Genomic DNA, 56,383 nt, shown 5'->3' with positions numbered 1-56,383 from the left:
CAGGTCCCGGTCCATCGCGTCGCGGCCGATACCGCCGGGCGCCTTGCGCTGGACGTCGAGGCGGTCGGACACGTCGGCGATGCTCCGCTCGAGGCTCTGCGCGATGGCGGCGAAGTGCTTCTCGTCCCGGGCGATCAGCGTCGGGTCGGCCTTGGGGGCGAGGTGGGCGGGAAGGTCGAACGCGGACAGCAACGCAGGCACTTGGTGAATCTCCCGTTTTCGCAGGTCCTGGGCTTAGGCCTGCGATTGTGCGGGACGACAGGGGCCTTGCCGCAAGCCCCCCTGTGCGCTATAAATTAAGAGTGGCAAGGAGTGGGAACACCTCCTTGCCTTTTCTTTTTGTCTCCCCCAAGATGCGCTTCCGGCGATCGAGGAGAGTCATGAGCGCACGCATCCACGGCACCTGTGCCCCCGGATTCGAGGGCGTACGCGAAGAGTTCGAGCGGAACTTCACCGAACGCGGCGACCTCGGGGCGGCCGTCGCGGTCACCGTGGACGGCCGCTTCGTCGTCGATCTGTGGGGCGGTGCCGCGGACAAGAGAGGCACGCGCGCGTGGGAGCGCGACGCGCTGGTGAATGTGTACTCCACGACCAAGGGGATGACCGCGCTGTGCGCGCATCTGCTCTCCGACCGGGGCGATCTCGACCTGGACGCACCGGTCGCGCACTACTGGCCGGAGTTCGCCCAGGAGGGCAAGGCGGACATCCCGGTGCGCTGGCTCCTGAGCCACCGCTCCGGGGTGATCGCGCCGCGCGAGCCCATGACGTCGGAGGACCTCTACGACTGGGAGAAGGTGTGCGGGGCGCTGGCCGCGACGCCTCCGTGGTGGAAGCCCGGTTCGGCGCAGGGGTACCACGCGCTGAGCTACGGCTATCTGGTCGGTGAGGTCGTCCGGCGTATCACGGGGGTCTCGCTCGGGACGTTCCTGCGGAGCGAGGTCACCGGGCCGCTGGGAGCCGATGTCCACGTGGGCACCCCGGCGAGCGAGCACGGCCGGTGCGCGGACATGGCGAGGCCGCTCGCTTCGGACGGCCCGCGCAGCGCGCTCGGCTCCGCGCCGCCGCCCGCGCCGCCGGTGCCCTCGATCGACGCCCACCCGATGGCCGTCGTCACGCTCGCCCTGCGGTACCTGCCCGTCGGCAACGTGAACAGCGCGGCCTATCGATCCGCCGAGATCCCCGCGGCCAACGGGCACGCGACCGCGCGGGGTCTGGCGACGGTGTACGCGGCGCTGGGGAACGGAGAGCTGGTGAGCCCCGCGACGCTTGAGCGGCTGCGGACGCGGCAGGGGCAGCCCGACGAGCCGGACCTGGTGCTCGCGGCGGGCACGGAGTGGGGCACGAAATGGGACTGGGGGCTCGGCTACATGCTGAACCTGTACGGGCAGGCCGGACCCAATCCGCGGGCCTTCGGACACGGGGGCGCGGGCGGTTCGTACGCGTTCGCCGATCCGGAGAATCGGCTCTCGTACGCGTACGTGATGAACCGGATGGGCGGCGGGACCTCGGGCGAGGATCTGCGAAGCGTGCATCTGGTGGGGGCGCTGTACCGCGCCCTCGAGCAGGGGATCCGGGAGGGCAACGGGGGAACGTAATCTGCCCCCATGGAGCAGCACACCCCCCGCCACCGCCCGACTGGGCAGTACGCCGCCGCCGACCCCCGCAGAGCGGCCATCGTCGACGCCTCTCTGGCGCTCTTCGCCAAGGCGGGCTATCTGAACTCCTCCCTGGCGAAGATCGCCGCGGAAGCGGGCACGTCGGCCACCGTCATCACCCACCACTTCGGGTCGAAGCAGCGCCTCCTGATGGCGGTCCTCGAAGCGCGCGAGGAGCGCACGGTCCGTACGTTCGGGCGGCTCGACCCCGACTCCGGCGGCGACGACGTGCGCGCCCTGTTCCGTGAGGTGCTCGCGCTGGCCGCGTACAACCTCACCCAGCCGGGGCTCATCCAGCTCTACACCAAGCTGTCGGCGGAGGCCGGCGACTCCGCGCACCCGGCACACGCCTACTTCGCCGAGCGGTACGAACGTGTCGCGGGGGCGCTCGCATCCGTGCTGCAACGCTCGGTCGACGCGGGCCAGTTGAAGCCCGACACCGATCCGGAGAACATCGCACGCGAGATCCTCGCCGTGTCCGACGGGCTCCAGGTGCAGTGGGCCGTCGCCGAAGGGCGCCTGGACTTCGTCGGGTTGTACCGCGCGCACCTGGACCGGCTCACCCGGGCCCTCACCGTGGACGGGAAGGGCCTGGATGAGCCGGCCGCGGCGGAGCGACTCCCCTAGGTCGCCTCCTCAGTGGTACTGGCCCACCTGATAGTCACCGGCGGGCTGCTGGTTGATGACGTTTCCGCGGTTGAAGGCGTTGATAATGGCGATCTGCGCCACCAGGACCGTGAGCTGGTCCTCGTCGAAGTGCTTGGCGGCGTTCGACCACGCCTCGTCCGTCACGCCACCGGCCCCGTCCGCGATCCGCGTCCCCTGCTCCGCGAGTTCGAGGGCGGCGCGCTCGGCGTCCGTGAACACCGTGGCCTCGCGCCAAGCGGCGACGAGGTTGAGGCGCAGCGCGGTCTCGCCCGCGTGGGTGGCGTCCTTGGTGTGCATGTCGACGCAGAAACCGCAGCCGTTGATCTGGCTGGCGCGGAGCATCACGAGTTCCCGCGTCGCGGCAGGCAGCGTCGACTCCCCGAGCGCCTGGCCCGCGGCGACGATGTGCTTCATGGCCTTGGCGGCGACCGGGCTTGCCATGAGGTTCAACCGAGCTTGCATGGTGCACTCCTGTGTCGTCGGTGTGGTTCCACCTCTAGGACGAGAGAGCCCCCGCGAGTTGTGACACGCATGGATCTCCTGCCGCCGCCTACCGCGCGACCCCCGTCAGCCGGATGTCACGCGAGGAGGACCCCACGTACACCGCGCGCCGCCCATCAGGGCGCACCCAGCGGGCGCGGTCCGTGTCCCAGTACGACAACTGCCGCTCGGCGACCCGCACCGTGACCCGGCGCGACTCCCCCGCCCGGAGCTCGACGCGGTCGAAGGCGGCCAGGGTCTTCACGGCCATCTCGACACCGGCGCCCCGCGGCGCGCCCACGTAGACCTGCGGCACCTCCGCACCCCTGCGCCGCCCGCCGTTGGTCACCGTGAACGACACGTCGTAGCCCGCGCCCGCCCTGCGCACGGACAGGCCGCGGTAGCCGAACTCCGTGTAGGACAGGCTGTGTCCGAAGAGGAAGAGGGGCTCGATGCCCGCCTTGTCGAAACCGCGGTAGCCGGTGAAGATGCCCTCGCTGTACGTGACCACTCCGTCCACGCCGTGGTAGCGCTCGGGGTGCGCCGGGTCCAGCGGAAGCTGCCGCGGCGGGTGACGCTGCGGCGGTCGGGCCGGTGGCGGCCACGAAGGCGAAGGCGGCTGCGGTGCCGCCCAGTTGCTTCATGAGTTCACGACGTGTGGTGGCAGGCATGGAGAAATGGCCTCCGAACGCGGCTCTGCCGTGCCGAACTGGGTCGACGACGCCAAGAGCTGAATGCGTCATCCGCGCCAGTGCGGTGTTATGGGGCCTGAGCCTTGATTGATTGAACGCTTAGGTCAAGGCTCGCGTCGGCAAAACTTTGTGGGTCGTTCAGTTTTGCCGGGGTGGGTGTGGGGCGTGTGCCGACCGCCTGTTTGAGGTCTGTCTTTGCGGGCTCGTGAAGCCTCGTGAACGGTGCGGCGTGCGGGGAATAGAAGGGCGATCATGACCGTCGTCCAGAGGGAGACGCGGGTGACGGGCACGGCCACGGCACGTTCACGGCACCGCACGTTCGCGGCACCGCACGGCACGTTCACGGCACGAAGCGAGGGAGCACATGTCCAAGGCGTACGTATTCAGTCGGTTCGGCGGGCCTGAAGTGGAGGCCTTCGTCGACCAGGACCCACCGGAGCCCGGCCCGGGTCAGCTCCTGGTCGCGGTACGGGCGGCAGGGGTCAACCCGGTCGACTGGAAGCTGCGGGCCGGCAAGCGGAGGCCGGGGGCGCCGCCGGTCGAGTTCCCCGAGGTGCTGGGCAGCGAAGTCGCGGGGGTGGTCGAGCGGGTCGGCCCGGGGGTCGAGGGGTTCGCCGTCGGCGACCCGGTGTTCGGCAACCCGGACACCGGTGGCTATGCCGAGTACACGCTGCTCCCCGCCTCCCTCGCCGCGCACAAGCCGGCGGGACTGACCTTCGCGGAGGCAGCCGCGCTGCCGGTCGCGGTGGCGACCGCGTACGACGGGGTGCGCCAGCTGGATCTGCCCGCCGGGGCGACGCTGTTGATCACCGGGGTCGGTGGGGGTGTGGGCGTGGCTGCGGCGCGGTTGGCGCGGCACTTCGGGGTGCGCGTCGTGGGCACGGCGAGTGCGGGCAAGAAGGACTTCGTCGAGTCCTTGGGGGCAGTCCACGTGCCGCCGGGGCCCGACTTGGCGGCCCGGGTGCGGGCGGCGGCGCCGGGCGGTCGCGTGGACGCGGTCTTCGATCTGGTGGGCGGCGAGGATCTCGTGGCGGTGGCGTCACTGCTGCCCGCGCCGGAGGGGAAGCTGATCACAGCCGCGGCCAAGGAGACGGTCGGTGAGCTCGGCGGGACGGCGGTCGCGCGGGCGCGGACCAGCGAGGTCCTGGACGCGGTGGCGCGGCTCGCCGTGGACGGGGTGCTGCGGCCCGAGGTGACGGCGACGTATCCGCTGGAGCGAGCCGGGGAGGCGTTGCGTGCGGTGGAGGGCGGGCATGCGCGGGGCAAGGTTGTGATTGAGGTGGGCGTGTGAGGGGTGGTGTGAGCGGTGCCGGTCCTGGTGCGTCGGAGCCGGGGGCTGCCTGGGCTGCCGCCGGCTGGGGCGACGCGGGGGTTGCCTGGGCTGCCGCCGGCTGGGGCGCCGAGTCCCCTGCCGCATCCCTCCTTGCCGCATCCCTTGGACAACCCCGCCTACGCCGCGTTGAACGGGCCGCATCACTCCCGGTTCGCCGAGCGGCGTGGGCGCGTGGCGCGGTATCAGCTGGACGTGTCGCCGTGGGGCGGTCTGCCCGATGCTCCGGAGGCGGGCGACTGGGCGGATCTTGCCGCGTTGGCCGGGGAGCGGTTGCGTCCGCCGCCGCGAACCGTGCTCCGGGCGGACATACCGGCACGTCCCCTCGCGTGCGCGGCCGGCTGCGGGTCCATGGGGGCCACTACACGAACCACCCACCCCACCCCTTGCCACCACGGGGCAAACGGGCGGGTGGACGGGAAAGGGCTGTTCGGCCAGGTGGGACCGCGGGGCTACTGCGGTGCCGGTCCGGCCAGGGTGCGGGCCGACTGCCGGTCCGTGGGGGCGGCAGTACACGAGACAAAGGGGCGGGAGGGGCTTGTTCCCCGGGGTGGCGGGGTGGGCTGCGGGTCCGCGAGGGGAAAAGGGGAGGACGAGGGCGCGGGGGCGTTGGTAGATTCCGGATCATGGAACCTATCGGCGAGAAAGAGATTCGCGCGGCCTTCGTCAACTGCTCCAAGGGCGAAGCCCGCAGACTCACTCTCCCTGCGGGCTTCCCGGACACCCCCTGGTCCGACCTGGACTTCCTCGGCTGGCGCGACCCCAAGGCCCCGGACCGCGGCTACATCGTGACGGAGCGGGACGGCGCGTACGTGGGCATCGCGCTGCGCGCATCCACCGGCGCGCGCAAGAGCATGCTCAAGTCCAGCATCTGCTCGGTCTGCGTGACCCCGCAGTCCGGCTCGGGCATCACGCTGCTCGTGGCGCCCCTCTCCGGCCCGGCGGGCCGGCAGGGCAACTCGGTCGGCATCTACATCTGCGCGGACCTCGCCTGCTCCCTCTACGTACGAGGCAAGAAGACCACGGCGCTGGCCCGCCGCTTCGAGGAGAGCCTCACGCTGGAGGAGCAGAACGCACGCACGGTGGCGAACCTCCACGGCTTCCTCGACAAGGTCCTGGAGAGCGCGCCGACGGGCTGAACCTCAGGTCTTCCGGGGGTCCACCACCTGCAGCGCGAGCGCTGCCGACGGGGCCGCGATCCCCGGCCCGCCCGCCTCGGCCCACGCGACTATCTCGTCGATCGACTCGTCGTCCATGGCGAAGCCGACCCAGACGGCCCGGCCGCCCCGCCTACGCCCTTCTCGCGAGGGCTGGACGACGATGATGTTCGCCTGCCCGCAGGGCCCGAGGCACTCGCTCGTACGCACCGCGAACCGCCCCGCCGACTCTGCGGCAGCTGCCCGCATCCGCTCCAGGTGCCAGGCGTGGTCCGTGCCGGGGTTCTTGCGGGGGTTGCCGCAGCAGCAGCCGCGGCACACGACGAGTGTGCAGGGGCGGGCGGCGGCGGATCCGATGGAGATGACGGGACTCATCCAGTGATCATCTCAGCCCTGTTGTCAGTCCCTCATGGCACGCTCGGTCCACCGCATCCTGCAAAGCAGAGGGAGAGCATCCATGTCGACCAGGTGGACGGTGACCATCGACTGCGCGAAGCCGGGTGAGCTGGCCAAGTTCTGGGCTCTGGCGCTGGGTTACGCGGAGAAGGCGCCGCCGGACGGCTTCGCCAGTTGGGAGGTGTGGTTCGCGCACCATGGGGTTCCGGAGGAGGAGTGGGACGACGGCGCCTATCTGTCGGACCCGGACGGCTCGGGGCCCACCCTCTCTTTCATGAAGGTCCCGGAGTCGAAGGTGGTCAAGAACCGGCTGCACCTGGATGTGCAGGTGGGCGGCGGTCGCGAGACGCCCTGGGAGGTTCGGTGGCCGCGGGTCGTCGCGGCGGTGGAGAGGTTGACTGCTGCGGGGGCGAGAGTGATCCGGGAGCATGAGGTGCAGGGGAGGCCGGATCACGTGGAGATGGCTGACCCTGAGGGCAACGAGTTCTGCCTGCTTTGACCTGGCGGGGAGCCCTTTGACCCCGGCGGGGCGCCTGGCTCAACTCCCCCGCAACCTCCACCAGAACGAACAGGCCTTTCCCGCCCACCCACCCGATCGCCCCGCAGCGACCAGCGATTCGCCGCAGACGGCCGCACGTCCGAGGGGACGTGCCGGAATGTCCGCCCGGAGCACGGCTCCCGGCGGACCGGAACCGCATACCGGCACGGCCCCGCAGCCCACCCCAAGCCCCGCAGGGGACCCTCAGCCCAAGTACGCCAACCCCGGATGCACCGCTTGATACCCCTCCACCAACCGCCCCGCCACCGCCACCGAATCCACCAGCGGATGCAGCGCGAACGCCTTCACCGCCGTCGCGCGTGAGCCGCTCTCCGCGGCGGACAACACCTCTCGTTCCACCGCCTTCACCGAACACACCAGCCCTGTCGCATGCCCCGGCAGCGGATCCACGGCCATGGGATGCGCGCCGTTGGCATCGACGGAGCACGGCACCTCGATCACCGCGTCGGCGTCCAGCGCCGAAAGCGTCGTGCGGTTGCGGACGTTGAGGATCAGCGTCGTCCGCTCGTCACGCGCGATCGCCCGCATCAGGGCGAGGGCGACCTTCTCGTACCCACCGGATTCCAGGTCCTCGGCCGCACGCTCCCCCACACCCGCAGCCTCGCGATTCTCGGCCATGTACGTGGCCTCGCGCTCCGCACGCGTCGCGTCCCACGCCTTCAGAGCCGACATCGACGCTTCCCCGCTCCCCCGCTCCCCGCTCCCCACTCCCCGGCTCGCCGACTCTCCTCGCCCCAACTCCGCGTAGAACCTTGCCTGTTGGTCACGCAAGAACGCGCCCCGCGTCTGCTCCGCCTCCTGATAGGCCCTGACCGCCTCGCGGTTGAAGTAGTAGTAGTGCAAGTACTCGTTCGGGACGGCGCCCAGCGACTGGAGCCACTCCGCGCCGAACAACCGCCCCTCCTCGAACGAGCCCAGCATCTCCTGATCGGCAAGGAGCCGCGGCAGCTCGTCGCGCCCCGCGATCCGCAGGCCCCTCAGCCAGCCCAGGTGGTTGAGTCCGACGTAGTCGATGAACGCCTCGTCCGGATTGCCGCCCAGCATGCGTGCCACCCTGCGCCCGAGGCCGACCGGCGAGTCGCAGATGCCGATGACGCGGTCGCCGACGTGCCGGGACATCGCCTCGGTGACCAGGCCCGCGGGGTTGGTGAAGTTGATGACCCACGCGTCCGGGGCGAGCCGCCGTACCCGGCGCGCGATGTCGACCGCCACGGGCACGGTCCGCAGACCGTACGCGATACCGCCCGCGCCCACCGTCTCCTGGCCAAGGACGCCCTCCGCGAGGGCGACCCGCTCGTCGGCCGCACGCCCCTCCAGACCTCCCACCCGGATCGCGGAGAAGACGAAGTCCGCTCCCCGCAAGGCCTCGTCGAGGTCCGTCGTCGCCGTGACGGCGGGCGCGTCCGGCACTCCGATCGCCTGCTCGGCCAGCACCCGGGCGACCGCGCCGAGCCGACCCGCGTCCAGGTCGTGCAGTACGACCTCGGTGACCCGGCCTTCGGCGTGGTCGCCGAGCAGCGCGCCGTACACGAGCGGAACCCGGAATCCGCCGCCTCCGAGAATGACCAGCTTCACGTCTCAACCACCTTCTGTCGGCCTGTCAGAACTCGCCCGTCCACAGAGGTCACGTTACGTACGATTGCCCGGCAGCGATCGACCCCCCACGGAGGTAGCGCACCTATGACACCCCACAAGACGCGCACGAGGACCATCGCGAAGCCATCCCTCGCCCTGCTCGGCGCCGTCGCCCTGACGCTGGCCGCCGGAACCAGCGCCTCCGCCCAACCCTCCGCCGACGCGGCGCCGAGATCCCCCGGCGGCTGGCAGGAGTCCGGCGTCTCGTACGTCAACTCCCTCACCGGCAGCCAGGGACTCGCGAGCCGCGCCGACGGCAGCCTCCTCTACCGGGGCCTCGCTTCGATCCCGCTCGATCTTCGGGCCAAGGGGTGGAGCCATGTCGGTGATCCGGACATAGCCGACGGCCACACCGTCGACGCCTATCAGGGCGGCGACGACGCGAAGTCGAAGATGTTCGCCGTCACGACGCCCGGCGGGCAGCGCTACCTCTACGAGCACCGGCTCGACGCGGGCGAGAAGCTCAACAACTCCTTCGCGGCCGTCTCGCCCGACAGCCAGTGGCTGGTGTCGGGCGAGTGGGGCGACCAGAACCGACTCCAGGTCTTCCCCGCCCCGCTCCTCAACTCCTCGACCCCGCCCACCGGTGGCGCCCTCCCCCAGGCCGGTCAGATCTCGCTCGACAAGCCCGTGCGTGACATCCAGGGCTGCGACTTCGTCTCGGACACCCGTCTCGTCTGCGCGTCCAACGACGCGTCGAAGGAGCTGTGGCCCGAGGACCGCCCCGTGCTCCAGGTCGACCTGGAGCACGCGCTCGACGGGAAGCCCGTCACGGGGAAGGTCTCGAGCCTGTTCGCCGTCCCGCAGCGGAGCATCTGCTCCGGCACGTTCGAGACGGAGGGAGTCGACTACGACTCCGAGCGGCGCACGCTGCGCGCCGAGGTCGTGCCGCCGGTGCCGTGCCTGGTGACCACGTCCGTCTACGCGTACAAGCCGACGACGGGCTGACCTGCACAAGCCTTGAACAGACTCTGAACACACCGGACGTGTGCGCACGGGCCGGGCGGGGGATGGTCGCGGTCATGACACAGCAACACCGGCACGGACGCCCCGTGGCCGAGACCGAGACCGCGGCCGAGACCGACGCGCTCCCTGCCCAGCCCCGCCGCCCCGTCCGGCAGCTGCTCGCCGCGTCGGTGGGCAACGCCGTGGAGTGGTACGACTGGTACGCGTACACGTTCCTCGCGACGTACATCGCCGACCAGGTCTTCCCCAAGGGCTCGGGCAACTCCCTCGTCCCCCTCCTCTCCACGTTCGCCGTCTTCGCGGTCGGCTTCTTCATGCGGCCGGTCGGCGGCCTGCTCATGGGCGCGGTCGCCGACCGGCGCGGCAGGCGCGCCGCGCTGACCGTCACGATCCTGTTGATGGGCGGCAGCAGCCTGCTGGTCGGCCTTACGCCGACGTACGCGTCCGTGGGAGTGCTCGCGCCGGTCGTCCTCGTTCTGGCACGACTGCTCCAAGGGCTCTCCGTGGGCGGCGAGTTCGCGGCGTCGACGACCTTCCTCGTCGAGTCCGCCGGGCCCGGACGGCGTGGTCTCTTCTCCAGCTTCCAGTACGTGTCGACGACCGCGGGGCAGCTCGCCGCGTCCGGCGTCGCGGCCCTGCTGGTCAGCACGCTCTCCGACGGGCAGATGGACGGCTGGGGCTGGCGGCTGCCGTTCGTCATCGGCGCGGCCCTGAGCCTGGTCGGCTTCTGGATCAGGCAGGGCGCGTACGAGACCCACCGGGCGCCGCGGGAAGAGTCCGAACGCCCCGGCCTGTTCGACGCCCTGCGCAAGCATCCGCGCCAGTCGCTGCTGATCTGCGGCATCACGGCCGGCGGCACGATCGCGTACTACACGTGGACGTCGTACCTTCCGACGTACGCCGAGCTCAACACCGACATCAGCAAGAGCCAGGCGCTGTTGTCGGGCACGCTCTCGCTCGCGTTCTTCGCGCTGCTGCAGCCGGTCGGCGGGCTGCTCTCGGACCGCTTCGGCCGCAGGCCCCTCCTGCTCTTCTTCGGCATCGGCTTCGCCGTCCTGAGCGTGCCGCTCCTTCACTCCCTGGACGGCTCGTTCGGTTCGCTGCTGATGGTGCAGTGCGCGGGCATGGTGCTGCTCACCGGCTTCACGTCGATCTCGGCGGCCGTGAACGCGGAGGTCTTCCCCGCCCGCGTACGGGCCGCGGGAATCGGCTTCCCGTACTCCCTCACCGTCGCACTGTTCGGCGGCACCGCCCCGTACATGGGCACCCTTTTCAAGGAGATCGGCGAACCGGGCCTGTTCCCCTGGTACGTGGCCGTGCTCTGCTTGGCGTCATCAGCGGTGTATCTCAAACTCCCGGAAACCGCCCACAAGGAGCTGGAGCGCTAGCACCGTGCAGCGGGAGCCGCCCCCGTTCATCGTGGCGAGCCCGGTGAGGGGCGTCACCTCGACCAGGACGGGGACGGCGTCGGCTGCGACATCTGAGCGCGGTCAGGCCTGGCGCGGCACCTCGGTGATGGAGCGGCCCGCCCACTCCGGGGCCGGTTCCGCGAGGGTCGTCAGGTGTTCGCGGATCGGATCCGGGAACGGGGTCGCGCGGCCCGCGTTCTGGTCCACGTGGATGGCGAGGAGCTCGGTGGTCGCCACCGGGGTGGCGTCCGGGCCCACTTCCGTGTCGGCCTCCTCGACAACGTACAGCTCGTGGGTGAAGCGTGCCTTCTTGGCGTCCGCGCCCAGGATGCGGGTGCGGACGGCGAGGTGGGCTCCCTCCGCGACGTCGTCGAGGTAACGGATGTGTGCCTCGACCGTGTAGAGGGAACAGCCGGTGGACTCGCGGTAGCCCGCGTGGAGGCCGGTCTCGATCATCATGGCGTCGGTGGCGTAGCCGAAGACGAGTACGTAGAACGCCTCGCTCATGTGGCCGTTGTAGTCGATCCACTCCGGACGTACGGTCCGGTGCACGAGGGGCAGGGGCTGGTGCTCGCTCACTTGGTCTCCTCCTTCGCCGCACGCTGCTGCGGCAGGCGTCCCGTCGCCCGCAGTACGTCGATGACTCCCTGGTCGCGCTCGGCGACCAGGTCGGCGATGGTACGTCCGTCCGCCGCGTCGTCGCATCCGGCGACCACGGAGTCGTACAACTCCTTGTCGAGTTCAGGTGCTTCGAGGCGCGTCCACGGCGACTTCAGGGACGGGCCGAAGTGGTCGAGCATGTGGGCCATGCCGCCCTCGCCGCCCGCGAGCGCGAAGGTGAGCATGGGGCCCATGAACGCCCAGCGCAGGCCGGGGCCTTCGGTGATCGAGTCGTCGATCTCCTTCACCGTGGCCTCGCCGTTGGCGACCATGTGCAGGGCCTCGCGCCAGAGTGCCTCCTGGAGGCGGTTGGCTATGAAGCCCGGCACCTCGCTCGACATGGTGATGACGGACTTGCCCGCGACCTCGTAGAAGCGCGAGGCCCAAGTGACCGCGTGGGGCGCCGTCTTGTCGCCGCCGACCACCTCTACGAGCGGGATGAGGTAGGGCGGATTGAAGGGGTGTCCGACGACGAGGCGCCCGGGATCGGCGGCCTCGGTCTGCATGTCGGTCATCGGGTAGCCGGAGGTGGAGGAGGCGATGACGACTCCGGCGGGCGCGGCGGCGTCGAGCTGCGCGAGCAGGTCGCGCTTCAGCTCCAGCTTCTCGGGGGCGCTTTCCTGCACGAACTGGGCGTCCGCGACGGCCTCTTCGAGGGTCGGCGTCACGGTGAGCCGGTCCTGCGACGCGCCGTCCGCGAGGCCGAGCTGGGTCAGCGCGGGCCAGGCCGCCTCGACGAGGCGGCGGAGCTTCTGCTCGGCGTCGGGGGCGGGGTCCCAGGCGGTGACGTCGTAGCCGCGGGCGAGGTAGTGGGCGACCCAGCCGCCGCCGATTACTCCGGCGCCGACGCAGGCAACGCGGCGTACTTCTTCAGGGGCGATCGTGGTCATGAGGGGGGGGGGGTTCCTTTCGTTGCTGCGGGGCGCTGCTGAGCGGGGTCGTGCCCCGAAGGGGCGCGGGGAAGCGCGCGACCGGCCACAGCCGGCCCGCAGCCTGATATCCGCGCGATCCAGCGAAGTGCTACCGCTTGAGGCCGAGCTTCTGGCGGGCCTCGTCCGGGGTGGCGACGCGCGAGCCGAGGTTCTCGGTGATCTGCACGGCACGCTCGACGAGTTGGGCGTTGCTGACCTTGTTGCCCTTGCCGAGGTAGAGGTTGTCCTCGAGGCCGACGCGGACCTGACCGCCGAGCAGGATGGACTGGGCGACCCACGGCATCTGCATGCGCCCGAGCGCGAAGCTGGCCCACTGGGCGCCTTCGGGCAGCATGTTGACCATGGACTGGAGGACGCCCGGGTCGGCGGGCGCGCCCCACGGGATGCCCATGCAGAGCTGGAAGACGGTGGGGTTGTCGAGCAGGCCCTCGGCGAGCAGCTGCTTGGCGAACCAGAGCTGACCGGTGTCGAAGATCTCCAACTCGGGCCGCACGCCGAGCTCTTGGATGCGCTTGGCGCCCTGGCGGAGCATGTCGGGCGTGGAGATGTAGAGGTTGTCGCCGAAGTTGAGGGAGCCGCAGTCGAGGGTGCAGATGTCGGGGAGCAGGTCCTCGACGTGCGGGAGGCGGTCGAGTCCGCCGACGAGGTCGGTGCCGGGCAGCTCGCCGAGCTCCTTCAGCGGCTCGACCGGGTCGATGACCAGGTCGCCGCCCATGCCCGCGGTGAGGTTGATGACGACGTCGGTGCCGGTCTCCTTGATGCGCTCGACGACCTCGCGGTAGAGGCGGGGATCGCGCGAGGGGTCACCGGTCTCGGGGTCGCGTACGTGGATGTGTACGACGGCGGCGCCGGCCTCGGCGGCCTCCACGGCGGAGGTGGCTATCTGCTCGGGCGTGACGGGGACGTGGGGACTCTTGCGTACGGTGTCGCCCGCGCCGGTGAGGGCAGCGGTGATGATGACGTCTTGATTCACGGGCATGGTGAACTCTCCCTCGGGGGTGGGGTGTTGGTGCGGTGCGGAAGCTGTGGAAGCTGTCGTGCTGCGGATTCCTACGCGTCGCCTCGCGGCGGCGCGGCGATGGTCGCGTCGACGTACGCGAGCAGCGCCTCGTGCATGTCGTCGGGGGTCGTGCCGTCGGTGCCGGGGGTGGCGGCGAGCACCTGGGTGGCGAGGCCGTCGATCAGCGCGGTGAGCCGGAGCGCGGCGGACTGCGGATCGACGAGGCGGAACACACCCTGGTCGACGCCGCGCCGGAGGACGTCGGCGACGGTCGAGCGCCACTGCCGGTAGTACTCGGCGTGCAGCCGTCCGACGGCGGTGGAGCGGGCGGCCTCCGCCCACAGGTCCAGCCAGACGCTCCACTGCCAGCGCTGCTGCGGGGTACGGGGGGTCTGGAGCTCGATCAGCTGGCGCAGTTCGTCGGCGGCGTCGGCCGCGTCGGCGATGCGGGCCGCGCGGCGGGCGGTGTCCTCGTCCATGCACCAGCGGACGGCGGCCTCCAGGAGGTCGTCGCGGCCGGGGAAGTGGTAGTGGATGGCGGCGGTGCTGGTGGCGCAGGCTTCGGCGATGTCCGCGACGCGTACGGCGTGAAAGCCGCGCTCGGCGACGAGGCGCACCGTTTCGCGGACGATCTGGAGGGGGCGACCGCCTTCCGCCGGGGCTGGGGCGGTGCGCTCGCGGCGGGCCTGGGGCGCCGCGGTCCGGGCCTGGACCTGGGTGCCCAGGAGCCAGCCCGCGTCCACGCCGCCGGTGTCCGCGATGCGGGCCAGCTCCGCCGCGGTGAAGCGGCGGGTGCCGCCGAGGGAGCGGGAGAGCTTGGAGGGGTCCATCACGATGCGGCGGGCGAATTCGCGCTGCGTCACGCCGGCGTCGGCGATGACCTTGCGGACTCGGTCCGCTACCTCGGGGTCTTGCTGCATGGGCGGTGACGCTACCTTGACGTTGCGCTGATCGCAATCTGCAGGGTAGCTATTTCCGCAGATGAATCCCGGCGTTGCGATCCTGACTGACGTCACAGTTACCGCAACGTGTCGCTGCACCGCCACCCGGCGGCGTCGGCGTTGTGCCCACCCGCTCACCACCTGCACTGCGGGTAAACGGGTGGGCGGGCGGGAAAGGAATCCGCCACGAAGCCCAGGGGCTAGGTCCGGTCCTGGACCCCCTTCACGAACTCATCCAGGTAGGGATCGGCAATCTTCACCGCCCCCAGCTGATGATGCTCCGCCGGGTCCACCGAAATCGCCCGCGCCCGTCCCGCGAGGGACTCCATCGAGGCCCGCTCCCGCGCGGCCGAGGCAGAGTCCCCCTCCTGGGCGAAGGACAGCGCCGCAAGGCCATGCCGCATCGCGGAACCCCACAGCTCCGTCGCGTCCAGCCACTGCTTCGCATCGTGCAGGAACTGCTCGTCCGGCACCCCGGAGCGCAGCACCCCCGGGACCTTCTCGATCTCCCGGGCGGTGGGCCGCAGCGCGCGTACCGCCCCGGAGGGATCACTCTCGTACCGCTTCCAGAACGCGTCCAGCTTCGCCCCGAGGATCGGGGACTGCGGCTGCCAGTTCGTCTCGCCGAACGTCGGAGCCGCGTGGTTGAGGTCCACGAACGTCTCCACCGCGCGGGCGACCCGCTCATCGCCCCCGGCGAGATACAGCGCCGCCTGCCGCCCCGACCGCGCACGCTCGTACCCGCGGTCGTTCCACGAGAAGTCGTTCATGGTGAAGACGGCGAGCTTGCTGGCGCCCTCCTGGTTCATCGGGTTGGACACGATGCCGCTCAGGTGGCCGGACAGGCCGGGCTCACGCTTGTCGTAGGGCGCGAGGAGCAGCCGGCCCGCCGTACGCGCGAAGTCGTTCACGGGGTAGTTGTCCCAGACGAACACCTTGCGGCCGAAGAGCTCGGCGGCCTTCTCCGCCTGGGCGTTGGTGATCTCCGGCGGGACCACGTCCGTGCCGGTCCACATCACCTCCACGGCGCCGTCGAGCTCGGCCCGCATCGTCTGCTTGTACGCGGTGTCCGTGAGGTCCCCGTACTCCGTGGGCACCATCTGCAGCGGGTTGGCGTCCTCGTGCCGCGCGATGAAGTCCTGCTGGATGGTGTTGAGGAGCCCGACCTGTGCCTTGGCCGCCGGGCCACGGCCGGGCTCGCCGAACTTCGCCTTGTCGGTGTCGCAGTTCCACTTGGTGTAGCTGATGTCGTCCAGCGGGACCGAGAAGGACCGCACCCCGAGGTCGTACATCGCCTGGAGCTTCGCCGTGAGCGCCTTGGCGTCGGCCGGGTCCGAGTAGCAGATGGAGCCGCCCGGCGAGACGGCGAACGTGAAGCGGACGTGGTTGGCGGTCGCGCGGTCGATCAGCTTGCCGAGCTGGGTGAGCTTGTCCGCCGGGTAGGGCTCGCGCCACTTCTCGCGGTGGTACGGGTCGTCCTTGGGCGCGTAGACGTACGTGTTGGCCTTGGTGTCGCCCAGGAAGTCCATCTGGTCGAGGCGTTCGGCCTCGGTCCAGGGCGGGCCGTAGAACCCTTCGATACTGCCGCGCAGCGGCATGGAGGGGAAGTCGGAGACCTCGGCGCCCGCTATCCGCCCCTCGGAGATGAGCTGGCCGAGGGTCTGCGCCGCGTAGAACTGGCCGGTCGCGTCCTTGCCGCCGAGCGCGACGGTGCGATGCTCGGCCCGCAGTGCGTACCCCTCGGCCTGCTCCGGCGCCTCCGTCCCGCCGAGCGCCTTCGCGATGTCGGGCCTGGTCGCGGGGCCGAGCAGGACGGTCAGCGGGGCACGGCCCGACGCCTTCTCGCGTACGTCGACGTCGCGCACCCCGTGGGCGCGCAGCGCCTGGGTGACGCGGCGCTGGGCCGCGTCGTCCGTGTCGTCGCCGACGACGAGTTCGGCGCGTCGGGCGAGCGGCACGTCGTCGCCTGCGCGGGCCATGTGCTGCGGGGTCGGGGAGACGACGGGGAGCTTGCGGGTCACGGTGTCCTCCTGAGCGGCCTCCTCCTGAGCCGACGGCGGCGCGGCGGCTGCCGACGGGGCCAGGGGGATCGCCAGGACGACGAGCGCGAGCAGCGCCGTCCGGGGTCTGAGAGCGCGTGTGGTGCGGGGCATAGGGCCTCCGAACTTCGGGATGGGGGTGCGGGTGGGGTCAGGGGGCGCGCCGGGGGACGCGCCCGTAGGGGTGCGGGGAACTGCGCGACCAGCCCTCACTGGCCCGCGGTGAATGAACCGCGTGTCCAGGGGAGCGCTCAGTCACGCGTATGCGCGCGGTACAGATCCAGCTCGCCGTCGAGTTCCAGGGCGATGACCGTGCAGAGCGGATCGAGTTGGTCGTCGGTGAGATGGACGTACTCCCAGCCGGGTACGTCACCGAGGCCGCCGACCCGCTCGTGCGGGACGACGGTGTCCGTGCCGAGCACGCGGGCGGACGTCACGCCGTTGCGCACACCTCGCAGCACCACGTACTCGTTGGGCCGGTCGAAGAGGAACACGTACAGGGTGCGGCGGTCGGCGGAGAGCGTCGAAGGGCCGTAGAAGTGGCCGTGCGGCAGGCCTCGCACCGTTTCGTAGACCGCGTCGGCGTGCCGGGACGTCCACTCCCCCAGCGCTTCGAGGCGCTCGATCTGCTCGGAGAGCAGGGTGCCGTCCTCCTTCGGGCCGACGTCGAGGAGCAGATTGCCGCCGCCTCCGATGGCCTCGACGAAGATGCGGACGAGCTGACGCGGTGACTTGTGGTGGGTGTCCTGCGGCTGGTACCCCCAGGAGTCGTTGACGGTGAGGCACAACTCCCATGGCTGGCGCGGCGGTTCGATGGGCACGCCCTGCTCCGGGGTGGCGTAGTCGCCGTGCCCGGTGAGGCGGCCGTTGACGACGGTGTGCGGGGAGAGCGCCCGGATCTCGTCGGCGAGTTCCGCCATGCGCCACTGCTCGGCACTGCGCTCCCACTCCCCGTCGAACCAGAGCAGGTCCGGTTCGAAGCGCTCCAGGAGTTCGCGCACTTGTACGCGGTGGAAGTCGAGGAAGTCCGCCCACCTCTCCTCGGATTCCTCGTCGACGGCGGGCATCGAGTAGCGGTTGCCGCGCTCGGCCGGGTCCTGACCGTCGGGGCGCACGGTGGCGTAGTCGGGGTGGGACCAGTCCAAGTGCGAGTAGTACAGGCCGACTTTGATGCCTCGGGCGCGCAGGGCGGTGACGTACGGGGCGATGAGGTCGCGGCCTGCGGGGGTGCGCTTGACGACGGACAGGTCGTTCGCCGCCGTGTCCCAGAGGGCGACGCCGTCGTGGTGCTTGGCGGTCAGCACGGCGTAGCGCGCGCCCGAGCGGACGAAGAGATCGGCCCAGGAGTCGGGGTCGTACGCGGAGGCGGTGAAGCCGTCGAGCTGCGCCATGTAGCGGTCGTAGGGGATCCGCCCGTCGAAGAAGGACCAGGACTCGGCCACTCCGTCCACGCTGTAGATCCCCCAGTGGAGGAAGATGCCGAGCTTGGAGTCCATGAACCACGGCTGAATCACTGGCAGTTCTCCTCGTCGTGCGTACGTGTCCGGGTGGCAACGTTGTCTTCGGGCGAGGACGCGGGTGGTGGCGGCTGGTCTCAAGCGCTTGAGCGCGAGCAGGCTAAAGCGAGAAAGATGCCGTGTACAAGGGGGCGTCAGGCAGTGATCCCACAGCGAACCGACCGCCGGACCGACCGCCGGACCGACCGCCGGTCCCACCGCCGGTCCCACCGTGGGGCCCACCTTGGGACCGGAAGTGAACCGACGCTGTCACGACCATTGACCGCCTAGAGACCAAGTGATTTATTCACTTCATGAGTTACGGCAGTCAGCCCTCCCTGTCCGAGCGCCTGGCGGACGACATAGTCGAGATCATCCGCACCGAACACCTCACCCCCGGCGACGCGCTGGCCTCGTCCCGCGAGCTCGCTCGCCGCTTCGAGGTGACCACGCCGACCGTGCGCGAGGCGCTGCGCAGGCTGGAGGCCACCGGGGTGGTGGAGTTCCGGCACGGTTCAGGGACGTACGTGGGCCCTGGCGTGGACCGCAGACTCCTGGCCAACCCGCATCAGCCGCGCAGCGACCGCGCCTCGGTCCTTGAACTGGTCGGGGCCCGCCTCGTCCTGGAACCCGCGATCGCGGCGGCTGCCGCTCGCGCCCAAACCGCTGACGGGATACGGCAGTTGGACCTTGCCTCGGGCAACGCCCTGCTCCCGCCCGAGGAGTCCCTGCGCCAGTCGGTGCACTTCCACGTGGCGCTCGCGGCGGCCAGCGGCAACACGCTGCTCCGGGAGGCCGTCGAAGCTCTGCTGTACGTGCGGGCACGCGAGCAGGTGGAGATCCGGCACCGCTATAACGACCGCGAGCGCGACCACGCGGAGCACGTGGAGATCTACGAGGCGGTGCGGTCCGGCGACGCGGCGGCGGCGGAACGCCTCACCCGCGAACACCTGACGGCGATCCGGGACGCCGTGGCCACGGCGGACTTCCCGCAGGAGGGCGCCCGATGAACGACTCCCCCACACATGACGTGGCGCCGAAGGCTCCCGCCGCCCGCTCGGGCGCCCCCGACCCCACCGAGGAGCCTCCGCCAGCCAACAGCCGCCACTCCCCGGACTCTGCGCACGCAGCGCCGGCACACGAAAGCCGCGGGGCGACGAGCGGCACTCCCGAACCCCGGCCGTCGCCCATCACGGGACCCCATCACGTCTCCGCCCGCCCGTATCCTCCACACGCAGTCGAAGATCACGCGACAGCGGCGGAGGACCCGCCCGAGCCCACGACCGACGTGCCCCCCGAGCGGGAGCCACCCACAGCCGTGCCGCACGACCCCCCACTGCCCAGCACCCAACACCCCTACCGCCTGGCCGAGATGACCACCCTCGAAGCCGCCACCGCGGTCCGTGCCAGTCCTCTCGTCATCATTCCCGCCGGCGCCTTCGAGCAGCACGGGCCCGGGATGCCGCTCGCCACCGACACCATCAGGGCCGAGCATGTCGCCGATCTCGTCGCCTCGCAGCTTGCCGGGCGGGCCGTGGTCGGGCCCTCGCTCGGCATCGGGGTCTCGCCGCATCACCTGGCCTTCGCGGGCACGGTGAGTCTGTCGACAGGGACGCTGGCCGCGCTCGTCCGTGACTACGTCGACAGCCTGCACCGGCACGGCTGGCGGGACATCCTCGTGATCACGGGGCACGGCGGCAACAACGCCACGCTCACCACCGTCGCGCAGGACCTGCTCGTCACCCACCCCGGCCTGCGGTTCGCCTGGACACCCCTGACCTCGCTCGCCCCGGAAGCCGTAGCGGCCATGCGGCCCAGCGAGGTCCACGGGCACAGCGGCGAGGCCGAGACCGCTCAAATGCTGTACCTCGCACCGGAGTTGGTCCATCGCGGACGACTCACCCCGGGGTCCCTCACCCACGACGACCTCGACCCCATCTCCCGACTCGCACGCCGTGGCGGCCACCCCGCCCTGACCGTGCCGTACGACCGGCTCAGCCCCAACGGCGTACTCGGCGACCCGCGCCGCGCCACGCCCGAGGACGGCCGCGCGATCGTCGACGCCGCCGTCCACCGCATCGTCACCTTCGCCAAGGAGTGGCTGGACATTACCGGCTGACACTCCGTCACTGATTTCTCCCCACCCTCAGCCGCCCGCGCCCCGCGCCGTCGGCGGAAGGAGCCTGCCTTGAAACGCGCACTATCCCGCACGGCCGCCTCGGTCATCGCCGGTCTCACCCTGCTCGCGGGGGTGGGGCTGAACTCGGCCTCTGCCGCTGCCCCGGACTCTCCCTCGTACGCCCATGGCGGCGTCCCCGGCTGCCGCCAGGGCGCCCCGCAGCCTCCCGGCACCACCGCCCCGCACAATCTCACCAGCGGCGGTCTGCCCCGGACCTATCAGCTGCACCTGCCCGAGGAGTACACGGGCGACCGCGCCTTGCCCGTCGTCCTCGCCTTCCACGGGCGCGGCAACACCGGCAGCCGCACGGAGGAGTTCAGCAAGCTCTCGTCGCTGCCCGCGATCGTCGTGTACCCGGAGGGCGTCGTCGGCACCGGTGACGGGCAGCGGCAGGCGTGGCAGGGCGCTCCGTACGCCGCGCCCGGCGTGGACGACGTGGCGTTCACCGGTGATCTGCTCGACTCGTTGGAGGACCGCCTCTGCGTGGACACGCGGCGCGTGTACGCCACCGGGAAGTCCAACGGCGCCGGGCTCACCGCGCTCCTCGCCTGCCGGATGTCCGACCGGATCGCCGCGATCGCCCCGGTCGCGGGCGCCTTCTATCCCGGGACCGGCGAGAACTGCCGACCCGCGCGCCCGGTTCCCGTCATCGACTTCCACGGCACCGGTGACGCCACCATCCCGTACGCCGGAGACGTCGACCGCGGCCTCCCCGCACTCCATGACTGGCTCACCACCTGGGCCGACCGGAACGGCTGCCGCGCCCGCACCCCGGACCGGACGCCCGCGCCCGACATCACCGTGTCCCGCTGGGTCGGCTGCGGCGACGGCGCCGAGGTCCGGCATGTGGCCGTCACGGACGGCGGTCACACCTGGCCCGGCGCCGACAGCTACAGCGGCGGCGGTCGCACGACCCAGAGCATCGAGGCCCACGAGGTCCTGTGGAACTTCCTACGCCGCCACCACCTGCGCTGACCTGCGCCGCCACCACCTGCGCTGACCCGCCGCCACCGTCCCCTCCCCACCCTTCCCCCGCGGAGCCGCCATGTCCTCCCCGACCCCCGCCCTGCCGGACGCGCCACCCCCACCACCCGAAGGGCCCCCGCTCCCCCGCATCATCCGCGCGATGGCCGTCGTCGAACGCGCCGGGAACGCGCTGCCGCACCCCTTCTGGCTGTTCTGGATACTCTCCGGCGTCCTCGCCGTGATCAGCGCGATCCTCGCCGGGTTCGACGTCTCCGTCATCGCGCCGGGCGACGGCAAGAGCGTCGCCGTACGGAGTCTGCTCAGCGGGGACGGGCTCGCGATGGCCGTCTCCACGATGATCGAGAACTTCGCCGCGTTCCCGCCGATGGCGACCATCGTGGTCGTCATCATGGGCGTCGCGGTCGCCGAACGCAGCGGATTCCTGGCCGCGTTGATGAAGGTCGGCGTCTCCCGCGTGCCCGCTTCCTGGGTGGTCTTCGCCGTCGCCTTCGCGGGCACGGTGGCTCACGTCGCGTCCGCCGCCGCATACGTCATCCTCGTACCACTCGGCGGGCTCGCCTTCCGTGCCGTGGGCCGCTCGCCCGTCCTCGGCATCGTCGTCGCCTACACCGCCATCGCGTCCGGCTACGACGCGAGCCCCGTGCCGACGCCGAACGACGCGATCTTCGCCGGGATCACCACGACCGCCGCGAAGATCGCGGGCGGCGACGACGCGTACGTCTCGCCGCTGAGCAACTGGTTCTTCAACATCGCCTCCTCCCTGCTGCTCGCCGCCGTCATCACCCTCGTGACGCGCTTCGTCCTGAGCAAGCGTCCCGACCTCGACGCCGACCCGGACGCCGACCTCGACGACATCGGCACGCTCAGCCTCAGCGACCGCGAGCGCTCGGCCCTGCGCCGGGCGGGCCTCACCTTCCTGGTGGCCGTCGCGGCCCTCACCGCGGCCGTCCTTCCGACCGCGTCGCCGCTGCGCGGCGACGGCGGAAGCATCGTCGAGTCACCGCTCCTCGACGGCATCGCGGCGATCGTCGCGTTCCTCTTCGCGCTCGTCGGAGTCGTCTACGGGGCAAGCTCCGGGTCCGTCCGCAGACCCGGCGACGTACCGAAGCTGATGGTCGAGGGCGTCAAGCAGATGGCTCCGGTCCTCGTCCTGTTCTTCGCGATCGCCCAGTTCCTCGCCTACTTCGACTGGACGCACATCGGCGACGTCCTCGCCGTCAGGGCGGCCGAGCTGCTCGAACACAGCCAACTGCCCATCGTGGTCGTCTTCCTGCTCATCCTGCTGCTGCTGACCCTCGTGAACGTCATGGTCACCAGCGGGTCCGCGATGTGGGCCCTGGCCGCCCCCGTCCTCGTACCGATGCTGATGCTCGTGGACGTCCCGGCCGAGACCACGCAGGCGCTCTTCCGCATCGCCGACTCCGGTTCGACGGCCATCACCCCGATGAGTCCGTACTTCGTGATGGCGCTCGGTTTCCTGCAGCGGTACCGCAAGTCGGCGGGGCTCGGCACCCTCGCCTCGTACACGCTGCCGCTCGCCGTCGCGATGACCGTGGCCTGGACGCTGCTGTTCCTCGCCTGGTGGGCGCTCGGCATCCCGCTCGGCCCCGGCGCACCCGTGCGCTGACGGGGCCCTGAACGTCCGAACTCCGCGTACGCGCGCGGTGGGTTTGAACACCGCGGGTCACGCGATGGTGTGACGCTGCGCCGGGCACCGCATCGGCCACCCCCGCGCGGGTAGTGCTCCGCTGCCCGTCCGCCACCGCGCGAGGAGAACGCCGTATGTCGCAGCCCTTCGAACTGCCCGCCTTCTACATGGCGCATCCCGCCCGCCTCAACTCCCATGTGGAAGAGGCAAGGGAGCACTCCAGGAAGTGGGCGCGTGACATGGGGATGCTGGAGGGGTCGGGCGTCTGGGAGCAGCGCGACCTGGACGCCCACGACTACGCACTGCTGTGCGCCTACACCCACCCGGACTGTGACGGACCCGCGTTGTCGCTGGTCACGGACTGGTATGTGTGGGTGTTCTTCTTCGACGACCACTTCCTCGAACTGTTCAAGCGGACTAAGGACCGAGTGGGCGGCAAGGCCTATCTCGACCGGCTGCCCGCTTTCATGCCGATGGACCTCTCCACGCCTGTGCCGGAGCCGACGAACCCGGTCGAGGCGGGGCTCGCCGACCTGTGGGCGCGGACGGTGCCGTACATGTCGCGGGACTGGCGGAAACGGTTCGCCGAGAGCACGGAGAATCTCCTGAACGAGTCCCTGTGGGAGCTCTCGAACATCAACGAAGGCCGGGTCGCCAACCCCGTCGAGTACATCGAGATGCGCCGCAAGGTGGGCGGCGCGCCCTGGTCGGCGGGGCTCGTCGAGTACGCGACGGGAGCCGAGGTCCCGCCCGCCGTCGCCGGTTCCAGGCCGCTGCGCGTCCTCAAGGAGACGTTCTCCGACGCCGTCCACCTGCGCAACGACCTCTTCTCGTACCAGCGGGAGATCGAGGACGAGGGTGAACTCTCCAATGGCGTACTGGTCCTGGAGACGTTCCTCCACTGCACCACGCAGGAGGCGGCGGATGCCGTGAACGACCTCCTGACCTCGCGGATGCAGCAGTTCGAGAACACGGCGCTGACCGAACTGACCCCGCTCTTCACGGAGACCGGGCTGCCCCCGAAGGAGTGCGCGGACGTCCTCGCGTACACCAAGGGCCTCCAGGACTGGCAGTCGGGCGGGCACGAGTGGCACATGGTGTCCAGCCGCTACATGAACAAGGGAGACACCGCCCCTTCGCCGTTCGCGGGGCCCACGGGACCCGGCACGTCGGCCGCCGGGATCAAGGCGCTGATCGCGGCCACGGGCGCGGAGCGGCTGCGCGGCCACACGCACGTCCCCTTCCGCCGGGTGGGTCCTTCCCGACTCCCCGACTTCAACCTGCCGTTCGAGACGAGGCTCTCGCCCCACCTGGCGGCGTCGCGTCCACGCACCGTGGAGTGGGCGGCACGGATGGGCATGCTCGAACCCCAGGCCGGAGTGCCGGGTTCGGACATCTGGGACGCGCACAAGCTGGACGGCTACGATTTCCCGCTCTGCGCGGCAGGTCTCCATCCGGACGCCGACCTCGAAGCTCTCGACCTGGGCTCGCAGTGGCTGACCTGGGGGACGTACGGGGACGACTACTTCCCCGTGGTCTTCGGCAGGCCCCGCGATCTCGTGGGAGCCAAGCTCTGCGACGAACGGCTCTCGCTCTTCATGCCGCTGGACTTCGCCGACATGCCGGCGGCGACGAACGCCCTGGAGCGAGGCCTCGCCGATCTGTGGGTGCGCACGGCGGAGCCGATGGACGAGGAGGCACGCCGCACGCTGCGCACCGCCATCGAGGTCGTGACGGCAAGCTGGCTCTGGGAGTTGGACAACCAGGCCCAGAACCGCATCCCCGACCCCGTCGACTACATCGAGATGCGCCGCCTCACCTTCGGCGCCCCGCTGACGATGAGCCTGTGCCGTCTCGGCAACGGCCCACAGGTGCCGCAGGAGATCTACCGCACGGGACCCATGCAGAACCTGGAGAACTCGGCCAGTGACTACTCGGCCCTGATGAACGACGTGTTCTCGTACCAGAAGGAGATCGAGTACGAGGGCGAGGTGCACAACGGGATCCTCGTCGTCCAGAACTTCTTCGGCTGCGACTATCCGACTGCGCTCGGCATCATCGACGACCTGATGAAGTCGCGCCTGAGCCAGTTCCAGCACGTCGTGGCCCATGAACTCCCGGCCCTGTACGACGACTTCGGCCTTCCACAGGAGACGCGGGACATCCTCGACGGCTATGTGCGCGAGCTGGAGAACTGGATGGCCGGCATCTACACCTGGCACCGCGACTGCCGCCGCTACCGCGAGGAGGACCTGTCGCACGGTCCGCTGCCGACTCCCTCGGGCTTCGGCATGGCGGCCGTACGTCCCGACTGGCTGCGGGAGTTCGGGCTCGCCGTTGACCGTCAGATGGAAGCGTCGCTCGGCTTCGGGCGGGGGTGACGCCGCCCGACGGAGGGAGCGGGGCTAGCCTGCCGCCATGAGTCCCGAACCTGACCGCACCCGGCGCGCCGCGGGCGCCCTCGTCGGATCCGCCGTGGGGGACGCGCTGGGGGCGCCCTTCGAGTTCGGGCTCGCGGGTGACTTCTCCGCGCGTTTCCCGGAGCCCGGCCGGGGCGCGGAGATGTGCGGCGGTGGCGGCTGGGACCGCGGGGAGGCGACGGACGACACGCAGATGGCCGTCCATGTCGCCGACTCGCTGCTCGCGCACGCGGGCCTGGACCTGCCCGACGTCTTCGGCCGGTTCCAGCGGTGGGCGGCGGCGGAGCCCAAGGACATCGGCCTCCAGACGGAGGACGTCCTCACCAACGGTCAGCCGTGGGACCTCGCCGCTCAGATCCACTTCCAGGTCAACACCCGTGCCGCGGGCAACGGTTCGCTCATGCGCGCCACCACCGCGGCCCTCTTCTTCGCCCGCGACGGCAGGGCGGTCACGATGGAGGCGGCGCGCCGCGTCGCCGCCCTGACGCACGGCGACCGAGCCGCCTGGGAGGGCACGGCGCTCTTCCACGAGCTGCTGCGGCTGACACTGGAGGGCGCCGATCCGCTGGCCCACATCCCGGAGACGCTGACCCAGGTCCACCCGGACCACCGCGACCGGTACGCGCTCGTCCTGGCCCCCGGCTGGCATCCCGACGACGCCACCGAGTTCAACGGCGCTGTCTGGCCCTGTCTGGGCTCGGCCGTCTGGGCGCTGCGCACCACGGCGTCGTACGAGGAAGCGGTGCGCACGGCGGTCGACCTGGGCGGCGACACGGACACCGTGGCCGCGGTCACCGGCGCCCTGGCCGGTGCCCGCCACGGCCTCGACGCCATCCCCGCGGCCTGGACGGCTCCCCTGCACGTGCCGCTGCCGGGCTCCGCGGAGCCCGGCCGGGTGCTGCGCCTCGCCGACCTCGTCGATCTCGCCCGCCGACTCGACGCGCCCCGGCCCGGCTGACTATCCCGCGGCGTCCCGCGGCTCCGGCAGGATCTGGCGGAGCCGCGGGTCGGGGTGCCGTTCGCGGCGCCACTCGCGCGGGTAGCCGACCGAGACCTCTTGGAAGCGGACTCCGTCGTGCCAGGTGGTGCGGGGGATGTGCAGATGGCCGTAGACGACGGCCGCCGCCTCGTACTTCACGTGCCAGTCGGCCGTCAGCTCGGTGCCGCACCACAGGGCGAACTCGGGGTAGGTCAGGATCCGGGTGGGGTCGCGCACCAGGGGCCAGTGGTTGATCAGGACCGTGGGGATGCCGGGTGTCCGCCGGGCGAGCCTCTCCTCGGTGTACGCCACGCGGGCGCGGCACCAGTCGTCGAGGCCGGGGTAGGGATCGGGGTGCAGGAGCATCTCGTCGGTGCAGACGATGCCCGCCGCCTCGGCCGCCTCCAACGCGTCCCGCTTCGTGTGCGTGCCCTCGGGGCGGAAGGTGTAGTCGTAGAGCAGGAACAGCGGGGCCACGGTGACCGGGCCGCCCTCGCCGCGCCACACGGGATAGGGGTCCTCGGGGGTCGCGGCGCCCAAGGAGCGGCACAGGTCGACGAGGTGGCGGTATCGGTCGTCGCCGCGCAGCTGGATCGGGTCGTCGCGGGGCGTCCACAGTTCGTGGTTGCCCGGCGCCCACACGACCTTGGCGAAGCGTCCGGTGAGCGTGCGCAGCGCCCATTCGACGTCGGCCATGCGCTCGGCGGTGTCCCCCGCCACGATCAGCCAGTCCTCGTCAGTCTCGGGGCGCAGGGAATCGAGGAACTTCCGGTTGTCGTCGTACGCCACGTGCAGATCGCTGATGGCGTACAACTTGGCTTTCTTCTCCGGTACTTGTGTCACTCCGTGAGGCTAACCGCAGGGCTTACGCCCCGCGGCACGATCAGCTTCGTTCGGTGCGCGGGGGCGAGTGCGGTCAGTGATGCCCGTCCCCGCCGCCCTGCTTGATCTCCAGATACTCCTCGGGCGTCGCCTTGGGCACCTGCGCCGACGGTCCGTACATGGCCCGTCCGAGGCGTGCCCGCAGGCGCTCGCCGCGGGTGATCTTGCGGGCCACTCCGTGGGCGTCGACCTCGGGGCCGATCTCGTACGGCTTGGGCTGCTCGTGCGCCGTCAGCTTGTACAACTCGCCCTGTGAGAGCGGCACATGGACCTCGACGTACTCACCGTGCGGCAGCCGTTTGATCGTGCCGCTCTCTCTGCCGTGCAGCGCCTTCTCGCGGTCGCGGAGCTGCAGTCCCATGCACCATCGGTGTGTCACGTAGAACGCGAGCACCGGGCCGACGAAGCAGGCGATCCGCACGAACCACGTGATCGCGTTGATGGAGAGATGGAAGTGCGTCGCCCAGATGTCGTTGCCGCCGCCGACCATCAGTACGGCGAACAGCGTCAGCCACGCCACGCCGAGCCCGGTGCGCACCGGTGCGTTGCGCGGCCGGTCCGCGATGTGGTGCTCGCGTTTGTCGCCGGTGACCCAGGCCTCGATGAAGGGGTAGACGGCGATCGCCGCCAGGATGAGCGGGAAGAGCGAGAACGGGATGAAGACGCCCAGTTCGAGCGTGTGCCCCCAGGCGTTGATCTCCCAGCTGGGCATCACCCGGATCAGACCTTCGGAGAAGCCCAGATACCAGTCGGGTTGAGCGCCGGTGGAGACCAGATCGGGTCGGTAGGGCCCGATCACCCACACGGGGTTGATGGTGGCGACCGCGGCCATGAGCGTCAGGACGCCGAAGACGAGGAAGAAGAAGCCGCCGGCCTTGGCGACGTAGATGGGCAGGAAGGGCGCCCCGACCACGTTCTTCTCGGTCTTTCCGGGCCCGGCGAACTGGGTGTGCTTGTGGTAGAAGACCAGGATCAGGTGGGCGACGACGAGCCCCAGCATGATCCCTGGCAGCAGCAGCACGTGCACGCTGAAGAGCCGCGGAATGATGGCGTCCCCCGGGAACTCTCCGCCGAAGAGGAAGAAGGAGAGATACGTTCCCACGACCGGCACGGACAGGATCGCGCCCTGCGCGAAGCGGATGCCGGTGCCCGAGAGCAGGTCGTCGGGGAGGGAGTAGCCGGTGAGGCCGGTGATGATCCCGAGGAACAGCAGCGTCCAGCCGAACAGCCAGTTGACCTCGCGCGGCTTGCGGAAGGCGCCGGTGAAGAACACCCGCATCATGTGCACGAGCATGGCGGCGACGAAGACGAGCGCGGCCCAGTGGTGGATCTGCCGGATCAGCAGACCGCCGCGGACCTCCATGCTGATGTCGACCGTGGACTCGAACGCCCGGGTCATCTGGATACCCTTGAGCGGTGTGTAGACGCCGTCGTAGACGACCTCGGCCCCGCTGGGCTCGAAGAAGAGCGTCAGCCAGACGCCGGTGAGGATCAGGATCAGAAAGCTGTAGAGACAGATCTCCCCGAACATGAAGGACCAGTGATCGGGAAAGATCTTGCGCATCTGGCTCTTGGCGAGGGTGTTGATGCCGAGGCGACCGTCCGCCCAGTCGGCGACCCGCTCCCCCTTGCCCGCCGGAGCCGGCCGTTTGCTGTCCCGGGTGTGCTCGACGCTTCCGCTCATTCGTCTCCCCCTCAGGCGGATTCCAGGCTAGATCAGGGGGTTCGCGGAGCCAACAGCGCCTACCGCACGGGTAGTTGGCGATCAAGAAGTGTGCAGGTCGGGCCCCAGCGAGGTCGCGGCCCCAGGGCCCGACAAGTCGATTGCCGGGTCACTGCCCCGCGTGAGACATTCGCCTTCCTCGCACCCCTCTCCTCAAGGAGCCCGCCATGACGCTCGGCGCAGTGCCCGGCCTGGTGCTCGGCGACACCTCCCGCACTTCGACGCGGGAGCCGCACCACCTGTCCTGAGCCGACCGCTCCCGCTCCTCGTCGAAGTGCTGTTCGTGCCCCTGCACGTTCACTTTCTGAGGAGTATTTGTGTCCGAGATCCACTGGATCCACTGGATCGACGGCGACGCCGAGCACACCGCCCGCTGGCACTCCGAGACCGGAATGCCCGCGCCCCGTCGTGTCGTCCCGGCCGACGACCGCATGAAAGCGTCCACCGCCCACCGTCTGGCCTGCGAAGGCACCGCCCTGCTGTGGCAGGGCGACTACCACCAGGCGCGCCAGCTGCTCCGGGCGATGGGCCGCCGAGTCGACCGCAGAACCCCGGCAGCGGCGCCCCCGGCAGCGACCCCGGAGGCGGCTCCGGACGCGTCGTCCGCGTCGTCCGCGAAGGCCGCCTTCCACCTCCAGCGCCGTGCCAGTGGCCACCGGGCCCGCGTGCTCGGCAGGCTCCTCGTGCCGCTGGGCGCGGACCACTCGCTCGCCCTGCGCCGGGCGCCGGACGTCCGGGCCGCCTGCGAGGAGGCGTACGGCCCGGCACGGACCACCCCGTCGGTGGTCTCACTGCGGGAGCTGCTCGGTGTGCTCGGCGCGCACCAGTGGCGCGTCAAGGGCGTTGACGTCCCCGCGATCGGCGCCCGGATCCACCCGCACTACGGGGTGTTCTCACCGGTCAGGGGTGAGTACGTCGACCTGGTGGCGCAGGCCCCGCTGCCCCGCCCCGCGTCGCTCGGCGCACCGGCCTTCGACCTCGGCACCGGCACCGGCGTCCTCGCCGCGGTCCTGGCCCACCGGGGTGTCCGCCGCGTCGTGGCCACCGACAACAACTCCCGCGCGGTGGACTGCGCCCGCGGCAACATGAGCCGCCTCGGCCTGACCGGCCGGGTGGAGATCACCACCGGCGGCGAACTCTTCCCGGCGGCCCGCGCCGGCCTCGTCGTGTGCAACCCGCCCTGGCTCCCCGCGAAGCCCAACTCGGCCTTGGAGCAGGGCGTCTACGACCCCAAGGGCGCCATGCTCCACGCCTTCCTGACAGGCCTGGCAGCGCATCTCCTGCCCGGCGGCGAAGGCTGGCTGATCATGTCGGACCTGGCCGTACACCTGGGCCTGCGCGCGCCCGGCGAGCTCGAATCGGCCATCGCGGCGGCGGGGCTGCGGGTGGCGGGCCGCCTCGACACGCGGCCCCGCCACCCCCGGGCATCCGACCTCACGGACCCCCTGCACGCGGCCCGCGCGGCAGAGGTCACGTCGCTGTGGCGCCTGAGGGCCGAGCGCCAGGAGCACTCCCCTGCTCTTACTCCACCTCACGCACCAGCTGGATCGCCCGTCCCAGAGTCGTGAGCCGCGCCTCAAGGCTCTCGCCAGCCGGGTAGAAACGGACCGTGTCCACGCCCGCGTCGCGCCACACCCTCAGCCGCTCGCGGACCATGTCCTCGGTGCCGATGAGGGTGGTGGCGAGGACCATGTCGTCGGTGATCAAGGCCGCCGCACCGGCGCGGTCACCGGACTGCCAGCAGGTGCGGACCTCGGCCGCGATGTCCGCCCAACCCTGCCTGCTGTAGGCGCTGTTGTAGTAGTTGGTGGTGGCCGACCCCATGCCGCCCAGACTGAAGGCCAGTTCGCCCTTGCGGCTCGTGACCATCGCGCGCAACGTGTCCTCGTCGTCGGCGAAGGCGACTTCGGCGCCCTGGCAGATGTTCAGGTCGCCGCGGGTGCGGCCGGCGGCGGCGAGGCCCGCGTCCAGATGGTCGAAGTAGGCCTCCTTCGCGCCCTCCGGGACGAAGCTCGTGCCCAGCCAGCCGTCGGCGATCTCTCCGGTCAGGCGCAGCATCTTGGGCGAGAGAGTGGCCAGGTAGACGGGGAGTTCGTGCTCGGCCCGCATGGACAGACGCATGGGCTTCGCCTCGCCGCCGGGCAGCGGGAGGGTGAACTCCCGTCCCGCGTACGAGATTTTCTCCCCCGTGGCCGCCTGGCGGACGATCTCCACGGTCTCCCGCATCCGGGTCAGCGGCCGCGCGAACGGCACTCCGTGCAGACCTTCGATCACCTGCGGCCCTGACGGTCCGAGCCCCAGGATGAAGCGACCATCCGAGATGTTCGAGAGGGTGATCGCCGCGCGGGCGATGGCCGCCGGGGTCCGGGTCGCGAGCTGGATGATGCCGGATCCGAGCAGCATGCGTTCCGTGCGGGCCGCCAAGTAGGCGAGCGGGGACGGCGCTTCGGATCCCCAGGCCTCCGCGACCCAGCAGATGTCCATGCCCAGCTTCTCGGCCTCGGTGACGAAGTCGACGGTCTCCCGCCAGTTCGCCCCGGACGCCTCGATGGTCGTCGACGTGCGCATCAGGCGCCCACCTTCCCGGCCGGATCGGAAGCGCCGCCCTCGGCCAGCTTCTTGATCGCGTCCAGCGTGGCCGTCATGTTCCGCTCGAACTCCCGCATCCGTACATACACGATCTTCTGTTCCTTCTCCGGCATCTGGTCGATCGCGTACGACAGACCCGAGCGGCCCGGCCCCATCCGCACCCACTGGGTCAGCTCGGTGCCGCCGTCGAGCTCGGCCCGGAGGCTGAACCGCCAGACGGCGCTCGGCTGTTCGGGGTCCTCGACGGCCCAGGCGAACACGCGCGGGGCCTCGCACTCCACCACGTACGACGTGGTCTCCCACGTGCCGAACGACGGATGCTCACTGCGGCCGGCGAAACGCGCCCCGAGCGCGGGCCAGGTCGTCCCGTCCAGCCACTCGACCGACCGCAGCTCCTGGCTCAGCGTGGGCATCAGGCCGATGTCGCAGACGAGCTCCCACACCCGCTCCGGTGACGCGGCGATCTCTGTGCGCACCTCGGCCGTCGGCCCGTCCGCGTAGCGCGCGCCTGTCCACTCCATCGTGGGTCGCCCTCTCTGTAGTCAACTCCGTAGCCCCTGACCATGAGAGTTGCGTAGATAGACTCACTCGTCAAGGGTGCGGCCGCTCGAAGTGAGACAGAGGGTTCAGCGGCTGAAACGGTCCCGGATGTCGGGCCGTTCGGCGAGCCGCGCCGGGTAGCCGGGGCCCAGGCGCGCATGCGTGTCCGCGGCCGACATCGGCTCCTTGCAGTGGCCGCAGACCACCTCGGCCGTGGCCTCGTGCCCACAGCGGTCGTGCTCGAACACGACCGGAGCGCCCTCGTCGCCGCTCAGCCAACGGTTGCCCCAGCTGTTCATCACGGCGAGCACGCCGAAGAAGTCGCGGCCCTTCTCGGTGAGTACGTAGTCGTAACGGACCGGCTCGCTCTGATAGGCGCGCTTCTCCATGAGGCCCTCGTCCACGAGGCGGCGCAGCCGGTCGGTCAGGGTGTTGCGCGCGATGCCCAGCTCCTGCTGGAAGGTGTCGAACCGCTTGATCCCGTAGAACGCCTCGCGCAGCACGAGCGGGGTCCACCAGTCGCCCAGCAGATCCATGGTGCGGGCGATGGAGCAGGGCCAGTCGGCAAAGGAGGTCCGCCTCATGCCGCAAGGATACGAGAAGGAACCACGGCTCCCGGTGCGGCTCCGGTGGGTCTCGGCACTGGACTCAGCAGCCCGCGGCGGGTACGGGACCGATCACGTGACGTTCGACGCAAACGCGGCGGCCCCGTTGTGGAGCGGCCCGAGGGGCTGATCAAGTGGCGGCAACGGTCGAACCCGAACACGCGACACCACCCGACACCACCCGACCGTGATCACGCCGCACGCCCCAAGCCGGAGGCTCCGTTGCTCTTCACCTCAGTGGACGATGTCGCCGAACGGCTCGCCGATACGGGCTATCTGGCCTCGACGGCGGTCGCCACCACCGTCTTCCTGGCCGACCGCCTGGGCAAGCCGCTGCTCGTGGAGGGCCCCGCGGGTGTCGGCAAGACCGAACTCGCCAAGGCGGTCGCCGAGGTCGCGGACGCGCGCCTGGTCCGCCTCCAGTGCTACGAGGGCGTGGACGAGTCCCGCGCGCTCTACGAGTGGAACCACGCCAAGCAGCTCCTGCGCATCACCGCGGGCCGCGACGAGTCGTGGGACGAGACGCGGACGGACATCTTCAGCGAGGAGTTCCTGCTCCCGCGACCGCTGCTCACCGCCATCCGCGGCAGCGAGCCGAAGGTGCTCCTGATCGACGAGACCGACAAGGCGGACGTCGAGGTGGAAGGGCTGCTCCTGGAAGTCCTCAGCGACTTCCAGGTCACGGTCCCCGAGCTGGGCACCATCACCGCGGAGCGCCGCCCCTTCACCGTCCTCACCTCCAACGCGAGCCGCGAGCTCTCCGAGGCGCTGCGCCGCCGCTGCCTCTTCCTCCACATCGGCTTCCCCGACGAGGAGTTGGAGCGCAGCATCGTGCGCCTGAAGGTGCCCGGACTCGACGAGGCGCTCGCCCGGTCCGTCGTCCGCGTGGTCGGCGCGCTGCGCGCGATGGACCTGCGGAAGGTGCCGTCGGTCGCGGAAACCATCGACTGGGCCCGTACGCTCCTTGCACTCGGCGCCGACTCCCTCGACGAAGCCGTCGTACGCGACAGTCTCGGCGTCGTACTCAAGCACCAGGACGACATGTTGAAGGCGGCGGCCAAGCTGGACCTGGACGCCGTGTGAGCACGGAGCCAAAGACTGGAGTCCCCGAGCGGCTCACCGCGCTCGTACAGGCCCTGCGCTCGCACGGCATCCGGATCGGTACGGGCGAGACGGTGGACGCCGGGCAGGCACTGGAGGCCCTCGGCCTCACCGACCGGGAGCGGGTACGGGAGGGACTGGCCGCGGCGCTGCTGCACAGCGAGGGGCAGCGGCCGGTGTTCGACCCGGTCTTCGACCTGTACTTTCCGCGGGGCATCGGCGCTCCGGACGTATGGGACGACGACTCCGGCTCGGCCCGGGAGTTCGACAGGGACGACCTGCGCGACCGCCTGGCCGCCGCGCTCGCGGCCAACGACCGGGCGCTGCTCGCCCAGTTGGCGGCCGAGGCGGTGGACGGCATGGGCGGGTACGGGACGCGGCCGGGCTCCGGAGGGACCGGCGGAACCGGCGGAACCGGCGGTTCGGACGGATGGTCGTCGCACCAGACCTTGTCCCGGCTCCGCCCGGAGACCCTCCTCGCCCGCATCCTGGCCGGCATCCGCGAGGGGGCGGCCGAAGGCGAGTTCACGGACCGCCTCACCGCCGACGAGATCCGCCGCCGCATCGAGAACTTCCGCGGCGCGGTACGGGCCGAAGCGCGCCGCCGGGTCGCCGAGCGGCGGGGCGCGGACGAGATCGCGCGGCGCGCCATCGCCCCGACCGCGGACCGGGTCGACTTCCTCGTCGCGGGCCGCGCCCAACTCGACGAACTGCGCAGGACGGTCCAGCCGCTGGCCCGCAAACTGGCGACCCGCCTGGCCGCGCGCCGCCGCCGTGCGGCCCGCGGCCGGATCGACCTGCGCAGAACGCTGCGCGGCTCGCTGTCCACGGGCGGCATCCCGATGCGCCCGGTCCTGCGGCGCCGCCGCCCCGCACGCCCCGAACTGGTCCTCCTCTGCGACGTGTCCGGCTCGGTGGCGGGCTTCGCCAACTTCACGATGCTGCTCGTCCAGGCGCTGCACGACCAGTTCAGCAAGGTGCGCGTCTTCGCCTTCGTCAACCGCGTGGACGAGGTGACCGACCTCATCGCACGCGGCACGGCCGACCCCGAGGGACTGGGCAGCCGCATCATCTCGGGAGCGGCGGTCACCGGCTACCACGGCAGCAGCGACTACGGCTCCGCCCTGGGCGAGTTCGCCGAGCGCTACGCCGCGGCGGTCACTCCGCGCTCCACGGTCTTCGTGCTCGGGGATGCCCGCACGAACATGAGCGACCCGAATGTCCCCGCCCTGCGCACGGTGGCCTCCCGCGCCCGCCGGGTCTACTGGCTCAACCCGGAGCGCCGGGCCCAGTGGCAGACGGGCGACTCGGCGGCGGGGACGTACGCCGAGCTGGTGGAGATGTACGAGTGCCGCAACGCGCGGCAGCTCAGCGCACTGATCGGGCGGCTGCTGCCGGTCTGACGCGTCCGACCCGGCCGACCCGGCAGCAGCCGCCTTTAAGCTGTCCCGGCAGGGGCGGACAGAACGGCGAGGAGACGGCGTGGCAGGCGGCGCGGACCAGGTCAAGGCGGAGATCCGGGCTCGGATCGGCGAGGTGCGGGACGAACTCGTCGGGCTCAGTCGGCGGATCCACGCCCATCCGGAGATCGCGTTCGAGGAGCGGCGGGCCGCCGGGTGGTGCGCGGACGTGCTGCGGGGGCACGGCTTCGCGGTGACCGCCCCGGCGTACGGGCTCGAGACCGCCTTCGAGGCGACCATCGGTACGGGGCCGGTGACCGTCGCGCTTGCCTGCGAGTACGACGCGCTGCCCGGCATGGGGCACGCCTGCGGGCACAATCTGATCGCTGCGGCGGGCGTCGGGGCCGCCCTCGGGCTTGCTCCTATTGTCGATGAACTGGGGCTCACCGTGCGGGTGTTGGGGACTCCTGCCGAGGAGAGCGGCGCCGGGAAGGCCCTGCTGCTCGACGCCGGGGCCTTCAAGGGCGTCGACGCGGCGATGATGGTGCACCCGTGCCCGTTCGAGGTGGCCGACTTCCACTCGTACGCGATGGGGGCACTCTCGGCGACGTACACGGGCAAGTCCGCGCACGCCACGCTCAACCCGCAGGACGGGCGGAACGCGGCCGACGCGCTGACCGTGGCACAGGTCGCCCTCGGACTGCTGCGGCAGCAGCTGCCCGGGGAGTGGAAGGTGCACGGGATCACCACCGAGGCGGGGACCGCGCTCAACGCCATTCCCGAGCGGGCCGGCGCCGCCTACGCGCTGCGGACGCCTTCGGTGGAGGAGCTGCGCGAGCTGCGGGAGCGCGTGGCGGACTGCTTCCGGGCGGGCGCCCTCGCGGCCGGGTGCGCGGTGGATCTTGAGCAGCCCGCGCCCGACTATCTCGACTTCCGGTCCGACGCCGGACTCGTCACGCTGTGGGAGGCGAACGCGCGCGCCCTCGGCCGTCCCGAACCGCAGCTGCGCGGGCCCTTCGCGTCCACGGACATGGGCAACGTCTCGCATGTCGTGCCGTCCATCCACCCCGTGCTCGACATCAGCGGGGGTGGCTGCGGGCCGCACCAGCCGGAGTTCGCCGCCGCGGCCGCCACGCCGGTCGCCGAACAGGCCATGGTGGACGGGGCGGTGGGGCTCGCGTGGACGGCCGCGGACTTCGCCGTCAGCCGGGCTTGACCACCTTCTGGCGCGGCGCCTTCGCGGTCATCGTCGGTACGACCACCGGGGAGCCGTCGCCCGGTGCCTGAAGGATGTCCGCGTCGATCCCGTACAGCTCCTTGACCAGCTCGGCGGTGACCACATCGCGGGCAGGGCCGTTCGCGACGATCTTGCCCGCGTTCATGGCGACGACCGTGTCGGCGTAACGAGCGGCGCTCGCGAGGTCGTGCAGGACCATCACGACGGTGCGACCGGCCGCGGCCACCTCCCTTACCAGCGACAGGACTTCGACCGCGTGCCCGAGGTCAAGCGCGCTGGTCGGCTCGTCCAGGAGCACGATCGGCGTCTGCTGGGCCAGGACCATCGCCAGCCAGCAGCGCTGCCGCTGGCCGCCGGAGAGGTGGTCGAGGCGGCGCGCGGCGAGGTCCGTGGTGCCGGTGGCTTCGAGGGCCTCGCGCACGGCGGCCTCGTCCTCGCGCGACCACTGGCGGAACAGGCCCTGGTGGGGGTGGCGGCCGTAGCGGACGAGCCCGGCGACGGTGACCGCCTCGGGAGCCTGCGGAGACTGGGCGAGCAGCGCGATGCGGTGGGCGGCGCGGCGCTGGGTGAGCCGCCACACATCCTCGTCCCCGGCGCGCACGGTGCCCGACCTCGGCTTGTGGAGCCGGGAGATGGAGCGCAGGAGCGTCGACTTTCCGCAGCCGTTGGGGCCGACGATGGCGGCCACCTGTCCGCTGGGGACGGTCAGGTCGACGCCGTCCACGGCGGCCATGTGGCCGGGGTAGCCGGAGGTGAGCGCCTCGACGGTCAATTGCACGGGGTCAGGCCTTTCCGGTCTGCTCGGAGTTCTTGCCGAAGAGGACCCACAGGAGGAAGGGTCCGCCAAGGACGCTGGTGATGACGCCGACGGGGATCTCCACGGGGGCGACGACGCGGCCCAGCGCGTCGGCGGCGCCCACGAGGGCCGCTCCGACCAGGGCCGAGCCGATGATCGGGACGCGGGTCGGGCCGCTGAGCCGGGTGGCGACGACGGGTGCGGCAAGCGCGACGAACACGATCGGTCCGCCGATGCCGACGGCGACGCCGGACAGGGCGACGGCGAGCGCGAGCGTCACGGCGCGGACGCGGCGGACGTTGACGCCGAGGGTGGCGGCCATGTCGTCGTCGAAGCGCAGGAGTTGGAGGCGGCTGCCTGCGACGAGGGACAGGGGCACGAGGACGAGCAGGACGATCGACAGGGGCGTGCCGACGTTCCAGTCACGGCCGCTGAGCGAGCCGACGGTCCAGAGGAAGACGCCGCCCGCGGTGTTGTCGTTCTCGCGGGACATGACGAGGTCGGTGACGGCGCCGATGACGGTGGAGACGCCGATGCCGACGACGAGGATCCGGTATCCCCCGCTGCCCGCGCCGCCCGCGCAGGCGACGACGACCATGGCCGCTGCGGCGGCGCCGAGCGGCCCGAGCCACCAGTCGCCGATCATGCCGGTGGACGAGCCGACGACGGAGGCGACGACGGCCGCGGTGGCGCCTTCGTTGACGCCGATGATGTCGGGGGTGGCGAGCCTGTTCCCGGCGAGGGTCTGGGTCAGGCACCCGGCGACGCCGAGCGCCGCGCCGACCATGAGTCCCACGGCGATCCGCGGGAGCCGGAAGTCCTGGACCAGCATGACGGTGGCGGAGTCGCCGGTTCCGAGCAGTCCGGAGAGGCTGTCGGAGAAGCTCATGCCGGTGGAACTGGCGAAGGTGGCGAGCGAGACGACCGCCGCGATCACCAGCGTGAGCCCGACGGCGGCCAGAGCGCTGCGGTAGGGGAAGAGCCAGGAGAAGGTCCCGACGCGTACGGCGGTGGAGTCGGGCGGGGTGATGTCCCTGGACTCGGCACCGGCCGAAGCCGTGGGCCCGGCCTCCGGCATCTCTTGGGTACTCACGCGGCGACCCCCGCCGTCGACATCCGCTGCGACCGCGCGATCCAGATCAGCAACGGGCCGCCGATGAAGGCGAGTAGCACGCTCACCGGGGTCTCCCAGGGACGGATCACGACCCTGGCGAGCAGGTCAGCGGCGATCATCACGTTCGCCGCGACGAGCGCGGAGAGCACCAACTGACCCGCCATCCGAGGGCCTGTGACCGCGCGCGCCGCGTACGGGGCGAGGAGGCCGAGGAAGGCGATGGGTCCCGCGAGGGCGACCGCCGAGCCCGCGAGGAGCGTCACCGCCGCCGCGACGGTCAGGCGGATCCGCCCGGGGCGGTGGCCCAGGGAGCGTGCGCTGTCGTCGCCGAGCGCGAGGGCCGACAGGGGGCGTACGCAGCAGAACGCGATCAGGAGCCCGGCCGCGATCAGCGGGATCAAGGGGTACGTCTCCGAGGTCTTGATGCCGGCCAGCGAACCGATGGTCCAGTAGCGGTAGGTGTCGAAGGTGGCCTGCTCACCCAGGAGCACGTACGACGTCATGCCGTGGAAGGTCGCGCCGAGCGCCGATCCGGCGAGGACGAGCCGCAGCGGCGAACCCGCGGCCCGCCCGGACGCGGCGAGCAGCAGCACCACCGCGCTCGCGGCCATGCCGCCGACCAGGGCCCACACCAACACGCCGTACGCCGAGGTCACTTCGAAGTATGTGAGTCCGATCACGACGCCGAGCGCCGCGCCCGAGTTGACCCCGAGGAGTCCCGTCTCGGCGAGCGGGTTGCGCGTGACGGCCTGGAGGAGGCATCCCGCCGCGCCGAGGGCGACACCGACCAGGACGCCGGCGAGCGTCCGCGGAAGGCGTACGTCCATGACGGCGAGCCGTATCTGGGCGTCGGCCCGCGCCGACGGGTCCCCCATGAGGAAGTCCCAGGCGCGACCCATCGGCGTCGAACCGGACCCGATCAGGAGCGAGAGCAGGCCGAGCAGCAGGAGCAGGACAACAAGGGCGGCAGCCGCCCACAGCGTGGGGCGATGCATCTTCGCCAAGCCCGGTATCGGAGGTCTGGATCCGGACGTTGGGACCCGCCCCTCTTGCGCAACCAACATGAAGTTAGCCTAACCTAACCTTGACCTGGAGCCCCGAGTCGGGGTGGCGGCGAACTCCCTGTTCATTCAGGGGTACTTCGTCATGCCCCGACGCGGCCAGGAATAACCCTTATGTCCGGACTGACCGCCGGGCAACTGAAGCATGGAGATCACGGACATGTCCTCGAACCACTCCCCGCGTAGCCGGCTGACCGCGGTTGCGGCCCTCACTCTGGCCTCCGCGCTCACCCTTTCCGCCTGCGGTTCGGACTCGTCCGACGACTCCAACTCCAGCAGCAACGCCAAGAACGCCGGGAAGGGCGTCACCGTCACCGACGCCTCCGGTGCGGAGGTAAAGGTTCCGGCCAATCCCAAGAAGGTCATCGCGCTGAGCGAGATGGACCTGGACTCCGCCCTGGCCCTGAAGGTCAAGCCCGTCGGCCTCTCGGCGGGCAGAGGCCAGAAGGGCGCCCCCGAATACCTGGCCGACCAGGCCAAGGGCATCCCGGTCGTGGGCGCGGTCACCGGACCCGACATCGAGAAGGTCCTGCAGGCCAAGCCGGACGTCATCCTGGCGGGCCAGCTCGCCGACCAGCAGGTGCTCAAGCAGCTGAAGGCGATAGCCCCGACGGTCGTCACCATCGACAGGACCAAGGACTGGAAGAAGTCCCTGGAGCTCACCGGCGAGGTGCTGGGCAAGTCCAACGAGGCGAGCGCGTTCCTCAAGGACTACGACACCAAGGCCGCCGCCGTGAAGAAGAACCTCGGCGACAACGCGGGCGCGAGCGTCTCCGTGGCGCGCTACTCCGCCAAGGGCACCGCCGTCATGCAGCAGGGCGTGTTCATCTCCGACGTCCTGAAGGACCTCGGCTTCAAGCGGCCCGGCATCCAGAACAAGAAGGGCGAGGGCCACTCGACGCCGCTCAGCGACGAGGACCTCAAGCAGATCGACGCCGACTGGCTGTTCATCGGCACCCTCGCCTCCGCCGGTCCGGACGCCGACCTCTTCAAGGAGCTGACGGGCAAGGCCGCATACAAGCAGCTCGACGCGGTCAAGAAGAACCACACCACCGAGATCGACGGCTCGAAGTGGACGAGCCTCGGTGGCGCGCAGGCCGCCGTCTCCGTCCTGGAGGACATCGAGAAGGCGATGGGCAAGTGACGTCCGGCATGGCCGACCCGGAGCTCGCGGGGCGGGTGGCCCTGGTCACCGGCGCGGGCCGGGGCATCGGACAGGCCGTGGCCCGCGCGCTCGCCGAGCGCGGCGCGCGGGTCGTGGCCGCCGACCGGTCGCCCGAGGTCGCGGAGCTTGACGTCACGGAGCTCGACGCCACTCGGCAGCACGCCGGGCAACAGGGCCTCGAGCAGCAGGCCGAGGCCGGCCGCATCACCGGCATGGTCCTCGACGTCACCGACGCGGCAGCCGTGGACGCGGCGTTCGAGGAAGTCGAGCGCACCGTGGGGCCGTTGGACATCCTCGTCAATGTGGCGGGCATCCTGCGGCCCGCCCCGGTCGTCGAACTCACCGACACCGACTGGGCTGAGACCTTCGCCGTCAACACGAACGGCGTCTTCCACACCTCGCGCGCGGCGGCCCGCCGCATGACCGCGCGGGGCAAGGGCTCCATCGTGACGGTCGGCTCGAACGCCGCCGGCGTGCCCCGCACCCAGATGGCCGCGTACGCCGCGTCCAAGGCAGCCGCCACGATGTTCACCAAGTGCCTCGGTCTGGAGGTCGCCCGCGACGGCGTGCGCTGCAACGTCGTGTCGCCGGGCTCCACCCACACCGACATGCAGCGGCAGTTGTGGACGGACGACCACGCGCAGGCCGCCGCCCGGGTCATCGAGGGCGACCCGTCCTCGTACCGGGTCGGCATTCCGCTCGGCCGGATCGCCGACCCCTCCGATATCGCCGACGCGGTCGCCTTCCTGGTCTCCGACCGGGCCCGGCACATCACCCTGCACGACCTGTACGTGGACGGCGGCGCCACCCTGCGCGCCTGAAAGCCGCGCCGCCCTCCCCTACTTGACGAGGAGTCATCCGTGACACCCCCCAATGACGTCGTCGCAGTCGACGCCCCCACCACCCCCGGGGCCGTCGGCGCGGCAACCGCGCTGCTCGACGCCTACCGACCCGGCGACACCCGGTTCTTCGCGTCGCCCACCCGAACACTCCTCGCCCACGGAACCGCCGCAGAAGTGCCGCACGACGAGCGGCCGTTGACGGAGCGGGTCGCCGTCACTCTCGAAGCGCAGCGACGCGGGGGCAACCAGGCCCCGATCGTGGTGGGCTCCATCCCCTTCGACCCGGCCGCGCCCGCCGTGCTCGCCGTGCCCGAAGCGACGCGCTGGGCGCCCGCGCTGCGCACCGACCCGCTCGTCGCGCTGCCCACTCCGCCGCCCACCACGGCCGCCGGCTGGCAGGTGCGCGAGGTGCCCTCGGGCGAGGAGTACGCCGCTTCGGTGGAGGCCGCAGTCGCCCGCATGAAGAGCGGTGAGTTCGACAAGGTCGTCCTCGCCCGCACCCTGAAGCTGTCCACGGACAGCCCCCTCGACCTGCCCGCGATGCTCCAGCGTCTGGCACGCCGCGACCCGCGCGGCTACTCGTTCGCCGTGCCCACGAGTGCGGGCCGCACCCTCCTCGGCGCAAGCCCGGAGCTGCTCGTCTCCCGGCACGGCAACCGCCTGACCGCCAACCCCCTGGCCGGTTCGACGCCTCGCTCGGCGGACCTCGCCGAGGACGTGCGCCGCGCTGCCGCGCTGCTCGAATCGGCGAAGGACCTGCACGAGCACGCCGTCGTCGTGGACGCCGTGCACAAGGCGCTCGCCCCGTTCTGCACCGAGCTCGACGTGCCGGAGCGGCCCACCCTGGTCCGCACCGCGACCATGTGGCACCTGTCGACGACCGTCACCGGCGAGCTGGCCGAACCGGCGACCTCGGCACTGGAGTTGGCGACCGCTCTGCACCCCACTCCGGCAGTGTGCGGTACTCCTACCGGGCACGCCCGTAACGTGATCGGCGATCTTGAACCCTTCGACCGCGGGCACTACACCGGCATGGTGGGATGGAGCGACGCGCGCGGCGACGGCGAGTGGGTCGTCACGATCCGCTGCGCGGAGGCCGAGGAGACGCGGAGCGGCGGCGGACAGCTGCGTCTCTTCGCGGGCGCGGGCGTCGTGGCCGACTCCTCGCCGGATGCCGAACGGGCCGAGACCGGCGCCAAGTTCCGTACGTTCCTGGACGCCGTGGGGGTCGACCGATGACGACGACAGACAGCGGCAAGGACGCGCCACGCATCCCGGACGTCTTCGCCGAGCGCTACCGCGCCGCCGGCTACTGGCGCGGCGAGACGTTCGGCGGCATGCTCCGCGAGCGGGCCGACGCGCACCCCGCCCGGGTCGCGATCACCGACGGGGACCGGAACTGGACGTACGGCGAACTCGACGTACGCGCCGACCAGTTGGCCGCGGGCTTCGCCGCCCGCGGCATCGCCAAGGGTGACCGGGTCGTCGTCCAGCTTCCGAACGTCGCCGAGTTCTTCGAGGTGATCTTCGCGCTCTTCCGGATAGGCGCCCTGCCGGTCTTCGCGCTGCCCGCCCACCGCGAGACGGAGATCCACTACTTCTGCGAGTTCACCGAGGCCGTCGCCTACGTCATCCCGGACCGGATCGGCGGCTTCGACCACCGTGACCTCGCGTCCAAGGTCCGGGCCGACGTCCCCACGCTGCGTGAGGTGTTCGTGGTCGGCGACCCGGGTGAGCACACGGCCCTGTCCGACGTGCCGCGCGAGCCGATCGAGATCGACGGGCCCGCGCCGTCCGACCTCGCGTTCCTCCAGCTGTCGGGCGGCAGCACCGGCGTACCCAAGCTGATCCCCCGCACCCACGACGACTACATGTACTCGCTGTGGGGATCGAACGAGATCTGCGGCGTGACGGAGGACTCCGTCTACCTCGTGGCACTGCCCGCGGCCCACAACTTCCCGCTCTCGTCGCCCGGTTCGCTCGGTCTGTTCTACGCGGGCGGCCGTGTCGTGCTGTGTCCGCAGCCCGATCCGGACACCGCGTTCCCCCTCATCGAGCGGGAGCGTGTGACGATCACCGGTCTCGTCCCGCCACTCGCCCTGGTGTGGACGGACGCGGGACGCACCACGCCGTACGACATCTCCAGCCTGGAGGTGCTCCTCGTGGGCGGCGCGAAGTTCAGCGAGTCGGCCGCGCGCCGGGTCGCCCCCGCGCTCGGCTGCACCCTTCAGCAGGTCTTCGGGATGGCCGAGGGCCTGGTCAACTACACGCGTCTGGACGACCCGGCGGAGACGATCGTCACCACCCAGGGCCGCCCCATCTCACCGGACGACGAGGTCCGCATCGTCGACGACCTCGACCAGGAGGTCCCGGACGGCGAGGCGGGCCACCTGCTGACCCGCGGCCCGTACACCATCCGCGGCTACTGGCGCGCACCCGATCACAACGCGCGCTCGTTCACCGCCGACGGCTTCTACCGCACCGGCGACATCGTGAGCCGCACCCCCACCGGGCATCTGGTGGTCGAGGGCCGGGCGAAGGACCAGATCAACCGCGGCGGCGAGAAGATCGCGCCGGAGGAGGTCGAGAACATCATCCTCGCCCACCCCCACGTCCACGACGTGTCGGTCGTCGCCGTCCCCGACGAGTATCTGGGCGAACGAACCCTCGCGTACGTGATCCTGCGCGCGGACGCCGAACCGCTGAAGCCCGTCGCCATCAAGAAGTTCGTACGGGAGCGCGGGCTCGCCGCGTACAAGGTCCCCGACCGGGTCGAGTTCGTCACCGCCTTCCCGCAGACCGGCATCGGCAAGATAAGCAAGAAGGACCAGCGGACGACCGCCGCGACCCCGGGCAGTTGACCTCTGCCGCTCCGGGCGGCTGACCTCTGCCCGGCGCCCCCGATCCACCAGCTTTCCTGAGTTCCCGAAAGGCCCACCATGGCGCTCCCCGCCGTCACGCCGTACCCGATGCCCTCGTCCGACGAGCTGCCCGACAACCGGGTCTCCTGGACCATCGACCCGCAGCGGGCGGTGCTGCTCGTCCATGACCTGCAGAACCACTTCCTGACCGCGTACACCCCCGACACCTCGCCGACCACCGACCTCCTCGCGAACGTCGGCGAGTTGGCGAAGGCGGCCCGCGCTTCCGGCATCCCCGTCCTGTACTCCGCGCAGCCCGGCGGCCAGTCGCCGGCCGAGCGCGGCCTCCAGCAGGACTTCTGGGGCCCCGGACTCCCCGACGACGAGCATGCGAAGGCGATCGCGGGCCCGGTCGCGCCGGAGCCCGGCGACACCGTGCTCACGAAGTGGAAGTACAGCGCGTACGTCCGCACCGACCTCGAGGAGCGCATGCGCGCGGCGGGCCGGGACCAGATCGTCATCGTCGGTGTGTACGCGCACATCGGCGTCCTGATGACGGCCGCCGACGCGTGGATGCGTGACGTGCAGGCGTTCGTCGTCGCGGACGCCGTGGCCGACTTCTCCCGCGAGGACCACGACATGGCGCTGCGCTACGCGGCCGGACGGTGCGCGGTCGTCACCACCACCGACTCGGTTCTGAAGGGGATCTGACATGGCGCTCACCGTGGAACTCATACGGGCCGACGTCGCCGATGTCCTCGGCGAGGACCCGGCAGACATCCCCGTCGACGAGAACCTCGTCGACTACGGCCTGGACTCGGTCCGCATCATGTCGCTCATCGAGCGCTGGCGCCGCGACCACGACATCACCGCGACCTTCGTGGACCTGGCCGAGCAGCCCGCCATCGAGGCCTGGGCGCCGATACTTGGAGCCTCCGCATGAGGCTCACCGCTGCCCAGTCGGGCATGTGGTTCGCGCAGGCACTCGACCCCGGCAGCCCGGCCCAGAACACGGCCGAGTGCCTGGAGATCCACGGCCCCATCGACCCGTCGCTCTTCGCGCGGACGCTGCGTCAGGTGGTGTCCGAGGCCGACGCGTTGCGCGTACGGATCATCGAAGGGGCCGACGGGCCGAGCCAGTTGGAGGTGCTCGACCCGACGCTGCCGCTGAAGGTGCGCGATCTGCGCGCCGCCGCCGACCCGGACGCCGAGGCGCAGGCGTGGATGCGCGAGGACCTGGCCACTGGCTTCGACCTGGCGGCCGGGCCCCTCTTCGCGCACGCGCTGTTCCGCGTCGGCGACGAACGCTGGCTCTGGTACCAGCGGGTGCACCACATCGTGATGGACGGCTTCGGCTACTCGCTGCTCGCCCGCCGCACCGCCGAGGTCTACACCGCGCTCGCCGCGGGCGAGGAGCCGGGTGAGAGTCCCTTCGGGCGGCTCGAGGACCTCGTCGCCGAGGACACCGCGTACCGCGCGTCGGAGACGTTCGAGACCGATCGCCGTTACTGGGACGGCGCCTTCGCCGACCGCCCCGACGCCCCCAACCTCGCGGGGCGCACCGCGCTGCCGTCGCGCACCTTCCACCGCCGCAGCGCCCGCCTCTCCCCCGAGGCGACCGCGCGGCTCCGGGAGTCGGCGTCCTCGATTCGGGCGACCTGGCCCGAGGTGCTCGTCGCCGCGCAGGCGCTCTACGTCTCGCGGGCCACCGGCTCCGCCGAGGTGGTGCTCGGCCTGCCGATGATGGGCCGCATGGGTTCGGTGGCCCTGCGCGTGCCCGGCATGGTGATGAACGTGCTGCCGCTTCGGCTCACCGTGACCCCGCAGGCGACGTTCGCCGAGCTGACCCGCCAGGTGGTGCTCGGCATCCGCGCCGCCCGCCGCCACCAGCGCTACCGCTACGAGGACATCCGCCGCGACCTGGGCCTGCTCGGCGATGGCCGCTCGCTGGTCGGCCCGCTGATCAACGTCATGCCGTTCGACTACGGCCTGACCTTCGCGGGCGCCCGCACGGACGCCCACAACCTGTCGGCGGGCCCGGTCGACGACCTGACGGTCAACGTCTACGACCGCGCCGACGGCAGCGGCCTGCGCATCGACTACGACGGCAACCCCGCCCTGTACGAGCCGGACGAACTCGGCCTCCACCAGGTGCGGTTCATGGAGCTCCTGGAGCGCATCGCCGACGCGGGCCCGCACACCCCGCTGGCCGAGCACACGATCGCCCGGCGCGTCGAACTCTCCCTCGTGGTCGACGAGTTCAACGCCACCGCGCACCCGGTGCCGTCCACCACGCTGATCGGCCCGATCGAGGGCCAGGCCGTCCGCACCCCGGACGCCACCGCCCTGGTCTTCGGCGACCAGGAACTGACCTACGCAGAGCTGAACGCCCGCGCCAACCGGCTCGCCCACCATCTCATCGAGGTCGGCGTACGTCCGGGCGCGCTCGCGGCGGTCGCCGTGCCCCGCTCCCTGGACCTGGCGATCACGCTCCTGGCCGTGCTCAAGGCGGGCGGTGCGTATCTCCCGCTCGACCCGGACTATCCGGCGGACCGCCTCGCGTACATGCTTCAGGACGCGGGCCCCGCCTGCGTGATCGCCGACCGCGCCGACCGGGTGCCCGCGTCCGGGGTCCCCTTGGTCACCCTGGACGAGGTGGACACGACGCCGTACGGCACGTACGACCCGCCGCGCGCGCTCACCCCGCACCACCCCGCGTACGTCATCTACACGTCGGGGTCGACCGGCCGCCCCAAGGGCGTCGTGGTGCCGCACTCGGCGATCGACAACCGGCTGCGCTGGATGCAGGCGACGTACGAACTCGGAGTCGGTGACCGGGTGTTGCAGAAGACGCCGTCTGGTTTCGACGTGTCGGTGTGGGAGTTCTTCTGGGCGCTGCGGGTGGGCGCGACGCTCGTCGTCGCCGAGCCGGGCGGTCACAAGGATCCTGCGTACCTGGCACGCGTCATCCGCGAACAGGACATCACCGTCTGCCACTTCGTGCCGTCGATGCTCCAGGTGTTCCTGTCCGAACCGGCCGCGGCGCACTGCGCGGGCGGCCTGCGGCACGTTTTCTGCAGCGGCGAGGCGTTGCCGCGCGAGACGGTGCGGGAGTTCGGGCGGGTGCTCGACGGTGTACCGCTGCACAATCTGTATGGCCCGACCGAGGCCGCCGTCGACGTGACGTACCACCCGTGCGCCACCGACGCGACGGGCCCGGTACCGATCGGCAAGCCCGTCTGGAACACGCGCCTGTACGTCCTGGACGCGGCGCTCCAGCCGTGCCCGCCCGGCATCCAGGGCGAACTGTTCCTGGCGGGGACGCAACTGGCAGCCGAGTATCTGGGGCGGCCGGAGCTGACCGCGTCCCGCTTCGTCGCCGACCCCTACGGCCCGCCCGGCACCCGCATGTACCGCACGGGCGACCTGGCGCGCTGGACCGAGCACGGCGAGATCGAGTACCTGGGCCGCACCGACCACCAGGTGAAGCTGCGCGGGCTGCGCATCGAACTGGGCGAGATCGAGGCCGAGTTGGCAGCCGATCCAGCGGTGGGAGCGGCCAGCGTCCTGGTCCGCGAGGACCGGCCGGGCGACCAGCGCCTCGTGGGATACGTGACGCCCTCCGACACAGGAGGCGCCCCCGCCCCCGAGGAGCTGCGCGCCCGACTCGCGCGCACGCTGCCCGACTACATGGTGCCGGGCGCGATCCTCGTCCTGGACGACTTCCCGCTCAGCCCGAACGGCAAGCTGGACCGGCACGCCCTGCCCGCCCCCGCCTTCGAGGGGTCGGCCGACGGCGGCCGGGTGCCCAGCGGCCACCGCGAGGAGACACTCACCCGGCTCTTCGCCGAAATCCTCGGCGTGCCCCAACTCGGCGTGGACGACGCCTTCTTCGACCTCGGCGGCACCTCGCTCCTGGCGGCCCGCCTGGTCTCCAGGGTGCGCGACACGCTCGGCGCCAAGCTCACCATCGGCACGCTCTTCCAGGCGCAGACCCCGGCGGCGCTCGCCGCCCATCTGGACGCGGACCACAGCGAGGCCGACCACGCCCTGGACGTGCTGCTTCCGCTGCGCGCGGGCGGCGACCGCACCCCGCTGTTCACGTTCCACCCGGCGGGCGGCATCAGCTGGTGCTACTCGGGACTGCTCTCGCGGCTCGACCCGGGTCAGCCGGTGTACGGGCTCCAGGCGCGCGGCCTGCGCGGTGGAGAGGGTGAACTCCCCGCCACCATGGAGGAGATGGCGGCCGAGTACGTCGAAGCACTGCGCTCGGTCCGCCCGCACGGCCCCTATCGGCTGCTCGGCTGGTCGGTGGGCGGCGTCCTCGCCCACACCGTGGCCGTGCTCCTCCAAGAGGCGGGCGAGGAGGTCGAGTTGCTGGCGCTGCTCGACGCCTTCCCGTCCGACCAGTGGCGCGACGCCGCGGTACCCGCGGAGGCGGACGCCCTGAAGGCGCTCCTGCGGATGGCCGGTTACGACCTGACGGACGAGCTGACCCGCGAGGACGTCCTGGCGACGCTGCAGCGCGAGGGCAGCGCCCTGGCGGGACTGCCGGACCGGACGCTGACGGCGGTCCTCGACATCGTGATCAACAACGCCCGCCTGATGCGCGAGCACGAGCACCGCCGCTTCGACGGCGACGCCCTGTTCTTCACGGCTTCCGCCCCGCGCGCCGAGGACTGGCTGACGAGGGAGGCCTGGGCACCGTACGTCAGCGGCTCGATCAGCAACCACGATGTGGACTGCCTGCACCCGGAGTTGACCCAGCCGCGCCGCCTGGACGAGGTCTGTGCCGTACTCGCCACGCATCTCAAGGAGCTGGACCACGCATGACGACGACCACCGGCCCCTTCGACGCGGTCGACAACGACGGCGACACCGAGCCGACCCATCTGGTCCTGGAGAACGCGCTCGGCGAGCACTCCCTGTGGCCGGTCTTCCGCGGCGCGCCCGAGGGCTGGACCACGGTGTACGGCCCGGAGACGTACGGCCGTTGCGTGGCCCGCCTCCAGGACCCACCCGCGTGACCGAGCTCCAGTTCGTCCGCCCGGCCCCGCTCGACGTGTCGCTCCTCGACGCGGAGGAGCGGCGCCGGGCGGCGGCATTGCGACGCCCGGCGGATCAGGAGCTGTACGTGGCGGCCCACTCGGCGCTGCGCCGGCGGCTCGGCGCACACCTCGGCGTCGACCCGGTGGCGGTGGAGTTGGTGCGGCTGCCGTGCCCGCTGTGCGGGGGCCCGCACGGTCGCCCCGCCGTGGCCGGAGGGGCCGGCCCGCACTTCTCGCTGTCGCACACGGACGGCCTCGCGCTACTCGCGTTCGCGGACCGGCCGGTCGGCGCCGACGTCGAGAGGCTGCCGTCCGCGAGCGTGGTGGCCGACGTGGCGGCCTCCCTGCACCCGCGGGAACAGGCCGAGCTGTCCGAACTCCGCGCCGCCGAACGCCCCTTGGCCTTAGCGCGCTGCTGGACCCGCAAGGAGGCGTGCCTCAAGGGGACGGGTGAGGGACTGGCCGGTGGCGGGATGGCATCGCTGCTGGTGGGGACGGGACCCACGCCCCTCGCGGTCCAGGGCTGGACCGTGCGGGACGTGGCGGCCCCCGAGGGCTACACGGCGGCGGTCTCCATCGCGGACCGGGCGCCGAGCAACCCGACGAGTCCGTCCGCGAGCTCGGTGCGCCAGCACAGGTAGTCGTGCCCGCCGTTGAACTCGCGGTACACGGCGTCGTCGTAGCCCTTCTCCCGCAAGGTGGCGCGCAGCCTGCGCATGGCAGGCAGCGCGACCCACTCCTGTTCACCGGCCGAGAGCCAGAACCGCACGGGCAGCTTCTCGCTCGCGGCGATCCGCCCGGTGAGCCACTCGGAGCGTTCGAGGTCGGGTCCGTCGGGCCACCAGAAGGACCCCGACTGGGCAAGGACCCGCCCGAACCGCCCCGGCGCGACCACGGCGGCGTACGCGGCGGTGAGCCCACCGAGGCTCTGCCCCGCGACGACGGTCCGCGCCGGATCGACGGTCAGGGACACACCCCTCAGGGACAGCGACTCGCCCGCCCAGGGCAGCAGCTCGCTCTCCAGGAATCCCACGAAGCGTTCGTTGCAGGCGAGTTCGGCCCAGCGCTGATCGGCGCTCAGGGACTCGGGCAGCAGGGCGACCAGGGGCGGGACGCGGCCATCGGCGATGAGGTTGTCGAGGAGCGCCGCGACGTCGAGCCCCGGCTGCCACATCTCGCCGTCCATCAGCACCAGGACGGGCAGGTCGCGCCCGCCGCCCGGCGGCTCGTAGACGTGCACCGGCCGTTCGTTGCCGAGCAGTTCACTGCGGACGGTGTGGGTGCTGACGGTGCCCCGCGCGACGCCGTCGCGACGCCGCCAGTCCTCGCCGGTCGGCGCCTGCGGCAGCTCGACGTACGAGACCGGGTCGCCACCCCAACGCCGTGCCAGGGTGCGCGAGTTGAGCGGATCGGTCCGCTGCTGCTGCCGCAGCCAGGGCCAGTACGCGCCTTCCGCCTCCGGGGCGTCTCCCTCGTCCACGCACAGGCTGTAGGTCGCCCGCCAGTCGGCGCGCATCCGGACCGACCAGTGCCAGATGTCCGTGCCCGGCACGCGCTCCATCAGGTTGCGGCCCAGATCACGCGGGTCGACGATCTTGTTCGGCAGCACGAGGACGGCGCGTGTCGCGTCCGTGCCGCGCCACAGGAAGGTGACCACCCGCTGCCCCTCGTCCCCCTGCGGATCGGGCTCGACGACCGGCGACCCACCGGCCGCCCGCACGTCACCCCAGAAGTCGCCCCGCTCCACGGCCCGGACCACCCACGCACTGTCCGCGCGCTCGACGGGCAGCGGCCGCGGGACGCGGGGCGGCCGACGGGTCGCCCCGTCGGGAGGAGCGGTGAGCGGCATGGGGGAGCCTCCAGGGTTTCACTGCGTACGCATTCGCTGCGTACGGGTTCACTTCATACGCGTCGCTGCGTACGGGTTCACTGCGTACGCGTTCGCTGCCTACGCATGCACTGCCTGCGCATGCGCCGCCTACGCATGCGCCGCGTACGCATGGCTAAGGGTGACCTTACTTGAGCCTCTCACCCCCGGGCCGACCAGGGCCGGACCACGCCGGCCTCCCCCGCGACCACCGGTACATTGCCGCTATGTCGATACCAAACCCCCAGCCCAACCAGCCCAATCCTTACGGGCAGACCCCGAACCCCTACCAGCAACCCCCGGGCGCGGTCCCGCCTCAGCCCTACGGTCAGCAGCCGGGCCCCTACGGACAACAACAGGTTCCCTACGGCCAGCCGCCCGCCCCACCCGCACCCCCAGCCGGTCCGCGCAAGCCCACGCCGGGCTGGGTGTGGGGCATCGGCGGCGTCGTGGTCGCGTCGGCCCTGTGGGCGGGGGCGCTCTTCGCCACCGGCAACCTGGGCTCCGGCAGCGGGGGTGACGGCGAGAAGGCGGACCTCGCCGGTTACGCGTACAAGAAGGACCTTTGCGAGGTCTCCCCACTGGACGCCTTCAAGAAGAAGTACGAGATCGACTCGGACTCCACGTCCACCACCAACTACGGCTCCCGGCAGAAGGGGTTCGACCAGAGCTACTGCAGCCGCAAGCTCAAGGACCCGGCAGCGGACGCCGACAGCTATTCGAGCATCTACGTCTACTCGACCGCCCGGTGGAACAAGGCGACCGACCCGGCGGGCGACTTCGCCTCGGAGCAGAAGGCGTACGAGGACCAGTCGCAGAAGACGTACAGCTACCAGACCAAGGCCGTGAGCGGCATCGGCGACGAGGCGTTCGTGGTGACCGAGACGAGCGGCACGGGCGACGACGACCTCAACGGCATGACGCTCGCCGTGCGCGAGGGCTGGTTCACGTACCAGATGCACTGGAGTTCGTACGCGGGCACGGACGACAAGTCCGAGCCGCCGACCGCGTCGGAGGTCGAGGAAATGCTCACGTCCGACACCCGCGCGGCGATGGACGGGCTCAAGAAGTGAGATGGACGGGCTCAAGAGTGAGCTGAACGGCGAAGGTCAGGGACGCGGCCAAGGGTGCCCCTCCAGTCGCTCGATGTCGCTGTTGAAGCGCTGGAGGAAGGCGGCGAACGTCGCCACGTCCTGGGGCGACCAGTCGTCCATGACCTTCTCCAGGCCCTGCGTGTACTCGGCCCGGTCGGCGTCGAGTTGCCGTGCGCCCTCGGCCGAGATGCGGAACTTGCGGGCCATGCCGCCGTCGGGGTCGGGAATGCGCTCGACGAGCCCGGCCCGCATCATGGCCGCGGTCTGCCGGTTGAGGGTGGAGGCGTCCAGGCCGAAGGCGTCGGTGAGCTGACCGATGGACATCGGGCCGTCCATCTGGATGCGGCTGAGCAGGATGTACGCGCTCCGGTCGAGGCGCCCGCCGGATGAGCGCGTGCGGGGGTTGAACAGGTGCGAGTGCCGTCCGAGCAGCATCGTCTCGAACTCGACCTGTCCAACGGGCTTGTCCGTACTGCCAGCGGGCTTGTCCGTACTGCCAGCGGGCTTGTCCGTACTGCCAACGGGCTTGGAGATGCGACGACCGGGTGTGTCCATGGATCCATCGTACTCGGTATGTGCATCATGCATGTCGTGTGTATAGTACATATCGCGTGGTCAACGTCCCACGCCCATCCGGAAGCCGCCTGGAAGCCGTCCATAGGCCGCCCGGATAACCGAGGGAGAAGTCAGTGGTCAGCTCCAAGTCCGACGATGTCCGCCCAGGGCGCGTCGTCGGCGTACTAGCCCTGGCGGGCATCGTCGCCGCGATCATGCAGACGCTGGTGGTGCCCCTGATCGGTGACCTCCCCAGCATTCTCGACACCAGCCCGTCGAACGCCTCATGGGTGGTCACGGCCACGCTGCTCTCGGCAGCGGTGGCGACACCTGTGGCCGGCCGGCTCGGCGACATGTACGGCAAGCGGCGCATGCTGCTCGTCTCCGTGATCCCGCTCGTCGTGGGCTCGGTGGTCTGTGCGCTGTCCTCCGCCGTGGTGCCGATGATCGTCGGCCGGGGGCTCCAGGGCTTGGGCATGGGCGTGGTGCCGCTGGGCATCAGCCTGCTGCGTGACCTGCTGCCTCCGGAGAAGCTCGGCTCCTCCATCGCCCTGATGAGTGCGTCCATGGGCGTGGGCGGTGCGCTCGGCCTGCCGTTCGCCGCGGCGGTCGCGGAGAACTCCAGCTGGCGCGTGCTGTTCTGGGTCGCCGCCGCCCTGAGCCTCCTGGTCGCCGTCCTGGCCTGGTTGTTCGTGCCCGCGGGGCGGGTGGGCGCGAGCTCGGCGCGCTTCGACCTGTTGGGCGCGGTCGGCCTGGGGATCGGCCTCGTCTGCCTGCTGCTCGCCGTGTCCAAGGGCTCCGACTGGGGCTGGACGAGCGGCACCACGCTCGGCCTGTTCGCCGTCGCGGTCGTCGTGCTGCTGGCCTGGGGCCGTTGGGAGCTGCACACCGGTGAGCCGCTGGTCGACCTGCGCGTCACCGCGCGCCCGCAGGTCCTGATGACCAACGCGGCCTCGGTGCTCGTCGGTTTCGCGATGTACGCCCAGTCGCTGGTCGTCCCTCAGCTGCTCCAGCTGCCCGAGGCCACCGGCTACGGCCTGGGCCAGTCGATGATGGCCATGGGTCTGTGGATGGCCCCGGGCGGCCTGATGATGATGGCCCTCTCCCCGCTCGGCGCCAAGCTGTCGGCCGCCCGCGGCCCCAAGGTGACGCTGTCGGTCGGAGCACTGGTCATCGCCGCAGGCTACGGCGCCTCCCTGCTCCTCATGGGTTCGACCTGGGGCCTGCTGGTGGTGACGCTGATCTGCAGCACGGGCGTCGGCCTCGCGTACGGCGCCATGCCCGCCCTGATCATGGGTGCGGTGCCCCGGTCGGCGACCGCTTCGGCCAACAGCTTCAACACCCTGATGCGCTCGATCGGCAGCTCCGTGGCCGCGGCCGTGATGGGCGTGATCCTCGCCCAGATGACGACGGACTTCGGCGGTCACTTCCTGCCGTCTGAGGACGGATTCCGCGCCGCCATGCTCCTGGGCTGTGGGGTGGGCCTCGCGGCGGCGCTGGTCGCCGCGTTCATTCCCGTACGACCGGCGGAAGCCGGGGCCGAGGCGGAGACGGCTGCCGACCCGCGCTCGGCGAGCGAAGCGACGGCCTGAGACCACTCGGGCACGCCCCACGCCCGGCAGGCATGGCTGCCCCGTGCTCGCCCTGGCCTCCGTGCTCGCCCTCGCCCTCACCCGGAACGGTGAGGGCGAGCACAAGCACGAGCCCTCGGGGGCCAGGAGGTACGGTTACCACACCGAGCGCACCTCGCACGCCGTCATCCGTTTCGGCGTCGCCCTCGGGGAACGGCAATGCCGGAGCACTTCGTATCCGGCCGGAAAAGAGCCGCCCCATGCTTTCCTGGCTTTCCCGCTCGAACTGTCGCGCCGTCGTCCGCTTTCCGTTCCGCTCCCCGCAGTAGCCGCATCCCTCGTTCCCGAGGTGTTCCCGAGGTGCTCCCGAGGCGCTCCGGCACCTCGCAACCCTGAACCGATCAAGAGGATGCGGGACGCATGTATTCGCAGGACTCGATTTCCGGGCGGCGCAGAGGCCGCCCCGAACCAACCGCCGAAATGCTCTCCGGACTGGCCTGCTCCGTGTGTGGCGCCGACTTCCGGAATGCTCCGGACGGGGACGAGACGGTGGTCTCCCACCGCGACGACAGACAACTGCTCGCGTGCCGGGGGACGTGCGCGCGCATGGCCAGCGGGTCGGTCACCGGCCTGGACGAGACGCCTCTTCCGTTGGCCGAGCGCATGCGCAGGCACGTGGCCGACCGATCCTGACCCTGCCGCGGCCCGGGGCAGGACGCGGCAGCGACGACAAGACGACAACAACTGAATGACGAGGAAATTCATGGGCCTGATGACCCTGGGAGTGCTCGCCTCCTCCCACAAGGAGAACGAGTTCCGACTGCCCCTGCACCCCGGCCACCTGGACCGGATCGCCGCGGACGTACGCGAGAAGATCTTCCTCGAAGAGGGCTACGGCGAACGGTTCGGCATCGGCGACGAGGCACTGCGACCGCTCGTCGCCGGGCTGCGCTCCCGCGAGCAGCTCCTCGCCGAGTCCGACATCGTGACGCTGCCCAAGCCGATGCACGAGGACGTCGCCGCTCTGCGCGAGGGCCAGGTGCTGTGGGGATGGCCGCACTGTGTCCAGGACGAGAAGATGACACAGATCGCCATCGACCGACGGCTGACCCTCATCGCCTGGGAAGCCATGAACCACTGGACGTCCTCGGGCGCCTTCAGCGTCCACGTCTTCCACAAGAACAACGAACTCGCGGGCTACTGCTCGGTATTGCACGCTCTACAGCTCGGCGGGCTGACCGGAAGTTACGGCCGACGCCTGCGTGCGGTGGTCATCAGCTTCGGCGCCACGGCGCGTGGCGCCGTCACCGGCCTGGGCGCGATGGGGGTCTCCGATGTCACGGTGCTCACCCAACGCGCGGCGACGGCGGTGGCGTCGACGATGCCGTCGGTCGTGATGGGGCATTTCGCGGAGGAGGAGGGCGATTCTTCGCGCCTGCAGGCACTCACCGAGCCCCGTCCCGTGCCGCTCGCGGAGTACCTTGCCGGGTTCGACATCATCGTCAACTGCATACGGCAGGACACGGACGCGCCGCTGATGTTCGTCACCGACCAGGAACTCGCCTTGTTCCGGCCGGGGGCCTTCTTCATCGACGTCTCCTGTGACGAGGGCATGGGCTTCGAATGGGCCCGCCCGACCTCCTTCGGAGAGCCGATGCACAGGGTGGGGCCGGGCTGCCACTACTACGCGGTGGATCACAGCCCGTCGCATCTGTGGAACTCCGCCACGTGGGAGAACAGCGAGGCGCTCCTCCCCTATCTGCGCAAGGTCATGACCGGCCCCGCGTCCTGGCAGGCCGACGCCACGATCAAGAACGCCATCGAGATCCAGGACGGCATCATCCTGAACCCGAAGATCCTCTCGTTCCAGCACCGGGCAGCCGCCTACCCTCACGCCGCCGAGATCCCGGCACCACGCGCCCTCAACCAGCCGGCCTGACGGCTCCTGGCCGCGGGGGGACGAGGGCCGGGGGCCGACAACGAAAACGTGGACGGTGCTGACCGAGACTCGGTCAGCACCGTCCACGTTTTCCATCTTGTCTTGCTTGTGTCCGAGGGGGGACTTGAACCCCCACGCCCGATAAAGGGCACTAGCACCTCAAGCTAGCGCGTCTGCCATTCCGC

51 protein-coding genes and 2 pseudogenes (1 of these 53 cut by a window edge) are annotated in these 56,383 nt (G+C 71.0%); 32 read left to right on the top strand and 21 right to left on the bottom strand.

The annotated features are described in order from the left end of the window. A protein-coding gene (helR, locus tag AC5P1C_RS22655; protein ID WP_493867723.1) for an RNA polymerase recycling motor ATPase HelR crosses the window boundary here: on the bottom strand, positions 1–201 show its beginning. Its footprint begins 1,965 nt before the window's first position; only the first 201 of its 2,166 coding nucleotides appear in the window; the start codon lies at positions 199–201; its stop codon lies off the left edge, out of view. 179 nt (positions 202–380) lie between these two features. On the opposite strand from helR, the gene AC5P1C_RS22650 reads away from it, so the two are divergent. Both AC5P1C_RS22650 and AC5P1C_RS22645 read left to right on the top strand, forming a co-directional pair. Then, a complete protein-coding gene (locus AC5P1C_RS22650; protein ID WP_493867722.1) occupies positions 381–1,595 on the top strand; it encodes a serine hydrolase domain-containing protein in 1,215 nt (404 codons plus the stop codon). A 9-nt stretch (positions 1,596–1,604) separates the two neighbouring features. Then, positions 1,605–2,282 (top strand): TetR/AcrR family transcriptional regulator, encoded by a 678-nt coding sequence (locus AC5P1C_RS22645; protein ID WP_493867721.1) that lies wholly within the window; start codon positions 1,605–1,607, stop codon positions 2,280–2,282. 9 nt (positions 2,283–2,291) lie between these two features. Here AC5P1C_RS22645 and AC5P1C_RS22640 read toward each other — a convergent pair whose 3' ends face one another. After that, entirely contained in the window at positions 2,292–2,765 is a 474-nt protein-coding gene (locus tag AC5P1C_RS22640) for a carboxymuconolactone decarboxylase family protein (protein ID WP_493867720.1), read from the bottom strand. Positions 2,766–2,853: 88 nt separating this feature from the next. Next, complete coding sequence (locus tag AC5P1C_RS22635; protein ID WP_493867719.1) at positions 2,854–3,303, bottom strand: fibronectin type III-like domain-contianing protein; 450 nt, start codon at positions 3,301–3,303, stop codon at positions 2,854–2,856. Positions 3,304–3,839: 536 nt separating this feature from the next. On the opposite strand from AC5P1C_RS22635, the gene AC5P1C_RS22630 reads away from it, so the two are divergent. The 3 genes and pseudogenes from AC5P1C_RS22630 (at position 3,840) to AC5P1C_RS22620 (ending at position 5,944) form a co-directional block, all read left to right on the top strand. Next, positions 3,840–4,766, top strand: a complete 927-nt coding sequence (locus AC5P1C_RS22630) for an NADP-dependent oxidoreductase (RefSeq protein ID WP_493867718.1) — start codon at positions 3,840–3,842, stop codon at positions 4,764–4,766. A gap of 117 nt (positions 4,767–4,883) precedes the next feature. Continuing rightward, positions 4,884–5,090: pseudogene (locus tag AC5P1C_RS22625) on the top strand (GNAT family N-acetyltransferase); the annotation flags it as partial. 341 nt (positions 5,091–5,431) lie between these two features. Beyond that, positions 5,432–5,944 (top strand): FBP domain-containing protein, encoded by a 513-nt coding sequence (locus AC5P1C_RS22620; protein WP_493867717.1) that lies wholly within the window; start codon positions 5,432–5,434, stop codon positions 5,942–5,944. Positions 5,945–5,947: 3 nt separating this feature from the next. On the opposite strand, the gene AC5P1C_RS22615 is transcribed toward AC5P1C_RS22620, so the two are convergent. Beyond that, complete coding sequence (locus AC5P1C_RS22615; RefSeq protein ID WP_493867716.1) at positions 5,948–6,337, bottom strand: (2Fe-2S) ferredoxin domain-containing protein; 390 nt, start codon at positions 6,335–6,337, stop codon at positions 5,948–5,950. A gap of 82 nt (positions 6,338–6,419) precedes the next feature. Here AC5P1C_RS22615 and AC5P1C_RS22610 point away from each other — a divergent pair, with 82 nt between their 5' ends. Continuing rightward, positions 6,420–6,857, top strand: a complete 438-nt coding sequence (locus AC5P1C_RS22610; protein ID WP_493867715.1) for a VOC family protein — start codon at positions 6,420–6,422, stop codon at positions 6,855–6,857. 243 nt (positions 6,858–7,100) lie between these two features. On the opposite strand, the gene AC5P1C_RS22605 is transcribed toward AC5P1C_RS22610, so the two are convergent. Further along, complete coding sequence (locus AC5P1C_RS22605; protein WP_493867714.1) at positions 7,101–8,492, bottom strand: 6-phospho-beta-glucosidase; 1,392 nt, start codon at positions 8,490–8,492, stop codon at positions 7,101–7,103. A gap of 105 nt (positions 8,493–8,597) precedes the next feature. On the opposite strand from AC5P1C_RS22605, the gene AC5P1C_RS22600 reads away from it, so the two are divergent. The 3 genes and pseudogenes from AC5P1C_RS22600 to AC5P1C_RS22590 form a co-directional block, all read left to right on the top strand. After that, complete coding sequence (locus AC5P1C_RS22600; protein ID WP_493867713.1) at positions 8,598–9,500, top strand: hypothetical protein; 903 nt, start codon at positions 8,598–8,600, stop codon at positions 9,498–9,500. A gap of 74 nt (positions 9,501–9,574) precedes the next feature. Further along, on the top strand, positions 9,575–10,906 hold the full coding sequence (locus AC5P1C_RS22595; protein ID WP_493867712.1) for an MFS transporter: 1,332 nt from the start codon (positions 9,575–9,577) through the stop codon (positions 10,904–10,906). 3 nt (positions 10,907–10,909) lie between these two features. Beyond that, positions 10,910–11,002, top strand: a pseudogene (locus AC5P1C_RS22590) (excalibur calcium-binding domain-containing protein); the annotation flags it as partial. A 6-nt stretch (positions 11,003–11,008) separates the two neighbouring features. Here the strand turns inward: AC5P1C_RS22590 and AC5P1C_RS22585 are convergent. The 6 genes from AC5P1C_RS22585 to AC5P1C_RS22560 all read right to left on the bottom strand — a co-directional run bounded on the left by AC5P1C_RS22585 (position 11,009) and on the right by AC5P1C_RS22560 (position 18,010). Further along, positions 11,009–11,506 carry a thioesterase family protein gene (locus AC5P1C_RS22585; protein WP_493867711.1) on the bottom strand — a complete coding sequence of 166 codons (498 nt, stop codon included), beginning with the start codon at positions 11,504–11,506 and terminating at the stop codon, positions 11,009–11,011. Beyond that, positions 11,503–12,477, bottom strand: a complete 975-nt coding sequence (locus AC5P1C_RS22580) for a 3-hydroxyacyl-CoA dehydrogenase NAD-binding domain-containing protein (protein WP_493867710.1) — start codon at positions 12,475–12,477, stop codon at positions 11,503–11,505. Before AC5P1C_RS22580 ends, AC5P1C_RS22585 begins: the two co-directional genes overlap by 4 nt. 130 nt (positions 12,478–12,607) lie before the next feature. Then, the gene (locus AC5P1C_RS22575) at positions 12,608–13,498 is read right to left on the bottom strand and encodes a beta-keto acid cleavage family enzyme (RefSeq protein WP_493867709.1); all 891 of its coding nucleotides are present in this window, start codon (positions 13,496–13,498) and stop codon (positions 12,608–12,610) included. Positions 13,499–13,569: 71 nt separating this feature from the next. Then, positions 13,570–14,439: a TetR/AcrR family transcriptional regulator gene (locus AC5P1C_RS22570; RefSeq protein ID WP_493867708.1), complete on the bottom strand. Its 870-nt coding sequence runs from the start codon at positions 14,437–14,439 to the stop codon at positions 13,570–13,572. Between the two features lie 221 nt (positions 14,440–14,660). Beyond that, positions 14,661–16,613 (bottom strand): glycoside hydrolase family 84 protein, encoded by a 1,953-nt coding sequence (locus AC5P1C_RS22565; protein WP_493867707.1) that lies wholly within the window; start codon positions 16,611–16,613, stop codon positions 14,661–14,663. A 137-nt stretch (positions 16,614–16,750) separates the two neighbouring features. After that, a complete protein-coding gene (locus AC5P1C_RS22560) occupies positions 16,751–18,010 on the bottom strand; it encodes an alpha-L-fucosidase (protein ID WP_493867831.1) in 1,260 nt (419 codons plus the stop codon). A gap of 299 nt (positions 18,011–18,309) precedes the next feature. Between AC5P1C_RS22560 and AC5P1C_RS22555 the strand changes: the two genes are divergently transcribed. From AC5P1C_RS22555 to AC5P1C_RS22530, 6 genes are all read left to right on the top strand, one after another. After that, on the top strand, positions 18,310–19,005 hold the full coding sequence (locus AC5P1C_RS22555; RefSeq protein ID WP_493867706.1) for a FadR/GntR family transcriptional regulator: 696 nt from the start codon (positions 18,310–18,312) through the stop codon (positions 19,003–19,005). 308 nt (positions 19,006–19,313) lie between these two features. Next, a complete protein-coding gene (locus AC5P1C_RS22550; protein ID WP_493867705.1) occupies positions 19,314–20,114 on the top strand; it encodes a creatininase family protein in 801 nt (266 codons plus the stop codon). Between the two features lie 69 nt (positions 20,115–20,183). Continuing rightward, entirely contained in the window at positions 20,184–21,149 is a 966-nt protein-coding gene (locus AC5P1C_RS22545) for a CE1 family esterase (RefSeq protein ID WP_493867704.1), read from the top strand. 70 nt (positions 21,150–21,219) lie between these two features. Beyond that, entirely contained in the window at positions 21,220–22,788 is a 1,569-nt protein-coding gene (locus AC5P1C_RS22540; protein WP_493867703.1) for an AbgT family transporter, read from the top strand. 155 nt (positions 22,789–22,943) lie between these two features. Further along, positions 22,944–25,190: a terpene synthase family protein gene (locus tag AC5P1C_RS22535; RefSeq protein ID WP_493867702.1), complete on the top strand. Its 2,247-nt coding sequence runs from the start codon at positions 22,944–22,946 to the stop codon at positions 25,188–25,190. 37 nt (positions 25,191–25,227) lie between these two features. Next, the gene (locus AC5P1C_RS22530) at positions 25,228–26,187 is read left to right on the top strand and encodes an ADP-ribosylglycohydrolase family protein (RefSeq protein WP_493867701.1); all 960 of its coding nucleotides are present in this window, start codon (positions 25,228–25,230) and stop codon (positions 26,185–26,187) included. Here AC5P1C_RS22530 and AC5P1C_RS22525 read toward each other — a convergent pair whose 3' ends face one another. Beyond that, positions 26,188–27,051 carry a metallophosphoesterase family protein gene (locus AC5P1C_RS22525; protein WP_493867700.1) on the bottom strand — a complete coding sequence of 288 codons (864 nt, stop codon included), beginning with the start codon at positions 27,049–27,051 and terminating at the stop codon, positions 26,188–26,190. It lies immediately after the preceding gene. A 73-nt stretch (positions 27,052–27,124) separates the two neighbouring features. Then, positions 27,125–28,774, bottom strand: coding sequence for a cytochrome bc1 complex cytochrome b subunit (qcrB, locus tag AC5P1C_RS22520; protein WP_493867699.1), 1,650 nt, complete (start codon positions 28,772–28,774; stop codon positions 27,125–27,127). 365 nt (positions 28,775–29,139) lie between these two features. On the opposite strand from qcrB, the gene AC5P1C_RS22515 reads away from it, so the two are divergent. Beyond that, the gene (locus AC5P1C_RS22515) at positions 29,140–30,381 is read left to right on the top strand and encodes a methyltransferase (RefSeq protein ID WP_493867830.1); all 1,242 of its coding nucleotides are present in this window, start codon (positions 29,140–29,142) and stop codon (positions 30,379–30,381) included. Here AC5P1C_RS22515 and AC5P1C_RS22510 read toward each other — a convergent pair. The 3 genes from AC5P1C_RS22510 to AC5P1C_RS22500 form a co-directional block, all read right to left on the bottom strand. Continuing rightward, a complete protein-coding gene (locus tag AC5P1C_RS22510; RefSeq protein ID WP_493867698.1) occupies positions 30,335–31,381 on the bottom strand; it encodes an LLM class flavin-dependent oxidoreductase in 1,047 nt (348 codons plus the stop codon). The genes AC5P1C_RS22515 and AC5P1C_RS22510 overlap by 47 nt on opposite strands. Then, positions 31,381–31,923: an SRPBCC family protein gene (locus tag AC5P1C_RS22505; RefSeq protein ID WP_493867697.1), complete on the bottom strand. Its 543-nt coding sequence runs from the start codon at positions 31,921–31,923 to the stop codon at positions 31,381–31,383. Before AC5P1C_RS22505 ends, AC5P1C_RS22510 begins: the two co-directional genes overlap by 1 nt. Before the next feature lie 105 nt (positions 31,924–32,028). Continuing rightward, complete coding sequence (locus tag AC5P1C_RS22500) at positions 32,029–32,526, bottom strand: winged helix-turn-helix transcriptional regulator (protein WP_493867696.1); 498 nt, start codon at positions 32,524–32,526, stop codon at positions 32,029–32,031. Between the two features lie 243 nt (positions 32,527–32,769). Between AC5P1C_RS22500 and AC5P1C_RS22495 the strand changes: the two genes are divergently transcribed. The 3 genes from AC5P1C_RS22495 (at position 32,770) to AC5P1C_RS22485 (ending at position 36,264) form a co-directional block, all read left to right on the top strand. Beyond that, positions 32,770–33,630, top strand: coding sequence for an AAA family ATPase (locus AC5P1C_RS22495; protein WP_493867695.1), 861 nt, complete (start codon positions 32,770–32,772; stop codon positions 33,628–33,630). After that, positions 33,627–35,051, top strand: a complete 1,425-nt coding sequence (locus AC5P1C_RS22490) for a vWA domain-containing protein (RefSeq protein WP_493867694.1) — start codon at positions 33,627–33,629, stop codon at positions 35,049–35,051. The genes AC5P1C_RS22495 and AC5P1C_RS22490 overlap by 4 nt, the downstream gene beginning before the upstream one ends. Before the next feature lie 112 nt (positions 35,052–35,163). Further along, on the top strand, positions 35,164–36,264 hold the full coding sequence (locus tag AC5P1C_RS22485) for a M20 family metallopeptidase (protein WP_493867829.1): 1,101 nt from the start codon (positions 35,164–35,166) through the stop codon (positions 36,262–36,264). On the opposite strand, the gene AC5P1C_RS22480 is transcribed toward AC5P1C_RS22485, so the two are convergent. From AC5P1C_RS22480 to AC5P1C_RS22470, 3 genes are read right to left on the bottom strand one after another with little or no spacing between them, the layout of a single operon-like run. Beyond that, positions 36,251–37,018, bottom strand: coding sequence for an ABC transporter ATP-binding protein (locus AC5P1C_RS22480; RefSeq protein WP_493867828.1), 768 nt, complete (start codon positions 37,016–37,018; stop codon positions 36,251–36,253). The genes AC5P1C_RS22485 and AC5P1C_RS22480 overlap by 14 nt on opposite strands. A 49-nt stretch (positions 37,019–37,067) precedes the next feature. Beyond that, a complete protein-coding gene (locus AC5P1C_RS22475) occupies positions 37,068–38,159 on the bottom strand; it encodes a FecCD family ABC transporter permease (RefSeq protein WP_493867827.1) in 1,092 nt (363 codons plus the stop codon). 11 nt (positions 38,160–38,170) lie between these two features. Next, complete coding sequence (locus AC5P1C_RS22470; protein WP_493867826.1) at positions 38,171–39,190, bottom strand: FecCD family ABC transporter permease; 1,020 nt, start codon at positions 39,188–39,190, stop codon at positions 38,171–38,173. A 226-nt stretch (positions 39,191–39,416) separates the two neighbouring features. On the opposite strand from AC5P1C_RS22470, the gene AC5P1C_RS22465 reads away from it, so the two are divergent. From AC5P1C_RS22465 to AC5P1C_RS22425, 9 genes are all read left to right on the top strand, one after another. After that, a complete protein-coding gene (locus AC5P1C_RS22465) occupies positions 39,417–40,400 on the top strand; it encodes an ABC transporter substrate-binding protein (RefSeq protein WP_493867693.1) in 984 nt (327 codons plus the stop codon). 8 nt (positions 40,401–40,408) lie between these two features. Then, a complete protein-coding gene (locus AC5P1C_RS22460; RefSeq protein WP_493867825.1) occupies positions 40,409–41,242 on the top strand; it encodes a 2,3-dihydro-2,3-dihydroxybenzoate dehydrogenase in 834 nt (277 codons plus the stop codon). A gap of 39 nt (positions 41,243–41,281) precedes the next feature. Next, positions 41,282–42,502, top strand: a complete 1,221-nt coding sequence (dhbC, locus tag AC5P1C_RS22455) for an isochorismate synthase DhbC (RefSeq protein WP_493867692.1) — start codon at positions 41,282–41,284, stop codon at positions 42,500–42,502. Continuing rightward, positions 42,499–44,124 carry a (2,3-dihydroxybenzoyl)adenylate synthase gene (locus AC5P1C_RS22450; protein WP_493867691.1) on the top strand — a complete coding sequence of 542 codons (1,626 nt, stop codon included), beginning with the start codon at positions 42,499–42,501 and terminating at the stop codon, positions 44,122–44,124. The genes dhbC and AC5P1C_RS22450 overlap by 4 nt, the downstream gene beginning before the upstream one ends. A gap of 78 nt (positions 44,125–44,202) precedes the next feature. Then, positions 44,203–44,835, top strand: a complete 633-nt coding sequence (locus AC5P1C_RS22445; RefSeq protein WP_493867690.1) for an isochorismatase family protein — start codon at positions 44,203–44,205, stop codon at positions 44,833–44,835. Between the two features lies 1 nt (position 44,836). Then, positions 44,837–45,067, top strand: a complete 231-nt coding sequence (locus AC5P1C_RS22440) for a phosphopantetheine-binding protein (protein WP_367046526.1) — start codon at positions 44,837–44,839, stop codon at positions 45,065–45,067. Further along, positions 45,064–48,957: an amino acid adenylation domain-containing protein gene (locus AC5P1C_RS22435; protein ID WP_493867689.1), complete on the top strand. Its 3,894-nt coding sequence runs from the start codon at positions 45,064–45,066 to the stop codon at positions 48,955–48,957. The genes AC5P1C_RS22440 and AC5P1C_RS22435 overlap by 4 nt, the downstream gene beginning before the upstream one ends. Next, a complete protein-coding gene (locus AC5P1C_RS22430) occupies positions 48,954–49,151 on the top strand; it encodes an MbtH family NRPS accessory protein (protein ID WP_493867688.1) in 198 nt (65 codons plus the stop codon). The genes AC5P1C_RS22435 and AC5P1C_RS22430 overlap by 4 nt, the downstream gene beginning before the upstream one ends. Beyond that, complete coding sequence (locus tag AC5P1C_RS22425; RefSeq protein WP_493867687.1) at positions 49,148–49,813, top strand: 4'-phosphopantetheinyl transferase family protein; 666 nt, start codon at positions 49,148–49,150, stop codon at positions 49,811–49,813. Before AC5P1C_RS22430 ends, AC5P1C_RS22425 begins: the two co-directional genes overlap by 4 nt. On the opposite strand, the gene fes is transcribed toward AC5P1C_RS22425, so the two are convergent. Then, on the bottom strand, positions 49,729–51,021 hold the full coding sequence (gene fes / locus AC5P1C_RS22420; RefSeq protein ID WP_493867686.1) for an enterochelin esterase: 1,293 nt from the start codon (positions 51,019–51,021) through the stop codon (positions 49,729–49,731). The genes AC5P1C_RS22425 and fes overlap by 85 nt on opposite strands. Positions 51,022–51,266: 245 nt before the next feature. On the opposite strand from fes, the gene AC5P1C_RS22415 reads away from it, so the two are divergent. After that, entirely contained in the window at positions 51,267–52,112 is an 846-nt protein-coding gene (locus tag AC5P1C_RS22415; protein ID WP_493867685.1) for a hypothetical protein, read from the top strand. Between the two features lie 36 nt (positions 52,113–52,148). Here the strand turns inward: AC5P1C_RS22415 and AC5P1C_RS22410 are convergent, their stop codons facing one another. Then, positions 52,149–52,568 carry a MarR family winged helix-turn-helix transcriptional regulator gene (locus tag AC5P1C_RS22410; RefSeq protein WP_493867824.1) on the bottom strand — a complete coding sequence of 140 codons (420 nt, stop codon included), beginning with the start codon at positions 52,566–52,568 and terminating at the stop codon, positions 52,149–52,151. A 254-nt stretch (positions 52,569–52,822) separates the two neighbouring features. On the opposite strand from AC5P1C_RS22410, the gene AC5P1C_RS22405 reads away from it, so the two are divergent. From AC5P1C_RS22405 to AC5P1C_RS22395, 3 genes are all read left to right on the top strand, one after another. Continuing rightward, positions 52,823–54,280 carry an MFS transporter gene (locus AC5P1C_RS22405; RefSeq protein WP_493867684.1) on the top strand — a complete coding sequence of 486 codons (1,458 nt, stop codon included), beginning with the start codon at positions 52,823–52,825 and terminating at the stop codon, positions 54,278–54,280. 399 nt (positions 54,281–54,679) lie between these two features. After that, positions 54,680–54,952 (top strand): hypothetical protein, encoded by a 273-nt coding sequence (locus AC5P1C_RS22400; RefSeq protein ID WP_493867683.1) that lies wholly within the window; start codon positions 54,680–54,682, stop codon positions 54,950–54,952. A gap of 70 nt (positions 54,953–55,022) precedes the next feature. Then, positions 55,023–56,198 (top strand): N(5)-(carboxyethyl)ornithine synthase, encoded by a 1,176-nt coding sequence (locus AC5P1C_RS22395; RefSeq protein WP_493867823.1) that lies wholly within the window; start codon positions 55,023–55,025, stop codon positions 56,196–56,198. Positions 56,199–56,383: the final 185 nt, after the last annotated feature.

The organism is Streptomyces sp. A18 (assembly GCF_059026065.1).
This window is presented reverse-complemented; position numbering and strand designations above follow the sequence as displayed.

Coding starts and splice junctions, on each gene's coding strand:
- AC5P1C_RS22650 (WP_493867722.1), top strand. CDS start 381: ATGAGCGCACGCATCCACGGCACCTGTGCCCCCGGATTCGAGGGCGTA.
- AC5P1C_RS22645 (WP_493867721.1), top strand. CDS start 1,605: ATGGAGCAGCACACCCCCCGCCACCGCCCGACTGGGCAGTACGCCGCC.
- AC5P1C_RS22640 (WP_493867720.1), bottom strand. CDS start 2,765: ATGCAAGCTCGGTTGAACCTCATGGCAAGCCCGGTCGCCGCCAAGGCC.
- AC5P1C_RS22630 (WP_493867718.1), top strand. CDS start 3,840: ATGTCCAAGGCGTACGTATTCAGTCGGTTCGGCGGGCCTGAAGTGGAG.
- AC5P1C_RS22620 (WP_493867717.1), top strand. CDS start 5,432: ATGGAACCTATCGGCGAGAAAGAGATTCGCGCGGCCTTCGTCAACTGC.
- AC5P1C_RS22615 (WP_493867716.1), bottom strand. CDS start 6,337: ATGAGTCCCGTCATCTCCATCGGATCCGCCGCCGCCCGCCCCTGCACA.
- AC5P1C_RS22610 (WP_493867715.1), top strand. CDS start 6,420: ATGTCGACCAGGTGGACGGTGACCATCGACTGCGCGAAGCCGGGTGAG.
- AC5P1C_RS22600 (WP_493867713.1), top strand. CDS start 8,598: ATGACACCCCACAAGACGCGCACGAGGACCATCGCGAAGCCATCCCTC.
- AC5P1C_RS22595 (WP_493867712.1), top strand. CDS start 9,575: ATGACACAGCAACACCGGCACGGACGCCCCGTGGCCGAGACCGAGACC.
- AC5P1C_RS22580 (WP_493867710.1), bottom strand. CDS start 12,477: ATGACCACGATCGCCCCTGAAGAAGTACGCCGCGTTGCCTGCGTCGGC.
- AC5P1C_RS22575 (WP_493867709.1), bottom strand. CDS start 13,498: ATGCCCGTGAATCAAGACGTCATCATCACCGCTGCCCTCACCGGCGCG.
- AC5P1C_RS22570 (WP_493867708.1), bottom strand. CDS start 14,439: ATGCAGCAAGACCCCGAGGTAGCGGACCGAGTCCGCAAGGTCATCGCC.
- AC5P1C_RS22565 (WP_493867707.1), bottom strand. CDS start 16,613: ATGCCCCGCACCACACGCGCTCTCAGACCCCGGACGGCGCTGCTCGCG.
- AC5P1C_RS22555 (WP_493867706.1), top strand. CDS start 18,310: ATGAGTTACGGCAGTCAGCCCTCCCTGTCCGAGCGCCTGGCGGACGAC.
- AC5P1C_RS22540 (WP_493867703.1), top strand. CDS start 21,220: ATGTCCTCCCCGACCCCCGCCCTGCCGGACGCGCCACCCCCACCACCC.
- AC5P1C_RS22535 (WP_493867702.1), top strand. CDS start 22,944: ATGTCGCAGCCCTTCGAACTGCCCGCCTTCTACATGGCGCATCCCGCC.
- AC5P1C_RS22530 (WP_493867701.1), top strand. CDS start 25,228: ATGAGTCCCGAACCTGACCGCACCCGGCGCGCCGCGGGCGCCCTCGTC.
- qcrB (WP_493867699.1), bottom strand. CDS start 28,774: ATGAGCGGAAGCGTCGAGCACACCCGGGACAGCAAACGGCCGGCTCCG.
- AC5P1C_RS22510 (WP_493867698.1), bottom strand. CDS start 31,381: ATGCGCACGTCGACGACCATCGAGGCGTCCGGGGCGAACTGGCGGGAG.
- AC5P1C_RS22505 (WP_493867697.1), bottom strand. CDS start 31,923: ATGGAGTGGACAGGCGCGCGCTACGCGGACGGGCCGACGGCCGAGGTG.
- AC5P1C_RS22500 (WP_493867696.1), bottom strand. CDS start 32,526: ATGAGGCGGACCTCCTTTGCCGACTGGCCCTGCTCCATCGCCCGCACC.
- AC5P1C_RS22480 (WP_493867828.1), bottom strand. CDS start 37,018: ATGGCCGCCGTGGACGGCGTCGACCTGACCGTCCCCAGCGGACAGGTG.
- AC5P1C_RS22475 (WP_493867827.1), bottom strand. CDS start 38,159: ATGCCGGAGGCCGGGCCCACGGCTTCGGCCGGTGCCGAGTCCAGGGAC.
- AC5P1C_RS22470 (WP_493867826.1), bottom strand. CDS start 39,190: ATGCATCGCCCCACGCTGTGGGCGGCTGCCGCCCTTGTTGTCCTGCTC.
- AC5P1C_RS22465 (WP_493867693.1), top strand. CDS start 39,417: ATGTCCTCGAACCACTCCCCGCGTAGCCGGCTGACCGCGGTTGCGGCC.
- AC5P1C_RS22460 (WP_493867825.1), top strand. CDS start 40,409: ATGGCCGACCCGGAGCTCGCGGGGCGGGTGGCCCTGGTCACCGGCGCG.
- AC5P1C_RS22450 (WP_493867691.1), top strand. CDS start 42,499: ATGACGACGACAGACAGCGGCAAGGACGCGCCACGCATCCCGGACGTC.
- AC5P1C_RS22445 (WP_493867690.1), top strand. CDS start 44,203: ATGGCGCTCCCCGCCGTCACGCCGTACCCGATGCCCTCGTCCGACGAG.
- AC5P1C_RS22440 (WP_367046526.1), top strand. CDS start 44,837: ATGGCGCTCACCGTGGAACTCATACGGGCCGACGTCGCCGATGTCCTC.
- AC5P1C_RS22435 (WP_493867689.1), top strand. CDS start 45,064: ATGAGGCTCACCGCTGCCCAGTCGGGCATGTGGTTCGCGCAGGCACTC.
- AC5P1C_RS22430 (WP_493867688.1), top strand. CDS start 48,954: ATGACGACGACCACCGGCCCCTTCGACGCGGTCGACAACGACGGCGAC.
- fes (WP_493867686.1), bottom strand. CDS start 51,021: ATGCCGCTCACCGCTCCTCCCGACGGGGCGACCCGTCGGCCGCCCCGC.
- AC5P1C_RS22415 (WP_493867685.1), top strand. CDS start 51,267: ATGTCGATACCAAACCCCCAGCCCAACCAGCCCAATCCTTACGGGCAG.
- AC5P1C_RS22410 (WP_493867824.1), bottom strand. CDS start 52,568: ATGCTGCTCGGACGGCACTCGCACCTGTTCAACCCCCGCACGCGCTCA.
- AC5P1C_RS22400 (WP_493867683.1), top strand. CDS start 54,680: ATGTATTCGCAGGACTCGATTTCCGGGCGGCGCAGAGGCCGCCCCGAA.
- AC5P1C_RS22395 (WP_493867823.1), top strand. CDS start 55,023: ATGGGCCTGATGACCCTGGGAGTGCTCGCCTCCTCCCACAAGGAGAAC.